Raw genomic sequence first — 43,651 nt, forward strand, 5'->3', positions numbered from 1 at the left:
CCGGCCGCCGCCGCCCTGACCGCCGCCCCGGCCGCCGCCGCCCTGACCGCCGCTCCGGCCGCCGCCCGGGCCGCGACCGCCCCCGGTACCGCCGCTGTCGGCACGGCGCCGCGCAAACCCCTGCCGGTCGGCCCGCCGGGCGGCGTCATCACCGCCCAGGAGGAACGCGAAGCGGCCGCCGCGCCCCCGGACACCGCTCCGGACCCCGGCGGCGGCTGGCAGCAGGGCGACCTGCGCCTGACCGCCTTCGACAACGCCGTTGTCGAGGAGTTCGCGGACACCGCGCGCACGGCGGAACGGTCCATCAGCCCGACGATCCGCACCGTCGCCTCCTGGAGCGGCGCGGAGGTCGTCGGCTTCGCGCACCGGCTGAAGTCCGAGGACGCGCTCAAGCGCACGGTCGCCACCGCGCTGCGGGAGAACCCGGACCAGACGGTCTACCAGGCGCTGGCCGACGTGCACGACTCCGTCCGCTACACGCTGGTGTGGGAGGACGCGGACTACACCCAGGGCGTCGAGGTCGCCACCGGCATGCTCAGCGCGTGGGGCCACACCAACGAGCGCTGGGCCAACACCTGGAAGGACCGCACCAGCTACCAGGGGATCACCACCACGTGGCGCGACCCGATGTACGCCCACCCGTACACGATCCACTTCCACACCCCGGCCAGCGAGGACGCCGCGCGGGCGGCGCAACCGCTGGAGGAGGAGCGGCGGTTGCCGGGCACGACGCCGGAGCGGAAGGAAGCGCTGGCTGAACAGCAAGCACGGCTTTTCGCGGCGGTTCCGGTACCGGCGGGGGCACAGTCGCTGGCCGCACCCCACCGCCCTGGGAGGGTGCCGACTTCGGCCTAGGGTGCCGACTCCGGCCCAGGGTGCCGACTCCGGCTGAGCGCGGTGCGCCGCCGGGGACTTTCGCCATGCGAGATCTCGCCCCGGCTCCGGCCACCGGTTCGGCTTGGGGCTGCCCACCTGTCCGGCTGTGGAGGGTGGTGGGGTGCGCGCCGGGTCGCGAGGGCCGAGAGGGTGGCTGCGGTCCGGCGCGTAGTGCGGTCTCCGGGGCGAGGGCGGGCGCAGGATGGGGGCATGGATGACGTTGATGTGGTGGTGATCGGGGCCGGGCCCGTCGGGGAGAACGTCGCGGACCGGGCGCGGGCCGCGGGGTTGTCGGTGGCGGTGGTCGAGAGTGAGCTGGCCGGGGGCGAGTGCTCGTACTGGGCGTGCATGCCCAGCAAGGCGCTGCTGCGCCCCCCGGAGGCGCTGGCGCTGGCGCGGGCGGTGCCCGGAGCGCGGGAGGCGGCGCGGGGGCGGCTCGACGCGGACGCGGTGCTGGCGCGGCGGGACGCGTTCACCTCGCACTGGGACGACGCCGGTCAGGTGCGCTGGGTGGAGTCCACGGGCGCGGAGTTCGTGCGCGGGCACGGCAGGCTGGACGGGCCGCGCCGGGTCGCCGTGACCACCGCCGACGGGGGACACCGCACGCTGACCGCGCGGCACGCCGTGGCCGTCTGCACCGGGACGCGGGCGAAGGTGCCGCCGCTGCCGGGGCTGGGCGGTCCGGACGGGGTGGAGCCGTGGACGAGCCGGCAGGGTACGGCCGCCAAGGAGGTGCCGGGGCGGCTCGCGGTGGTGGGCGGTGGCCCGGTCGCCGTCGAGCTGGCCACGGCCTGGCAGGCGCTCGGCGCGGCCGTCACCCTGCTGGTGCGCGGTGACCGGGTGCTCGCGCGGATGGAGCCGTTCGTCGGGGAGTACGTACTGGACGGGCTGCGCCAGGCCGGGGTGCAGGTGCGACTGTCCACCGAGGCCGCCGAGGTGCGCCGGGCGGGGCCGGACGGGCCGGTGACGCTGCACCTGGGCGACGGCGCGTCGCTGGAGGCGGACGAGGTGCTGTTCGCCACCGGCCGGGCGCCGCGCACCGAGGACCTGGGCTTGGACACGGTGGGCCTCACGCCCGGCGACTGGCTGGACGTGGACGACTCGTGCCGGGTCACCGGCGTCAGGGACGGCTGGCTGTACGCGGTCGGCGACGTCAACCACCGGGCGCTGCTGACGCACCAGGGCAAGTACCAGGCGCGCGTCGCCGGGGCCGCGATCGCCGCCCGGGCCGCCGGGGTGCCGCTGCTGGAGACCGACCGCTGGGGCGCGCACGCGGCCACCGCCGACGCCGCCGCCGTCCCGCAGGTCGTCTTCAGCCACCCGGAGGCCGCCGCCGTGGGGCTGACGCACGCGCAGGCACAGGTGCGCGGCCTGCGGGCGCGGGCGGTGGACGTGGACCTCGGCCAGGTCGCCGGTGCCGCGCTGCACGGTGACGACTACCGGGGCCGGGCCCGCCTGGTGGTGGATGAGGACCGGCAGGTCGTTGTCGGCGCCGCGTTGGTGGGGCCGGGCGTCAGCGAGCTGCTGCACGCCGCGACCGTCGCCGTCGCCGGTGAGGTGCTGATCGAACGGCTCTGGCACGCCGTCCCCGCGTTCCCCACCATGAGCGAGGTGTGGCTGCGCCTGCTGGAGGAGTACCGGGGCTGACCGTACGGCGGGCGTTCCGGGTGGTCAGCCCAGCAGGCGTTCCAGGACGACGGCGACGCCGTCCGCGTTGTTGGACGCGGTCACCTCGTCGGCCACGGCCAGGAGTTCGGGGTGCGCGCCCGCCATGGCGACGCCGTACCCCGCCCAGGCGAACATCGGGGCGTCGTTGGGCATGTCACCGAACGTCAGCGTCTCGGCTCGCTTGACGCCCAGTCGGCGGGCGGCGAGCGACAGCCCGGTGGCCTTCGTCAGCCCGGTGGGCAGCAGCTCCACGATGCCGTGCCCCGCCACCACGACGTCCACCAGCGCACCGGCCGCCGCGCGGGCCGCCTTGGCCAGCGTGTCGTCCGGGAGCCGCGGGTGCTGGAGGTACAGCTTGCCCAGCGGCGCCGCCCACAGCTCGGCGCGGTCGGTGAACTGCCGCACGGGCAGGGCGCCGCGCATCACGTACCCGGGGCCGACGAGGATGTCGCCCTCCAGTCCGTCCCGGGCGGCGGCCAGCGCCAGGGGGCCCGTCTCCTGCTCGATCCGCTCGACCGCCAGTTCCGCGAGCCGCCGGTCGAGCGTGACGGACGTCAGCAGGCGGTGCTCGCCCGCGTGGTAGACCTGCCCGCCCTGCCCGCACACCGCGAGGCCGCGATATCCCAGCGCGTCCAGCACGGGCCGGGTGGAGGAGACGGGGCGGCCGGTGACGACCAGGTGGGCCGCGCCCGCCTCGGTGGCCGCGGCGAGCGCGTCCCGGGTGCGCGGCGAGACTGTCTCGTCGTCGCGCAGCAGTGTGCCGTCCAGGTCGGTGGCGACCAGCCCGTAAGGGAAGCCGCCACCGCTCGCGGTGCGTTCGCTCACGAGGCGACCGGCTCCAGCAGCTCACGGCCGCCGAGATAGGGCCGCAGCACCTGGGGCACCCGCACCGAGCCGTCGGCCTGCTGGTGGTTCTCCAGCAGCGCGACGATGGTGCGCGGCACGGCGCACAGGGTGCCGTTGAGGGTGGCCAGCGGACGCACCTGCTTGCCGTCGCGGGCCCGCACGGCCAGGCGGCGGGCCTGGAACGCGTCGCAGTTGGAAGCCGAGGTCAGCTCGCGGTACTTGCCCTGGGTGGGAATCCACGCCTCGCAGTCGAACTTGCGCGAGGCGGACGCGCCCAGGTCACCGCTGGCGACGTCGATGACGCGGAACGGCAGCTCCAGCGACGTCAGCCACTGCTTCTCCCACTCCAGCAGCCGCGCGTGCTCGGCCTCGGCCTCCTCCGGCGCGACGAAGCAGAACATCTCCACCTTGTCGAACTGGTGGACGCGGAAGATGCCCCGGGTGTCCTTGCCGTAGGACCCGGCCTCGCGCCGGAAGCAGGGCGAGAAGCCCGCGTAGCGCAGCGGCAGCTTGTCCGCCTCGATGATCTCGTCCATGTGGTACGCGGCGAGCGGGACCTCGGAGGTGCCGACCAGGTAGTAGTCGTCCTTCTCCAGGTGGTAGACGTCCTCGGCGGCCTGGCCCAGGAAGCCGGTGCCCTCCATCGCGCGCGGCTTGACCAGCGCGGGGGTGAGCATCGGCGTGAAGCCCGCCGCCGTCGCCTGGGCGATGGCCGCGTTCACCAGGGCCAGCTCCAGCAGGGCGCCGACGCCGGTGAGGTAGTAGAAGCGCGAGCCGGACACCTTGGCGCCGCGCTCGACGTCGATGGCGCCGAGCGCCTGGCCGAGCTGGAGGTGGTCCTGGGGTGCGAAGCCCTCGGCGGCGAAGTCCCGTACGGTGCCGAGCGTCTCGCGCACGGTGAAGTCGTCCTCGCCGCCCACGGGCACGTCCGGGTGTACCAGGTTGCCGAGCTGGAGCAGCAGGCGCTGCGCCTCGGCGGCGGCCTCGTCCTGCGCGGCGTCGGCGGCCTTGACGGCGGCCGACAGCTCCCCGGCCTTCTTCAGCAGCTCCGCCTTCTCCTCGCCGCTCGCCTTGGGGATGAGCTTGCCGAGCTGCTTCTGTTCGGAGCGCAGCTCGTCGAAGCGGACGCTGGAGGACCGGCGGCGCTCGTCGGCGGCGAGGAGGGAGTCGACGACCGCGACGTCCTCTCCTCGGGCGCGCTGGGAGGCGCGCACACGGTCGGGGTCCTCACGAAGCAGGCGAAGGTCAATCACCCTCCCAGGCTACCGGTGCCTGGCGACGGCCCTCACGCAGACTTCGCCACTGAATACCCTCTTTGCCCTATTTGATTGCTTTGCCAGGTTATGCCGTTCCTGGCCGGTGGGGGCGGGTGTTGGCTCGTGAGCACGTCGCCACGCTTTATCCACAGCTCACGCCGGGTTCTTGGAAATATCCACAGGGTTGCGGATGTGGTTGTGGAAATGCCCTGGTCAGCGGCGTGGCAGAGAAAAAGGTGGGGGCAATTCGGTCATTTCGCTGGGCAAACCTCAGGTGTCGACTCGAATGAGCGGATTGAATGTGATGCTGCCCACGTCGGGGTGGTTCGAAGACGCCCAGAGTTGACGGTGCCGTAAGGTGCGCGCCCTCGCGGGCGGCGGCGTACCGACGGCCGTGTCGACTTATACACAGGCCGCCCGGGCAAGCTGTGGATAACTTTCGCACCGGGCGGTGGAGACCGCCCCGCGCCCGCTCCCGGGCCTCCGCCCGCCCGGGGTGCACCCGCGCCCGCCCAGGAGTCCGCGCCCGCTCGGCAGCGCCCCGCGCCCCTCCGCAAGCGTCGCGCGCCGCCGCCGGACCGCTCAGCCCCGTCCGTCCAGGCAGCGCAGCACCCAGTCGGTGGCCGCCGTGAAATCCTCGTCCGCCGTGCCCGGCCGCAGCAGCGTCGGCCGCACCTCGTCCGCGCGGGGATAGGAGCCGAGGAACCGCACCTGCTGGCACGCGCGCTTCAGCCCCATCAGCACGTCCGCGATACGGCGGTCCTGAAGGTGGCCCTCGCAGTCCACCGAGAAGCAGTACCGGCCGATGCCCTCGCCCGTGGGGCGCGACTCGATACGCATCATGCTCACGCCACGCGAGGCGTACTCCTGCAACAGCTCCAGCAGCGCACCCGGGTGGTCCTCGCGCAGCCACATCACCACGGACGTCTTGTCGGCACCCGTCGGCGCCGGGGGCCGGGCCGGGCGGCCCACCAGCACGAAGCGCGTCACCGCGTTCTCCGCGTCGTGGATATCGCGCACCCGCACGTCCAGGCCGTACCGCGGGGCCGCGAACTCCCCGGCGAACGCGGCGTCGTAGCGGCCTTCCTGCACCAGCCGGGCTCCGTCCGCGTTCGACGCCGCCGACTCCCACTGAGCCTCCGGCAGCTCGCGCGCCAGCCACTTGCGCACCTGCGGCTGCGCCACGGGGTGGCCCGTCACCGTCTTGACCTGGTCCAGCGGCGTGCCCGGGCGGACCAGCAGCGCGAACGCGATCGGCAGCAGCACCTCGCGGTAGATCATCAGCGGTTCGCCGGACGCCAGCTCGTCCAGCGTCGCGGTGACGCCGCCCTCCACGGAGTTCTCGATCGGCACCAGCGCGCCCGCCGCCTCGCCGACGCGCACGGCGTCCAGCGCGGCGGCGACCGAGACCATCGGCACGAGTTCCCGGGTGGCCGCTTCCGGGAGCGTGCGCAGGGCGGCCTCCGTGAAGGTGCCTTCGGGACCCAGGTAGGTGTAACGGCTGGCAGGTGACATACGGCTCACAGTAGCCGCCCGGCGGCGGGCGGACCCGGCTGTCCGGGTGCTGGTTCCCCGGCTGGGCGGGCCGGGGAACCGCCGGGCGTCAGGACTCCAGGAGGGGCTGGCCGACGTAGGCGCCCTCCGGCGCACCCGCCGGGACGGCGAACAGCGCGCTGGCCTCGTGGCGGATGAACCCCGACAGCGCGTCGCCCCGGTCGAGCTTGCGCTGCACCGGGACGAAGGCGCGCAGGGGGTCGGCCTGCCAGGCGACGAACAGCAGGCCCGCGTCGTCCGGGGCGTCGTGGTACGAGTACGAGCGGCGCAGCATGGTCGCGCCGCCGTTGGACTCCGGGGCGGAGACGCGCACGTGGGCGTCGGCGGCGATGGCCAGCTCACCACCCGAAGTGCGCGCCTGAAGATCGACCGGAGTCGTCTCCGTGCCGCCGGACAGCGGCGCCCCGTCGGACACGCGGCGGCCGATCACCTCCTCCCGCCGCGCGCGGGAGAGGGCGTCCCAGTCGTCCAGCAGCATGCGGATACGGCGGACGACGGCGTAGGAGCCGCCCGCCATCCACGCCGGGTGCCGCCCGTCCGACGGCACCTCGGCACCGGAGGCCGGGACGAAGACGTGCCGCGCGAAGTCGGCGTCGTCCGGCCGGGGGTTGTTCGTCCCGTCGATCTGGCCCATCAGGTTGCGCTGCGAGCGGGGCTCGGCCGTGGCGCCCGGGGTGCGGTTGAAGCCGGACATCTGCCAGCGCACCCGGGCTGTCTCCGCCGCGTCGCGTGTCAGCACGCGCACCGCGTCGAAGGCGACGAGCGCGTCGTCGCAGCCGACCTGCACCCACAGGTCGCCCTCCGAGCGACCCCGGTCCAGCGCGTCGGCGGAGAACTCCGGCAGCGGGGCGAGCGCTGCGGGACGCTGGCCGGCGAGCCCGGTGCGGTCGAAGAAGCTCGCGCCGAAGCCGAAAGTGACCGTCAGCGCCGCCGGACCGGCGTCCAGCGCGCTGCCGGTGGCGTGCTCACCGGGCGGGCGGCCCGCCATGAGCGCGGCGGCCGTGCGCGACCAGCGGCGCAGCAACCCCGCCGCCTCCTTGCGCCCCGCCCCCGGCACCAGGTCGAACGCGAGCAGGTGCCCGTGCGCCTGGACGGGCTGGACGATCCCGGGCTGGCGCTCGCCGTGGAAGGCGTAACTCCGCTCGCCGACGCCGGACAGCGGCGCGGGCGGCTCCGGCCGCACGGCGGCGTAACCGAGCGCGCCGCCCGTGCCGCCCACGGCGAGCGAGGCCGCGCCCGCCGCTGTGGCGGTGCCCAGCAGGCGGCGGCGGGAGACGCTGGCGGGGGTGGGGTGGTCGTTCATGACTGGCTTCCGGGGGCTCGGGGCTCGGGGCTCGGGCTCGGTGGGCGGGGGTTCGGGGCTAGTTGAGGGTGAACGTGCGCTGCTCGGTCACCTGGTCGATGTCAGAGGTGCGCACGGTGAGGTCGATCTCCCACTCGCCGGGCAGTGGCAACTGCACCCCGGTGGCGGTCCAGTGCCGTCCGGTGCCGTCGGCGGGCTCCGGGGTGACGGATATCGGTCCCAGGTCGCGCGCGGGCAGGGTGAACGCCACGCCGATCTCCTCGGTGTCCACGTCGGTGTAGATGTGCACGGTGTTCTCGCCGGAGCGGCCCGGGTCCACCTGGATATCGGCCGTGCCCTGCCCGCCGGGACCCCGGGTGTCGAACGGCACGGTGAGCGTGACGGACCCGGCCGGTGCGGCGGCGGTCGCGGCCTCGGTGCGGGCGGGTTCGGTCCCGGTCAGCGCCGTGGTGACGGCGAGCAGGACGACGGCCACCCCGGCCTCGGTGAGCACCGACCGGCGCAGCGCCGACCGTGGCACGTCCGCCTCCTGGGCGCGCCGCCGCCGCGCGGTCGCCATCGCGGCCCGCTGCCGCGCCAGCTGCGCGGCCCGCTCCGGGCTGACGCCCTCCGGCGCGGCGGTGTCGGTGCCGGTGGGAGCGGCGTCGGTAGCGGGGGCGGCATCGGTAACGGGGGCGGTGCCGGCTTCGGCAGGGAGCACGGCCCCGACGCCCTCGGGTGCGTCGGTGTCGGCCTCCGGGGTCCCGGCTCCCCGGTCCCCCGCGTCCGCTACCCGCCCCACCCAGCGGCGGGACGCCGAGGCGATCCCCACCAGGACGGCTACGAGCAGCACCTTGGCGATCAGCAGCCGCCCGTAACCCGTGGACGTCAGCGCGGAGAACGAGCCGACCTGCCGCCAGGACTGGTAGACCCCCGTCCCCACCAGCACCAGCACGCTGCCCAGCGCCACCCGCGAGAACCGCGTGAGCGCGCCGCGCGGTACGGGCGGGCCGTGGCGCAGCACGGCGGCCAGGGTCGCGAGCCCGCCGAGCCAGGCGGCGACGGCGAGCAGGTGCACCACGTCCACCGGGATGGCGACCCCGGTCTGGAGGCCGGTGGAGGCGTGTTCGGACAGCGCCCAGGTGGCCGCCAGCGCGGTCGCGACGAGGCCGCCGCCCACCGCGAGCCCGAGCAGCACGTCCCGCCGGTCATGCTGTTCCCCCGGCTGGGTGAACGCGCCGAACAGGACGGCGACGAACAGCGCGGCGATGGCGAGCAGCAGCAGCCGGCACACGAGGGCGGTGCCGGTGCGGGAGGCGACCACCGCGCCGAGCCCGCCGAGGTCGAGGGCGTCGGCGAAGGAGCCGCCGGTGACGTAGGGGTGCCGCAGCAACAGCAGCACCAGCGTGGAGCCGGTCAGCGTCACCCAGCCGGTGACGACGACGCGGCGCACGGGTTCCACCGAGGCGCCGCCCCGCCAGCAGGCCAGGACGAACGCGGCGCCGCCCACCAGCAGCACGAACCCGCCGTACCCGGCGTAGCGCCCGAGGTCGTAGGCGAAGCCGACCGGGCCGCCGCCCGCGTTGCCCGCCTCGTCCGCGAGGGACACACGCGTCTGCGACGGCGCGCCGATGGAGAAGGTGAACGCACCGGCGATGGGGTGGCTGTCCGCCGAGACGGCCTGCCACGCCACGGTGTAGGTGCCGTCCGGGAGGCCCGGGGTCAGCGGCACGGCGTAGGTGCGGGGCGCCGTCTCGGCGGGCGCGCCGTCGTCCACCCGGTCGCCGCCCGGGTCCAGGACGCGGATGGCGTCGGCGCCGGAGAGGCCGACCGACTCGGAGAAGGTGAGCGTCACCTCCTGCGGCGCCCGGTCCACTACGGAGCCCTCGGCCGGGGTGGTGCCGGTGAGCGAGGCGTGCGCGGCGGCGGGCCGGGCGTCGGCGAGGACACCGGCCAGCGCCATCGCGGCCACCACGAGGGCCAGGAGCACCCGCGCCACGGCCCGTGGCACCTGCCTCGCCTCCCCGCGCGCCCGCTCCACGGCCCACGGCACCCGCCCGGCCGCCTCCGTCACCCGTGTGCCCCGTGGCCGTCGTGTCCGTCGTCGTCTCCTGCGGGCCGGTAGGTCTTCGGCTTGACCGGGACGTCCAGCGTGAGGGGTTCGGACTTCTCGAAGTGGAGCTTCAGCGTGACCGTGTCGCCCGCGCTCGGCGTGCGGTCCAGGCCCATGAACATCAGGTGGTTGCCGCCGCTGCTGAGCGTCAGCTCACCATCCGCGGGGATCTCGAACGACTCCACGCGCCGCATGGTGTTGTCGGCGGTCTCGTGCAGCTGGACGTCGTCGGACAGTTCGCTGGTGACGGAGGTGAGCGTGTCCGCCTCGTCCCCCTCGTTGGTGAGGGTGAAGAACCCGGCGGCCATCTTCTGCGTCACCGGTTCCGGCATGTAGGCGGTGCCCTCGACGGCGGCCAGCCGTGGGTCCTGGCCGCCGCAGGCGCTCAGCGCGAGCGTGCCGGTCAGCGCGAGCGCGGCGGCCAGCGTCAGGCGCCGCGAGGGTGTGGTGGTGCGTGCGGTCACGGCAGCTCTCCGTTCACCAGCTTCGGCAGGTCCTGCGCGTAGGTCTCGGCGGTGGTGTCCTCGGTGTACAGGACGTGCGCCTTGTCGTCCTTGGGCGAGAAGAACAGCACCTGCGAGCCGTGCATGGACTCGATCTCGCCGTCCTCCTTCTTCACCGGCGGCTCGATGCTGATGCCCAGGGTGCGGGCTCCGGCCTGGATGGTGTCGAAGTCCCCGGTCAGGCCGGTCGCGCCGGGGGCGGCGCCGTTCAGCCACTCGCCCAGTGACTCCGGGGTGTCCCGCTCGGGGTCGGTGGTGACGAAGACGACGCGCAGTTCCTCCTGTTCGGCCTCGCTCAGCTGGGACTCGCCGTAGGCGATGTTGCTCATGGTCGTCGGGCACACGTCCGGGCAGTTGGTGTAGCCGAAGTAGACGAGCGTCGGCTTGCCCTTGGTCTCCGCGACGAACTCGTACGGCTCGCCCTCGGTGTCGGTCAGGACGAGGTCGGGCTTGGGGAAGGGCGTGTCCAGGACGGTGGCCTCGGCCGGGGCCTCGGCGCCGGAGACCTCGGCGACGGGCGCCTCGCCCTCAGAGCCGCCGCAGCCGGTGGCGCCGGCGGCGAGCACGGCGGCCAGGGCCAGAACCGGCCCGGCGCGGCGGGCGCGGCGGGCGCGCCGGGTGGTGGGCGTGGGGTGCATGGGGTTCCTCGTGGTGCTTGGGACGTGTTCGGTGTCTCGGCTTGCCCGGTGGCGGGCCGGGGCGGTGCGGGCGGTTCCGGGGGGCTCGCGGGTCCGGCGTACGGGGCGCCAGACCCGCGAGCGCTGACGGCGGCGCCGCCCCGACCCGGCGGGGCGGGAGCGCCGTCAGGCGGAACGGCGGCGCCCGGCGACCACGCCGTAGCCGACGCCCGCGATACCGGCGACGATGCCGATGACGGCGAGCACCCGGGCCGTGGTGTCCGTGGTGTCACCGTCGGCGGCCGTGGTGTCGGCGGCCGGGTCGGCTTCTTCCCCGGCGTTCCCGGCGTCCTCGCCGGCGGCGCCGTCGGTGGCGGCATCGGCGGCGGTGGCACCGGCACCGTGGCCGTGGTCCTCGCCCTCGGTCAGCTCCAGCAGCGGGGCCGGGTGCTTGGGCTCCTCGCCGCCCTCCTCCGGGACCTCGATCCAGCGCACGACCTCGGAACTGTCGTAGGTCTGCACGGCCTTGAAGACCAGGCGGTCGGCGTCTGCCGGGAGCCGCCCGACGGAGACCGGGAAGCGCTGGAACGTGCCGGGCGCGATCCCCTCGTCCCCCGCCGTCCAGGTGATCTTGGCGGGCGCCTCGTCGATCTGCTTGCCGTGCATCTCGATCGGCTGGTCCAGCTTGCCCTCTTCCACCTTCACCTCCCAGCCGGGCACCGGCTCGGGCTGCGCCGAGGCCAGCGGGTGGTCGGTCGGCAGGGTGATCTCCAGCTTCACCGTGGAGGCGTCGTCGCGCTCGTTGGGCACCTTGAAGTTGATCGTCGCGTAACCGCCGCCCGGCGCGGAACCGGGATCGACGGTGACGTGGGCGAGGGCGGGTGCGGCGGCGGCGAAGACGGCGGCGGCGCTCAGGCAGGCGGCAGCGGCGATACGCCGCGAAACGGTGGTCATGGGACGAAACACTCCTGGTGCATCGGGGCAGGTCACGGGTACGGGGTGCGGGGGTACGCCACGCCCAGACCACCGGCCGTCTCACCTGGTGTCGATGCCCGGAAGAAACCCGGTCGCACGTCCGCCCGGCGGGTCGAAGAGTCCGCAGAACCGGGAGGGTCGCACGGCCGGAGCGGTCGCACGGGCAGGCGCAGCGCGGGCGCGGGCCACGGGCGGCCGACGGGGCCGGGCGGTGCCACGCGGTGGCGGGCTGGCGCGGTGCCGGTGCGGTAACCGGGCGGGCAGCGGGTGAGGCGCGTCAGGCGGCGAGCGCGAACGCGGGCACGGAGTCCGGAGGCCCCCGCCGGATCACGCTGTGCCGCAACGCCCGCCCCTCGGGCGGCCCGTCCTCGTCGTCGTGACGCCCCCCGGTGCCCGGAGCGCACCCCGCCGCCCGCTCGCCCGCCAGCAGCCGCAGGCAGGCCAGCGCCGCGCCCAGCGCGCGCAGCAGCCCGTCGGCGACGGATACCACCGGGCGCACCAGCCGCCACAGCGCGGCGTCACCGCAGCGCAGCAGCCACCCGGCGAGCACGGCGGCGGTCAGGTGACCGAGCAGCATGGGCCAGGCCGTCAGGCTGCCGAGCACCGTGTCCAGCGTGCCGGACGCGGCATGCGCGGCGTGGCCGGTCGCGGCGGCGCCGCCCGCGTCCGGAACCGGCCCGGCCGCCCCCGCCGCGCCGCCGAGTCCGGCGTCGGCCACGACCTGGCGGGCCTGCGCGGCGCTCAGCCGCGTCCCGGAGCCGCCGCACAGCAGTGTCTGAGCGAGCACGGCCAGACCGCCACCAACACCGCCGCCGCCCGGTGCCGAGCCGTCCCCGGACGCCGCTGCCGTCGCGGCTGACCCGGCTGACCCGGTCGCCGCGTGGCTCTGTGCCCCGGCGAACAGCGTGTGCAACGCCAGCTGACCCACGGCCAGGGCGGCGACGAGGCCCAGCGGCGAACGCTCCCGCCCGGCCAGCGGCAGGACGAGCACGAAGACGAGGGCGGCGGCCGCGCCGAACGCCCACAGCGGGACGCCCGCCCCGGCGGCGAACACGTGCCCCGCAGCGGACAGCGCGACGCAGGCCGCGGTGAAGACCGCAGCCCGCAGCAGTCGCAGATCGGCGCTCGCGCGCGCGAGGGGCACGTCCATGGCGGCCACATCATCTCACCGCGGCCCAGTCCGCTACCCGGGCAGGGGGTCGGAAACCACCCATCGGAAGCGAGATCGGCCGAATGAGCGGTGTGCCGGAAACCGTATGGTTACTGTCCGCTCACGGGGGCAATACGTATCCGTACGTCAGGCCCCGGTTTCGTCGAGCCGCAGCCAGGAGGCTGAAGCATGAGCATCTGGTGGTCTCTGCACTTGCGGTGTGAGGCTGCGAGCGTGCCGCTCGCCCGGAGGCTGCTGCTCGGTGCCATGGAGACGGCCGGGGTGGAACCGGACATCGCCTACGAGCTGTCGCTGGCCCTGTCCGAAGCGTGCGCCAACGCCGTCGAACACGGCGGCGGGCCGGACCACACCGAGGGCTACCGGGTGGCGGCGTACCTGGACGGCGACGTCTGCCGGATCGAGGTCACCGACCACGGCCCCGGCTTCACCCCGACGCTGTGCGGCCCCGGCGCGGAGCCCACGGACACCGAGAACGGGCGCGGCCTGTACCTCATCAGCGCGCTCACCGACCATGTGGATGTGCACAACGGGCCGGTGGACGGCGCGGTGGTCTCCTTCGACAAGACGCTGAAGTACCGGGCCGACGCACTGCTGAAGGTCTCCTGACGCGCACCGGCGCAGGCGCCCGCGTGCTACCGCTGCTCCGGTGGGTGCCCCGGGTCCAGCGGCGGCGCGCTCACGCCGCAGTGGACGTGGCACTCGGCGGTGGAGTGCGGCTCCGCGTGCGCCCGCCCCGCCGCGCGTCCCGCGTGCGCCCGCCCCGCCGCGTGCCCGGGACGTTCCGGCTCCGCGCCCTCCACCCGGGCCGCCTCCTGCCCGGCGCCCGGTTCCAGCACGTCCGCGCGCACCGTCAGCCACGCCAGGACGGCCGCCAGCACCAGCACGCCCGCGCACCACCCCATCGCCACCCGGAACGCGGAGTCGAACGCGGCGGGCTCCCGGTACGCCTCCGGACCCATCCCGGCCAGCAGCGGCAGCGCGGCCACCGCCAGCAGGCCCGCCGCCCGCGCCACGGCGTTGTTGACCCCGCTGGCCAACCCGGCCCGGGTGACATCCACCGACGCCAGCACCGTCGCCGTCAGCGGCGCCACCAGCAGCGTCATGCCCGCGCCCAGCACCAGCAGCGCGGGCAGCACGTCGGCGGCGTAGCTGGCCCCCGGTCCGGCCCGCGTCATCAGCAGCATGCCGCCCGCGCACAGCAGCGGACCCACTGTCAGCGGCATTCGCGGCCCGATCCGCTGCCCCAGCGCCCCTGCCCGCGCCGACAGCAGCAGCATCAGCAGCGTCGTCGGCAGCAGGGCCGTACCCGCGCCGAGCGCCGACCAGCCCACCACCACCTGCAACTGCACCACCGACAGGAAGAAGAACCCGCCGAACGCCGCGTACACCCCAAGCGTCACCCCGTTGACGGCGGTGAACTGTCGCGAGGCGAACACCGAGGGCGGCACCATCGGGAACCGCAGCCGCCGCTCCAGCGCGACGAACGCCACGGCGGACACCACGCCGACCACCGCCGTGCCCACCACCACCGGCGAGCGCCCCTGCTCCGGCGCGGCGATCAGCGCGTACGTCACCCCGCCCAGCGCCAGCGCGCCCAGCGCGGCCCCGGCCACGTCGAACCGGCCCGAGGCGTCCGGGTCCCGTGTCTCCGGCACGTACCGCAGCGCCACCGGCACGCACAGCAGGGCGAGTGGCACGTTCAGCAGGAACACCCAGCGCCAGCCGGGCCCGTCCACCAGCCAGCCGCCGAGGAACGGGCCGACGGCCGCCGCCACCCCGCCGAGCCCCGACCAGGCGCCCACCGCGCGGGCCCGGTCGTCCGGGTGGAAGGTGGCCTGGATGAGCGCCAGCGAGCCGGGCGTCAGCAGCGCGCCGCCCACACCCTGCAACGCACGCGCGGCGATCAGCACGCCCGGGCTCCACGCCAGCCCGCACAGCAGCGAGGCCAGCGCGAACCACACGATGCCGACGATGAAGACCCGGCGCCGCCCGTACCGGTCACCGAGCGTGCCGCCGAGCAGGATGAGCCCGGCCAGGGTGAGCATGTAGGCGTTGACCGTCCACTGGAGCACGCCGAGGTCGGCGTCGAGGTCCGCGCCGATGTGCGGCAGCGCCACGCTGACGACGGTGCTGTCCAGCAGCGCCATGCCCGAACCGAGCACGGTGGTGAACAACACCCAGCGCCCCCGCGCCGTGCGGAGCCGCAGCGCCGTGGCAGGTGGGGAGGCCAGAGGGGCCGGTGAGTCCGGGGTGCCCGGGGACCCCGGGGACTCTGGAGGTCCCGGCGAATCCGGGGTGCGCGACGATTCCGTCATACCGCGATCATCCGCCGGGTGGCGCCGCCCGTCATCCCGGCGGCGGGAAGGCCCCGGCGGCGGGAAGGCCCCCGGGGACGCCGGACGCTGCGGACGGGTTCACGGTCTGGCGCGTACCGGGGCAGGACCGTGAGCGGAAGGGAGCTGAGGGGAGCGGAAGGGAGCTGAGAGGAGCTGCGGGGAAGAGGCCGGAAGCGGGTGTGGCTTCGGCCACGTGTGAATATTTGCGTTTCCTTTACGATGTTCCCTTAGAGAATCGCGCCGCAGCGGGCATACCGGTCTACCTATCGGCCCGCAACGTCGTCCCGCGAGCCGGGTCGCGCCTTTGGGGCCGCAGAACCCCGGGCCGTCCGCCGAACCGAAAGGAGCCCTAGTCCCGTCATGGGCGAACCTCCCAGTACCAGCCGTGCCCTGTCGTTCACGGCCTTCCCGTCGAAGCTGCCGCATGCGGGGGTGGCACGGTGACCGAAGTGCTGCTTCTGCTTGTCGCACTTCTGCTCTGTCTGGCCTGCGCGATCTTCGTCGCGGCCGAGTTCTCGCTGACCACCGTGGAACGCGGCGCGCTGGAGCGCGCCGCCGAGTCCGGTGAGCGCGGCGCCGAAGGGGCTTTGCGCGCAGTTAAGCGCCTGACCTTCCAGCTGTCCGGGGCCCAGCTGGGCATCACCGTGACCTCACTGGTCATCGGCATGCTCGCCGAGCCCTCGATCGCCGCGCTGCTGCGCGGGCCGCTGGGCGGGCTCGGGCTGTCCCCGGGTGTGGCGTCCTCCGTGGCGCTCGTGCTGGGCGTGGCGCTCTCCACCGTCGTGCTGATGGTGGTGGGTGAGCTGGTGCCGAAGAACTGGGCCATCTCGCGGCCGCTGGCCGTCGCCAAGGTGGTCGCCGGGCCGCAGCGCGGCTTCACCGCCGTCTTCTCGCCGCTGATCCACCACCTGAACAACACGGCGAACCGCATCGTGCGGCGCATGGGCCTGGAGCCCGCCGAGGAGCTGGCTTCCGCGCGCACCCCGGGCGAGCTCATCGCGCTCGCCCAGCACTCCGCCGCCGAGGGCGCCATTGAGCCCGACTCCGCGGAGTTGTTCGTGCGCACGCTCCACCTGGGCGAGCTGACGGCCGAGAACGTCATGACACCGCGCGTGGACGTCAAGGCGCTGGAGGTCTCCGCCACCGCCGCCGACGCCGCCAACCTGACGCTCGCCACCGGCCTGTCCCGCTTCCCGGTGTACCGGAACACGCTGGACGAGGTCATCGGCATCGTGCACGTGCGCAACGTGCTGGCGCTGGAGGAGGACCGCCGGGGCTTCACGCCGGTCGGCGAGCTGGCCGCCGAACCGCTGTTCGTCCCCGACAGCCTGCCGGTGGACCGGCTGCTGGACCGGCTGCGCGGCAGCCGCACGATGGCCGTCGTCGTCGATGAGTACGGCGGCACCGCCGGCGTCGCGACGCTGGAGGACATCGTCGAGGAGGTCGTCGGCGAAGTCCGCGACGAGCACGACCCCGAGGAGCACCCCGGCCTGCTGCCCACCGAGCACACCGCGAACGGTGCGCCGGTGTGGGACGCCGAGGGCAGCGTCCGCATGGACGAGCTGGCCGACATCGGCCTGGACGCCCCCGAAGGCCCCTACGAGACGCTGGCCGGACTCATCGCCGCCCACCTGGAGCGCATCCCCGCCAAGGGTGACCGGGTGGAGCTGGACGGCTGGGAGCTGACCGTGGTCGAGACCGACCACCACCGCGCCGACCGCGTCCGCGTCACCGGCCCCGTCGGCGCCACGGACAGCGCCGCCCCCCACGGCCCGGGCACGCACGAGGGTGGGGACGGCGCGGGGATACCCACCGTGGACACCCGGACCGCGCGGGCCTCGCAGGCCCTGCGTGCCGCCCAGGACGAGACCGAGACCCGGGACGAGACCGAGACCCGGGACGAGACCGAGACCCGGGACGAGGACGAGGCCCAGCGCGAGGACCGCGAGGACAAGGTCCGGGGCGAGACCGAGGCCCAGGGCACGGCGGAGAGCACGGTGCCGCGCGCGGCGTCCGGGCCCCCCGCCGACGAGCCCCGCCACACGATGGAGGACGCCCGATGACGACGATCCAGCTGATCATCGGTGCGGTGATGGTGCTCATCAACGCCTTCTTCGTCGGCGCCGAGTTCGCGCTCATCTCCGTCCGCCGCAGCCAGATCGAACCGCTGGCCAAGGAGGGCCACAAGCGGGCCCGCACCGTGCTGTGGGGGCTGGAACACGTCTCGGTGCTCATGGCCACCGCCCAGCTGGGCATCACCGCCTCCTCGCTGGTGCTCGGCATGGTCGCCGAACCGGCCATCGCCCACCTGCTGGAGCCGCCGTTCGAGGCGCTCCACGTGCCACACGCCCTGGTGCACCCGATCGCGTTCGCCATCGCGCTGACCCTGGCGACGTACCTGCACATGCTGATCGGCGAGATGGTGCCGAAGAACATCGCCCTGGCCGCGCCCGAGCGCACCGCGCTTCTGCTCGGCCCGGCGCTGGTCGGCGTCACCCGTGTGGTGCGCCCGCTGGTGTTCGGCATCAACAAGCTGGCCAACGTGCTGCTGCGGCTGCTGAAGGTCGAGCCCAGGGACGAGGTCGCCTCCGTCTTCACCGACGACGAACTCGCCCGCCTGGTCGAGGACTCCCGGGACGCGGGCCTGCTGGACGAGGGCGACAGCGAGCGCCTGCGGGACGCGCTGGAGCTGGGCCGCCGCCCCGTCGGCACCGTGGTGGTGCCGCTCGGCCGCATGGTGACGGTCAGCCACGGTGTCACCCCGGCACAGTTGGAGCGGGCCGCCACGGCCTCCGGGTACTCGCGGTTCCCGGTCACCGGGCCCGGCGGCACCGTGCTGGGCTACCTGCACATCAAGGACGCCCTCGGCGTCGCGCGCGACAAGCCGTTCCCGCGCGGCATGCTGCACAAGATGACCCGGGTGCGCATCGACACGCCGCTGGACGACGCGCTCACCGCGATGCGCGCCGCCGGTACGCACCTGGCCGCCGTCACCAGCGACAAGGGCGCCGTCCTCGGCTTCGTCACCATGGGCGACGTGCTGGAGGAACTGGTCGGCTCCACCTCCGCGGCGGGCTGACGCGCCCCCGTAACACCCGGCGAGGCCGGGCGGCCGCCGTTGCCGCCCGGCCTTTCGCACCGGTGCCGACGCCTCCGCGATAACCCGGGCCGCGGCGGGGCAGGAACGGGGGAAAGGTGCGGCGAGGGACCAGGCGAAGGAGCGGGCGGCACGATGGCGTTCAAACGGCTGCTTGGTTCGCTCGGCGTGGGCGGACCCCTGGTGGATACCGTCCTGACCGGCGGCCCCGTCCGCCCCGGCGGGGCGCTGCGCGGTGAGGTCCGGCTGGCGGGCGGCGGCACGGTGTTCCGCGTCGAGCACGTCACGCTCGAACTGGCCGCGCGCGTCGAGCACGAGCACGCCCAGGGTGAGGACGTCGGCGTGCTGACCTTCGCCCGGGTGACGCTCGCGGGCGGCTTCCGCCTCGGTGCGGGCGAGCGGCTCGCCCTGCCGTTCGACGTCACGCTGCCCTGGGAGACGCCGCTCACCGAGCTGAACGGGCGGCGGCTGGGCATCGTGCTCGGCGTCCGCACCGAACTCGCCGTCGCCGGGGCGCGGGACGCCGGTGACCTCGACGCGCTGGCGGTGACCGCGCTGCCCGCCCAGGAAGCCGTGCTCGGCGCACTCGGCCGCCTCGGCTTCGCCTTCCACTCCGCCGACCTGGAACGGGGCGTCATCCGCAACACCCGGCAGTCGCTGCCGTTCTACCAGGAGATCGAGCTGCGCCCCGCGCCGCGCTACGCGCGAGCCATGCGCGAGCTGGAAGTCACCTTCCTGGCCGGGCCAAAGGACCTGCACGTGGTGCTGGAGGCTGACAAGGGGCGACCGGGCGGCGGAGACGTGCTCAGCCTGCACACCGTCCCGCACGACGACGCCGGGCGCGACTGGTCCGCCGATGCCGACGCCTGGATTCGCGCCCTGCTCAGCACCCGCCGCTGACCTCGCCGCGCCCACCCCGATCCCGCCCTGGCGGAACCACCTCACCGGGCGCGTGACGCCCGGGTCCGCCGCCGGTACCCCAGCGCGCCACCGACCACGGCGAGGACGCCCCCGCCACCCGCCGCCCACCACGCGCCCAGCCGGACGCCGCCCCAGCCGTCCCGGCCCGCCGCGCTCTGGCCGCCAGAGTCGGCTCCGGCGGCGTGCGGCGGCGCGCCGGGCGGCAGTGGTGCCTGCCGCTCGGGGATCTCGTCACCCTCGACGCCCGCTGGGTGGAAGGCACCGCCCGTGACGGTGAAGCTGGCGCTGAACGGCCTGTCCTCGCCGCACACCACGTTCACCCGGTAGTAGCCGGGCGCCGCGTCCTTGGGTACGACGCCGGTGCCGCCGACCATGTCGCGCACCGGGCCGAGTGCCAGGTCGGGGAAGCGTTCGCCGTCCGGCGGCGGCACGAAGCTCGCGGTGCCGGTCTTGGCCGCGCAGGAACCGCCGTCGAACACCGCGAAGTCCTGCCCCGGTGCCACGCGCGTCGGCTGGACGATCACGCTGCGCCCCGGGTCGCCGTCCGCCGCCCGCGCCGCGCCACCGGGCACCGACGACACGGTGACGGCCCCCAGCGCCGTGAGCGCGCACCCGACGGCACGGAGCGCGGACGGCGTGGCTGTGGCGAGCATGCACGGGCTCCTCACGGGTCACGGTGTGGCCGGGACGCACCAGCGCCCACCGCCCATGACACCCCGCCCCCACGGCGCCGACCACCGGACCTACGCCGAACGGGCGGTGCGCGCTCCGCGTCCGGGCCGGGTTTCCGGCTCCGCGCCGGGGGCAAGCGGGAGCGCAGGGCCGGAGCCCGTCACCTGTCCCGGGAGGTCATCGACCATGAGTGCGAGCACGTCAGCCAGGAGAGCCAGAAGAGGAGGACGTGCCGTCCGGCAGGCGGCCAGCAGCTCCGCCATGGACGCCGCGGCCCGCTGGGGGCTGGGGGCGCGCGGCGTCATCTACGTCCTCGTCGGTCTGCTGGCCCTCCAGATCGCCTTCGGCGGCGGCGGGCAGGCGGACCAGACCGGCGCGGTGCGGGAGGTGGCGAAGGAGCCGTTCGGCGCCGTGGTGGTGTGGGCGATCGGCCTCGGCCTGGTCGGCATGGCGCTGTGGCGGCTGTCCGAGGCGCTGTTCGGCGCCTCCGGCCGGGACGGGGACCGGGCGTCCAAGCGCGCCGTGTCCGGCGTCCGGTTCGCGATCTACACGTTCCTGGCCTTCTCGGTGCTGAAAGTCGCCGTGGGCAGCGGCGGCAGCTCCAGCAACCAGCAGTCGCAGGACTTCACCGCCCGCGCCCTGGAACTGCCCGCCGGACGGTGGCTGGTGGGGCTCGCGGGGGTCGTCGTGCTCGCGACCGGTCTCTACATCGCCGTCCAGGGGCTGCGGAAGACGTTCCGGGAAGAGCTGAAGCTGGGCCAGATGTCGCGGCGGCAGCGCAAAATCGTGGAGTTCCTCGGCCTCGTCGGCAGCGTGTGCCGGGGCACGGTCTTCGCGGCGGCCGGGATCTTCGTGCTCCAGGCCGCGCTCGCGGCCGACGCGGACCAGGCCAAGGGCCTCGACCAGACGCTGCGCAGCTTCGCCGACACCCCGGCCGGGCCCTGGCTGCTCGCGGCGATAGCCCTCGGTCTCGCCCTGTTCGGCGCGTTCTCCCTCGCCCTGGCCCGCTGGCGCAAGGTGTGAGCCCCACGCCCGGGGGAGCCCGCGCAAGGTGTGAACCCCTGCCCGCCCGGTGTGAACCCCGGAAGGGGGCCGCGTAAGACGTCGCACGGCCGGGTCGCCTCGCGCGACCCGGCCGTCCGCTGTGGTCCCCGCGCGGCGGGCGGCGTCACCTGTGCGTCACCCGCCGGTACTCCGCCGCACGTCCCACCGGGTACGTCCGCGTCGGCGCGTCAGCCCCGCAGCGAGGCCATCCACGCCTCGACGTCCGCCGAGGTGCGCGGCAGCGCCGCCGACAGGTTCCGGTTGCCGTCCTCGGTGACCACGATGTCGTCCTCGATGCGCACGCCGATGCCCCGGTACTCCTCGGGCACCGTCAGGTCGTCGGGCTGGAAGTACAGGCCGGGCTCGACGGTCAGGCACATGCCCGGCTCCAGGGTGCCCTCCGCGTACGCCTCGCGGCGGGCGGAGGCGCAGTCATGCACGTCCAGCCCGAGCATGTGGCCGGTGCCGTGCAGCGTCCAGCGGCGCTGGAGGCCCAGTTCCAGCACCTTCTCCACCGGCCCCTCCAGCAGGCCCCACTCCACCAGGCGCTCGGCGAGGACGCGCTGCGCGGCGTGGTGGAAGTCCAGGTACTTCGCGCCCGGCTTGACGGCGGCGATACCCGCCTCCTGCGCGTCGTAGACCGCGTCGTAGATCGTGCGCTGCAGCTCGCTGAAGGTGCCGCTGACCGGCATGGTGCGCGTGACGTCGGCGGTGTAGAGCGTGTGTGTCTCCACACCGGCGTCCAGCAGCAGCAGATCGCCGGAGCGCACCGGGCCGTCGTTGCGTACCCAGTGCAGCGTGGTGGCGTGCGGACCGGCGGCACAGATCGAGCCGTACCCGATGTCGTTGCCCTCCACCCGGGCACGCAGGAAGAACGTGCCCTCGATGTAGCGCTCGGAGGTGGCCTCGGCCCGCTCCAGCACCCGCACGACGTCCTCGAAGCCGCGCACGGTGGAGTCCACCGCCTGCTGCAGCTCGCCGATCTCGAAGTCGTCCTTGACCAGCCGCGCCTCGGAGAGGAAGACGCGCAGCTCCTGGTCCCGTTCGGCGGTGACCTTGTCGGTGAGGGCCGCCTCCACGCCCGCGTCGTGCCCGCGCACCACGCGCACCGGACCGGTGGCCTCCTTCAGCGACTCGGCCAGGGTGCGCACATCGGCGCACGGCATGCCGTACAGCTGCTCGCTCTCGGACAGGCTGGTGCGGCGGCCCACCCACAGCTCGCCCTGGCCGTCGAGCCAGAACTCGCCGTTCTCCCGGTCCGAGCGCGGCAGCAGGTACAGCGTCGCGTCGTGCCCGCCGTTCTCGCGGGGCTCCAGCACCAGCACGCCGTCCTCGGTCTGGTTGCCGGTGAGGTAGGCGTACTCGACCGACGCCCGGAAGGGGTACTCGGTGTCGTTCGAGCGCGTCTTCAGGTTGCCCGCGGGAATGACCAGCCGCTCCCCGGGGAAGCGCTCCGACAGCGCCGCGCGCCGCCGGGCGGTGTGCTCCGCCTGCGCGATCGGCTCCAGGTCGCGCCGCTCGGTGTCGGCCCAGCCGGTCCGCATGCTCTCGGCCAGCTCGTCGGACACGCCTGGGTACAGACCGTTCTTCCGCTGCTTGTTGGGCTGCTCGTCTTCCGGGGTCTCCGGCGACTGCTGCTCGGCCACGTCGCTGCCTCCTTGCACGTACGTCACGGGGGGCCGCCGTCCATCGTATGTCCGAACGATGGGCGACCCCAGGGCGCGTTCCGTGACGCGGTGCGCAGGCGGGTACGGGGCGGGCGCGGGCGGGTACGGGGGCCGGCGCGGGCAGGGCGCTGGTCAGAAGCGGGCGGCCAGCAGTACGACGTCCTCCTCGCTGTCCAGGTCCGCGAGCCCGTCCGGCAGGACGGTGTGCAGCACGTGGTCGGTCAGCGCCTCGGGGTCGTCGCGCACCGAGGGCGCGGCGGACTGCGCGGCGGCGTGCACGCGGGCGAAGGCCCGGTCGGCCGGTTCACCGGTGCGCTGCACCAGCCCGTCGCTGTACAGCAGGAGCGTTTCTCCGGGCGCCAGGTGCAGCTCCACGCTGGGCGCCTCCCAGCACGTGAGCATGTTCAGCGGCGCGGAGAGCGTCGTCTCGGCGAACTCACACCGTGACGGCCCGACGATCAGCGGCGGGCAGTGCCCGGCCCCGGCGACGGTGACCCGCCGCGCGGCGGTCTCGGCGTACCCGAACAGGGCGGTGGCCGGGCGGGCGGGCTCGGTCAGCCGCAGCAGCAGCTCCAGGTCGGACAGGACAGCCACCGGGTCCTCGCCCTCCATGACGGCGTACGCGCGCAGCGACGCCCGCAGCCTGCCCATCACGGCCGGGACGCCGGGCCCGGTGCCGCTGACGCCGCCGACGGAGAGCCCGAACGCGCCCTCGGGCAGCGGCAGCACGTCGTACCAGTCGCCGCCGCCGCGCGGGCCGGTGCGGTGCCGCACCGCGAGCCGCACGCCCGGGACCCGGGGCAGGCGGCTGGGCAGCAGTTCCTCGCGCACGGCCGCGACGGCGGTACGGGCGCGGGCGAGCTCCAGGCGGCGCGCGATGTGCTCCGCGGCGCAGCCCAGGTACAGGGCGAGCAGGTGCCGCTGACGCTCGGAGGGCGTGCTGGGCTCGTCGTACAGCCATACCGCAGCGCCGAGACGTGCCCCGGGCAGACCGCAACCGGGTGCGCCGGAACCCCGGGCCGCGGTGACCGCTGGGGCGGGCATGGCCGGGGAGGACGCCGCCGGACTGGGCGGCGTGGGGCTGGGTGCCGTGGAGTCGGCCGTCGTGGGGGCGGATGCTGTGGGGCCGGGCATCGTGGGGCCGGCTGTCGTGGGGCCGGGCGGCGTCGCGGTGAGCGGGGCGGCGTAGCTGGCGGCGTAACCGAGCCGGGCCGCGACCTCCCGGTGCCGTGGGTCCAGCCCCTCCTCGTGGGCGAGGTCGGGGTGGGTCACCTCGTCGAAACCGGGCGGCCACCCCGTCGGCGTCCCGTACGCGGGGAAGCCGGAGCGTCTGGCCCGGCCGGAGTCCGGGAGCGCGCCCTCAGGGCCGGGCAGGCCGCCGGGGCCGGGCAGGCCGTCGAGCAGGCGCCCGAAGTTCGCCGTGAGCGGCACGGTCTCGATCTGGCCGAGCTCCGCGTGCCCGAGGCCGAGGCCGACCGTGCGCTGGGGGCCGAGCCCGTCGGCCGGGTTAAGGGCGAGGACGCCGCGCCGGGCGCCGACGAGCGCCGCGCCGCCGCGCAAGGTCTCGTGCAGCGTCGCGTCGAGCGTGGCGGCGCGGGCCAGCCGCTCGGTGAGATCGTGCAGCGTGGTGAGGTCGGAGATCCAGCCCGCGAGCCGGTCCTGTACGGCGGCCAGCTGCGCCACGGGGCGCGAGCAGCCCTCCGGGGCCCCGGGCTGGGCGCGGTGCATCACGCGTCCCGTCGCCGTCAGCCCCGCTCGCGTCCGGCCGTCCGTGGGGTGGCCCAGGGCCGAACTTGTCGCGCCTGCGGGGCTCCCCGCAGAACTCGTGGCACTCGCGGGCGCGTCAGTGTGCTCCGGCGAAACCGGAGGTGGGTTGATTCCAGCCACTTTTGACGAATGAGGCGTGCTCATGGCGAGCAGCTCTCGCCAGGGGTCGTTTCTCGCACACGCATCGCAAACCCCCATGTCATGCTGCTCTGCTCGAATGTGTCCAGATGTACACGGCGTGATGACCACGTGTCCAGCACTGCCGGGCGTGGGAGCGCTGGTGTCCAGGGGGCCCCTGGTTTCGGGGGGTGACAGAGGCAGTGTCTCGCAGATTGGCGGGAAAAGGACCCCGCTTACGCATTTTCACGATCGACTGAACCCTGTCAGCGGAGGACGCACGGCCACACCCGGAAGGGCAACGTCGGTGCCTCCACGACGCCACCGCGCGGAACGCGCTTCGGCCCGGCCCGTCGAACGGTAGACAAGCAGGCACACGCACGGCACGGCAAGCAGGGCAGCACCGGCACAGCGCACGACAGGGCGTGTCGCTCGCACCGGCACGGCGACGGCGCGGCACGTCCAGCGGCAACCCGGCGCGCCCGCCCCCGGGTCCGCCCGGACGGCGGGGCAGGCACCGGCGGCGGGTACGGCACCGGCGGCGGGGCACGGTCGGCAGGCACCACACACCGCGTGTCGTACCGGCACGGTAAGCGCGGTGGACACGAACTGTCCCCGGCACGGGCGAATTCGTAGAAGTACGCAGCAGTACGTAGTACGACAGGGGCAGTACGACAGGGCTGTACGACAGGGGCGCCACGACAGAGGCACGAGCGCCCCTGGCCGCGCCACCCCCCGCCCGTCGCACGCCCGCCCACGGCACGACGCGCCGTTCCGCACAGGCAGTACGAGCAGCACCGGCAGCACGAGCACCAGGACCAGCAGCAGTACGAGCACCGTGCGGGGCGCCGTCCGGCGGCCGAGTCGTCGGTGTATACGGACGTAACGGAAAGGAACGAGCGCTCATGCGCGAGATCCTCGGAAGTCGACGCGGGACCCGATGGGCGCGGCGCACCGCCGCGCTGACCTGCGCCACCGAGTGGAAGTGGCCGGTAGTGCCCGGAGTGGGGCTCACCGACCCCGGGCGGCCCGGCCGCTCCCCCCGCTCCGGGAGCGCTCCGGTCGCCGCCTGCGGCTGCCCGCTACCGGACTGCCCGGTACCCGGCGCCCACCCCCTCGAACCGGACCTGCTCGCCGCGACCACCGACGCCCGCATGGTGCGCTGGTGGTGGACGAACCGGCCCGCGGCCTCCGTGCTCCTGGCCACCGGCGGCCGGGCACCGTGCGCGCTGAGCCTGCCCGCGCCAGCCGCCCCCCTCGCCCTGGCCGACCTCGGCCAACGCGGTCTGCGCACCGGCCCCGTCCTCGCCACGCCGACCCGCGTCGCGCTGCTCGTGCGGCCCTACGATCTCGCCGAACTGGGTGAGTTGCTGCACGCCCGCGACCACGTGCCGACGTCGCTGCGCTTCCATGGCGAGGGCGGCTACGTCCCGCTGCCGCCCACCCGCACCCCGGCGGGCCCCGTGCGCTGGTCGCACGCACCGCAGGGGCCGACGCCGTACCTGCCGCGCGCTGAGGAACTGCTGGACACCCTCATCGAGGCCAGCACCGCGGCGCCGGACCCCGGCAACCGGCTGGCCCACTGAGCGGGCGGGACCCGGCGGCGAAGCGGGCGGCCAGGTGCGGGCATGGGAAAGCCCGGCCGCTGGCGACGGGGGATGCACCAGCGACCGGGCGTGGGGAAAAGGTAACAAGCAAAACGCCGTTCGCACATCCCGTCTCTGGCCCCGACACGCCGAATTCCCTGCCTGACAGGCGAGTTGTGATGAGCATCACTGGTCTTTCGGGATTCACGCAGCTCGCGCAAGACGGTCAGTGACCAGACATAACTGCCCGGAATCCGTCGCCACGAACGACGGCCGCCCGCCCCCACGGGCAGCGGAATGCCCCAAGACCCGGGTCTCACGCGCGGAGGTGGGGGCCGGAGGGTGGCCGACTACGGCATGGGCGTCGCGTGCCCGGGAGGGGGCCACGGGCGGGCGACATGCGACCGGCCGGGCGGACACCGGTGTCGGTGCGCCGGGACCGCCAGGCGGCTGGCGGTCCCGGGAGGTCGCACGGTCGGGCCCGCGTGGGGCTCGCCGTCAGCTCAGGGTGATCTGGCGGTTCGTCAGGCCGCTGCGGGCGCGGCGCTCGTCGGCGGACAGCGGGGCGTCGTCCGCCAGCGCCTGGGCCAGCCGCTCGGCGAACGCCGTAGCGGGCTTCTCGCAGTCCTCGGCCGTCATGGCGCCCGGCAGGTCCCACACCGGCACCATCAGGCCGTGCGCCCGGAACGAGCCGACGAGCCGCGTGTCCTCACCCAGGCCGGAGGCACCGGCGGCGTGCAGCCGCGCCAGCGCGTTCATCAGCCGCTCCTCGTCGTGCGGCATGACCCAGCGCAGGTGGTTCTTCTCCGGCGTGCGGCACCAGTACGCCGCCTCCACCCCGGTCAGCCGACTCGTCGGCAGCGCGGCGGCGTTCGCCCGCTCCAGCGACGCGGCCACCGGACCCGTCGCGTTCTCCGCGTCGGACAGCCAGAACTCGAACCCCTCGTGCACCTGAGGCACAAAGGGCGCGCTGAGGTCCAGCAGGTCCTGCAACCGCGCCTCGGTGCCGTCCGCCCGGCCCGCGTCCACCGGCTGGCCCGGCTTCGCGGACAGCGCCCGGCGCAGCACGTCCGCCAGGTCGCGGCTGAGGTCACCGGACGCGGTGTCGTTTTGCAGGCCGATCATCACCGAGCCGTCATCCCGCCGCAGCGCGGGCCACGCCATCGGCAGCACCGTGGCCAGCGTGACCGACGGGACGCCCTCGGGCAGGCCGTCGGCCAGCGTGAGCGGCACGGTGGCGGCCGGCACCAGCTCGCGCAGCGCCACCCAGTCGCACTCGCCGGGCAGGCCCTCGAACGGACGTTGCACCAGCTCCGTCGCCGCCTGCGCCGCCGCCCGCCCGTGGCACGCCTTGTACCGGCGGCCGGAAGCGCACGGGCAGGGTTCGCGGGCGCCCACGACCGGCACCTCTTGGTGGGCGAGCTGCGGCTTCGCGGCCTGGGGCTGGGGGCGGCGCTTCTTGGCCATGACGTGGATCTCCGTGGGGACAACCCGGCTCCCTCACGCGAGGGCCGCCGAGTGCTGACGACTGCTGGGCGGCAGCACGCCGTACGCGCCACCGCGCGCGAGCTTAGGCCACCACCCGCCCACCTCGCTGACTCCGCACCCCGGGCCGCCCGTCCCCACGCACGTCCGCACCCCCCACCGGCGACACGACCGCGAGTGCCACGCGCGGTAAGCCCCGGCACCCTCCCGGCCCTACCGCACGCGCCGGGGAACGGCGTCAGACGCTGCTGCCGTCGAGGCCGCCCAAGCCCTCACAGGCGTCCAAGCCCTCACAGCCGTCCAGCCCCGCTATTCCGTCCAGCCCCGCCGTGCCGTCCAGCCCCGCCGCGTTCTTGCCCGGCTTCTCGTCGCCGCCGCTCCCCGTGTCGGTGACCACCGCCCACACCGTCACCGCGTCCAGCTCGGCGTCCTCCCGCACGCCCCACGTCACGGCCAGCGAGGTAATGATGGACAGGCCACGGCCACCGCGCGCCGTCACCGAAGGCGTCGAGGGCATCGGGCGTGTGGGCCCGCCGCCGTCCGTCACCGCGATGGTGACCTCGCCGTCCGCGGCGCACCGCCAGCCCGCGCGGACCGAGTCGTCCGGCGGGAGCGGGCGCGCGTGCCGGTAGGCATTCGACAGCAGTTCGGAGAGGATGAGAACGGCGTCGTCCACGACCGCGTCCGGCGCCCCGGACGCGCGGAGCTCGCCGCGCATCCGCCGCCGTGCCTGGCCGACACCGATGGGCCCATGGGGGACGGCCATCGTCGAAGAAGCCGACACTTCCTGTGCCACCACCCACGCCACCCCCGGATACCTCCTTCTGCCCACGCACCGTGATGGATGCCCTTCCGGTACCGGCCGGAAACCGCCCCCCGGCCGCCGTTGACGCATGACGGACGCTTGACCGACGCATCCGTACGCGCCGCGTGCGCCGGTGCACGCCAGGTGAGCAAAATCTCCGGGGCGGACGGCTCGGGCCGGCCCCGGGGTGCGTCGTCCCGCACACCGTCCGCTCCGCGTGACACCGCACTGGCCGGGCACGATATGCCGCGCGTAAGGGAGACCGGGGCGGGCAGCCGCCTGGCTTACGCCAGGCTGACGCCGCTTGGGACAAGCTGACTGCACACTGGGAGAAGGGCCTCCGCCCGCTCCCTCCACACCGTCCCGCGCGACGACCGCGTACCCGAGAGAACCGCGTACCCACGAGGAGACTGCTGTGAGCACCGAGCACGAGGGCGTCAACCGGTCGCCTGAGGAGCGCCGCGACGCCGACCCCACGGCGCCCGGCGACCGCGTGCCTCCGGTCGAGCCGACCCCCGCCGCGGCAGGCCCCCCGCCCGCTGAGCCGCCGCACACCCCTGCGCACCCGGACCCGGCCGGGCCCGGGCCGACCCCCGCCGTGCACACCCCCACACCCCCGCCGCCCCCGCAGGCCGCCCCGGCCCAGCCCGGCTGGGACAGCGCGGACGGGACCCACTCGGGCGGCCCCCCCAGCGAGCCCCACCCCGGTGGCCCCCACCCCGGCGACCCCTACCCCGGGGGCGGTCACGGCGGCTACGGCAGCACCGGTACCGCGCAGCCCTGGGGTGCCCCCCTGCCCCCGCCCGCCCCGAAGAAGCGCCCCGGTGCCCTGGTCGCCGCACTCGTGGCGGCGACCCTGGTCGCGGGCGGTGTCGGCGGCGGCGTCGGCTACTGGGCCGCCGAGCAGTCCTCCTCGTCCTCGTCCCCGTCATCGTCCGAGACGGTGAGCAGCGGCACCTCCGGCACCAAGACCGTGCAGCGGTCGCCGGACTCCGTCGCGGGCATCGCGGCCGACGCGCTCCCCAGCGTCGTCACCATCCAGGTCAACGGCGGCAGCGGCGCGGGCTCGGGCGGCGGCACCGGCACCGGGTTCGTCTTCGACAAACAGGGCCACATCCTCACCAATAACCACGTCGTCGCCAGCGCCGGGGGCCGGGCGGAGATCACCGCGGTGTTCTCCGACGGCAAGGAGTACGACGCCGAGGTCGTCGGCCGGGCCGAGGGCTACGACGTCGCTGTCATCAAGCTGACCAACCCCGGCGACGCCACCCTCACCCCGCTCCCGCTCGGCGACTCCGACGAGGTGGCCGTCGGCGACTCCACCATTGCCATCGGCGCCCCCTTCGGCCTCTCCGGCACCGTCACCACCGGCATCGTCAGCGCCCTCAACCGCCCGGTCGCCTCCAGCGACGCCCAGGGCTCAGCGGCGTCCTACATGAGCGCGCTGCAGACGGACGCCTCCATCAACCCCGGCAACTCCGGCGGCCCGCTGCTGAACGCCGACGGAGAGGTCATCGGCGTCAACTCGGCGATCCAGTCGCCGGGTGGCGGCCCGACAGAGCCCGCTGGCAGCGTTGGTCTCGGCTTCGCCATCCCGGTGGACCAGGCCGAACGCGTGGCGAAAACGCTGATCGAGACAGGCGAACCGGTCTACCCGATCATCGGCGCCACCGTCGAGATGAGGCAGGGCAACGACGGCGCCGTCATCGCCAGCGGAGGCCCCGGTGGCACCGAGGCGGTCACCCCGGGCGGCCCCGCCGACGATGCGGGCCTGCGCCCCGGCGACGTCATCACCAAGTTCGACGGCACGGTCATCGACAGCGGGCCCACCCTGATCAGCGAGATCTGGACGCACAGCCCCGGCGACCGCGTCACCCTCACCTACGAGCGCGGCGGCGAAACGCAGCAGGTCCAGCTCACCCTGGGCAAGCGCGTGGGCGACGACTGACCCCACCCGCTACGCTGTCCCTGCGCGGCACCGAGCGTGCCGTGCGGGGAGGCGTGCCCGAGCGGCCGAAGGGACCGGTCTTGAAAACCGTCGTGGCGTAACCCGTCACCGTGGGTTCAAATCCCACCGCCTCCGCCCTGACGCCAACGAGAACGGCCCCTGACCAGCTCAAACGGTCCGGGGCCGTCGTCGCGTTCGGTCTCTTGTTGCCGACGGCGGTCCCCCCGCGATTCCCCACCTGGTAGGGCACGCGAGGGTATGGGAAATCAGTCGAGCGCGACTGATCGCTCACGAACACGATCGTCCAGTCTTCCTACCTCCAGGTCCCGCAACGCAGAGGCGTAGCCAGCAATGACTGCATCATGTACAACGTCTTGCAAATCGACCGGGATCAGCTCGTACACGCCGGAGCAGACGTTCTGGGCTGCCTCATGGGCAGACGGGTAATCCACATCCCGGATCTCGGCATCCAGACTGTTTCTGAGGCGGAGTCGTTCTTCCTTGTGGCTAGAGTCCATGGCGATCGCGATACCCGACTGGCTGCCTCGTAACCGCCTGACTGACGCCAGTGGAACGATACCCGCCGCTGATGACCGCCTTGTAAGTTCGATCCGATTCCACTCCGGCTGCTGTCCATCGACTGCTGCGAGGGCCAGACAGAGACGCCGGTGTGCTCGCTTATACACGGGCATTGATGTCAGCCGTAGATATCAGGCCCGCTCCTCAATGCGAACCTACGGGCGAGGGCTGAGGTTGCTGGGCGGGTTGGGCAGACCATGTAGAGCACGGATGGTCGGTGCTGGTCGGCGAGGTTGTTGTACTTCACTGCTGTAACCGCGACGATTTGACCCCTATGGAGTGCTCGTCGAATCGGCGCCTGGAGGCGTGACTTCCTGCTGGCTCTTCCCACCCGCCAGTTCATAGAAGAAGCCAAACACGCCAAGAATGATGAGAGGGATAGCAAGCACCCACCACCATAGGTATCCACCCCCTGCGAGGGCAGCCCAGGTCCCAAGAGCGATGCCGCCTCCGCCAATGAGAAAACCCATCACGATGCCTGCGACGTTTCGACTGAAGGTGTCCTCTCGCGTGCATGTCTCGTTGTATTTACGGGCCGTGGCATCCAATTGCAAGAGAAGCGTCTCCTTGGCCTCTGAGCCTTCAGGCAGAGCCACAGAGGCTTCAATCTCGGCCCTAAGCCGGTCCATGATCTGGCCTGACCTCGAACGACGGCTCAGGCGGGCGCCAAAGTATCCAGTAATCAGAGCGATCACCACTGGCGAGAAGGCCGTAACCACCTGTGTAAACGATATGTCTCTCAACGCCGCCCCGCTCTCTTGACCTAGTGCATGATCTACGTTACAGACCCATAGCCTGCACCTGGGAAACACCGGTCGGTGGAGCGGCTTTGGGCGGAGCTGCCATGGAGCGAGAGTTCATGGCCCCGCATGCTTCCGGCACGTCGGGCAGTCTGTGGACCTGCCTGGTAAAGCACGACGTTGGGGCCATGATTTTAGCCGTGGAACCCCCGGCCCCAGCCACAGAGGAGTTCTCCCACCATCGACCCGAGCTGTCAGGCGTGCGGCCGACGGCGGACGCGCCCCGCGCTGGGAGCTTGAAGACGTAGAGAAAGATGTTACTCCCCCCTCGTGCTGATGTCGGTGTGGGTGAGTAGTTCGTCGCAGGACGGTAGGGCGCTGGTGGTCCGGTGGGCAAGGGTGAGGAAGGTGACTGGGTGGGCTGTCCAGGTGATCCGGGTGGTGCCTTGAGTGATGGTGAGGGTGTGGGGCTCGCCGAAGTTGAGGTCGCGTTGGGCGTCGGCGTATTCGGCTTCGAGCCAGTGCCATGCCTCGTTGCGCGCTCTGCCGTGGAGGGCCGGTGCGATGGCACGTAAGGCCACGCGAATCCAGCGGATTGCCTGCCCGGGGGTAGTGGCGTCGAAGGTGGCCAGGGTGCGGGGTTCACCGCTTGCCGGGTCGCGGGTGAGGCATTCGCACCAGATGCCGGGTTTCGTGAGTGCTACGAGTCGGGTCATCGCGTGGGCTCCGTGTGGAGGACGTAGCGGGCTTCGTCGTCGTAGGCGGTGAGGGTGCATGGGTGGCCGCGTACGAGGCGGTGGAGGACGTGTTCGTGTTCGGCTTCGTCGGTGAGCCAGTGCCGTAAAGGCTGTGCATGCGGCGGGTCAAGTTGGGTGGCGATGTGGTGGGCTCGGGTGCGGAGCCATCGCAGGGCCAGGCGGGGGTTTCGGGTGAGGTCGGCGGCCAGCAGGAACTGGCGCCGTGCGCTGTGCACGGTGGCGTGGTAGTGGATGGAACGGGTCAGCATGAGCGGGTCAGGGCACAGGGGCGGTGGGTTGCTTCGGTGGGCAGGTGAGCGGTGACGGTGTGGCCCTGGGGTGTGGGCGTGACGGTGAGCTGGGCTGCAAGGGTCGTGACGATGCTGAGGCCGCGGCCGTGGGTGGAGTGGTCGTCGGCCTGGTAGAGGCGTGGGCTGGTGTCGCTGGAGCCGGTGTCGGTGACGGCGATGGTGATGGCTTCGGCGGTGCGGGTGATGGTGAGGCGGAAGGCGGGGCTGGTGGTGTGGGTGACGGCGTTGGCGCCCAGTTCGGTGACGATGAGGGCGGCGTCGTCGGCGCAGGGGGTGTCGTGGAGGAGGTCGCGGGTCCAGCGGCGGGCGCGGCTGACTTCTTCGGGGAGTCCGGGGAGGAGGAGTTCCCAGACGCGACCCATACTCGTATACTCATCCATACAAGTTCTCCTGTGCTGGTGGCCGCTGTGGACCGTGGGTGTGTGCTAGACGAGTTTGACCCCGTCGTGGGCGCGGATGGCGGGTGGCGACGGGGCGTCGAGCGCGTCCAGGACGCGGATCGCGTACGCCTCGTCGGCCAGTTCGGAGACCTCCTCGCGGGTGACCCAGCGCAGGGCCTTGGCCTCGTCGCCGGGGGTTGGCAGACCGTCGATGGCCTCGCAGCGGAAGACCAGGGAGACGATGAAGCCCTTCATGTTCTTGTAGACGCCGGTCAGGGCCGCCGGGGTGGCGATCTTGATGCCGGTCTCTTCGAGGACTTCGCGCTGGAGGGCCTCGGGGAGGGTTTCGTCGGCCTCGACGACACCGCCGGGCGGCTCCCAGTGACCGTTGTCGCGTCGCTTGATGAGCAGGGCGCGACCGTGGTCGTCCACGATCACCCCGGCGACGCTCACGGAGTGGGGGCGCTCGGCAGTGCTCACGTTCGGCTGCTCTCGTTCTGTCGGCTGGCTAGGCTCTCACGGTGCAACATAACTTAGCCTCTTGTCTAGATATCTAAAGGAGTACACATGGCCGCTCTTCCTTCCGGGCTGCTCGGCTCGCTGGACCCGACCAGTGACCGCGCGGTGTTCCGGCAGATCGCTGACCAGCTGCGGGAGGCCATCGCCAATGGTCGCTTCGCGGAGGGGGCCAAGCTCCCTTCGGAGGCGGAGTTGGTCGAGCACTTCGGTGTGTCCCGGATGACGGTCCGCAATGCGTTGTCGATGCTCCAGAGCGAGGGGCTGGTCTCATCGGAGCACGGTAAGGGTGTCTTCGTCCGGCCGCGTCCGCCGGTCCGTCGTCTGGCTTCCGACCGGTTCGCCCGACGTCACCGCGAGCAGGGCAAGTCGGCCTTCACCGTGGAGGCCGAAGTTGCGGGGAGCCGTCCGGAGGTGGACCACCTGGAGGTGAAGGAGGAACGGCCTACGGCTGACGTCTCCGCTCGGCTGGGGGCGCCCCGGCGGGTCCTCGCGCGGCGCCGTCGGTACCTGCTCGACGGGCGGCCGGTGGAGTTCGCCACGTCGTACCTGCCGCTGGACCTGGCACGCGATACGCCGATCGCCCAGCCGAACCCCGGCCCCGGTGGCATCTACGCCCGGCTGGAGGAGCTGGGGCACACCCTCGAACGGTTCGAGGAGGAGGTGCGCGCCCGGATGCCCTCCCCGCAGGAGAGCAAGACGCTGCGGCTTGCCTCCGGAGTGCCGGTCATCCATCTCGTGCGGACGGCCTACGACACCAAGGGACGAGCCGTGGAGGTGTGCGACACGGTGATGGCTGCGGACGCTTACGTCCTGTCCTACCAGCTGCCTGCCACGTAGGAAGCAGTATCGCACGGGGGTTGACGCTGCCCCGCGAGGTTCGTCTCCGCCGAACTCGTACCCACTGGGAGGTGAACTCAAGTAGGCGGGCGGTCAGCGCCGGTGGCAGAGCGCGGCTGGGTTGGAACACCTCCCCGGGCCGTGCTGTTCATGCGCTGCGGGCGTCGAGTGGCCAGCAGGCTGGGGTTGTTGAAACCAGCGGAAGGTGCTGCGGAACACCCAACGGAACGCGGCGTCTGTCGCCCTCGCCATCTCCCATCTCGCCATCTCCCATCTCGCCATCTCGCCAGGGATATGACCCATGGGGTGCGGCGGTCATACCAACGGTCTACGGACCAGGCCACCGAGGTCGGTGAAGTCCCTTCCGCTTCAAGCCAGTTGAGGAAGGAGGCTGACGGAACCGGCTGTGCGGGATGGGCGCGGCGCCAGGGCCGTGGGGAAGCCTGGCGGGCGGAAAAGCCGTTGCGGGTGTCCTGTTTCCACCTCCCAGACCGGGGTATTCGGCGTGGCCTAGCGCCCGAATGGCGGGCGCCGACCGTATGGACGGGAGCCGACAGGCTTCTGCGGAGAGGTGGGCAGCATGAGCGAAAACTTGTCCGGCAGCGCCAGCCCGGGCGGAGCCTACGGGAAGCCCACGGGGGAGGAGAACCAGGACAAGAAGGAGCGCGCCAAGCAGGCCGCCGGAGACGTGGCGGGCACGGCCGCGCAGCAGGCCAGGGTGGTGACCGACGAGGCCCGGCGGCAGGTCGGCGGTGTGGTGGACGGCCTGCGGGAGCGGGCACAGGGGGAGGCGCAGACGCAGGTCGAGCGCTTCTCCGGAACGCTGCGCCAGTGGGCGGAGGACCTGGATGTGCTGGCCCGGCACGCCCCGGAGAACTCCCCGGTCTCCAGCCTGGTGCGGCAGAGCGCCGAGGGTGGCCACCGGGCCGCTGACTACCTGGACCGTCAGCCGGTGGACGGGATGATCCGGGACCTTCAGGGTTTCGCCCGGCGTCGTCCCGGCGCGTTCCTGGGCGGGGCACTGCTGGCCGGGCTGGTGGTGGGCCGCCTGGCCAAGGCGAGCCAGCAGCAGGGGCGTGGGCAGGGCTCCGCGCCGGGCCAGCCGCCGGTCGCCGGGCGAGGGCCAGAGCAGGGCTCACCGGAGCTTACGGGCGGTACGCAGTCGCCGGTCGGCTACGGGGGCGCCGCGGGTCAGCACTCTGCGCTGCCGCCGTCCCGGGAGGTGTGAGGTGAGCACTCTGCCACCCGAACCGCAGCCGACGTCACCGGAGGAACCGTCGGTAGGGCAGCTGCTGTCCGAGGTGCTCTCCGACGTGCAGAAGCTCTTCCGTCAGGAAGTCGAGCTGGCCAAGACGGAGGTGCGTGAGGAAGCCGCAAAGGCGGGCAAGGCAGGCGGACTGCTGGGCGGAGCGGGGTTCGCCGGGGTCATGGTGGCCCTGTTCGTCTCGCTCACGGTGATGTTCGCCCTGGGCAACATCATGGACCTGAGCCTGGCCGCACTGCTGGTCACGGTGGTGTGGGGGGCGGTCGGCGCCGTCCTCTTCACGCGGGGTCGCGCCCAGTGGCGCGAGGTATCGCCGAAGCCGGAACAGACCGTGGAGACACTCAAGGAGGATGCGCAGTGGGCACGACGCCTGAAGAGCTGAGGGCCGAGATCGAGACGACCCGGGGAGATCTCGCCACGAACGTCAACCGTCTTACCGAGCAGGCCAGTCCACGGCAGCTGGCCCGCCGTCGCACCGCGCGGGCCCGCCGGTCCCTGGTGAGTATGCGGGAGCGCGTCATGGGGTCGGCCTCAAACGCGGGGGCCTCCGCCAAGGACCAGGCTCGCGGGGCCGCAGACAGCGCCCGGCAGACGGCCGGGCAGGTGGGAGAGTCCGTCCAGGATCTGCCCGAGCAGGTGAAGCGGCAGACGGAGGGGAACCCCCTGGCCGCCGGGATGGTCGCCTTCGGTGTGGGGCTGCTGGCGGCTTCCCTGCTGCCTGCCTCCGAGCCGGAGCAGGTCGCGGCCCAGCGGCTGGAGGAGAAGGCGGGCGGCGCGATCGAGGCGGGCAAGGAGGCAGCACTCGAATCGGCCCAGAACCTCAAGGAGGAGGCCACCCAGCGCGCCCGGGAAGGGGCCCAGGAGGTGCAGGGGACGGCCAGCCAAGCGGCTCGGGACACCCGGGACCAGGCCCGGGAGCAGGTCAGTTCAGCGGACGGGCCGGGGTCCGGCTCCCCGGAGCCGCCGCACAGCGGCCCGCGCCCGTAGCGGGCAACCGGCCCGGATGCCCGGGGCCTTGGCATCGCGGAGAGGCCGTCTCAGACAGCTGACGCCTCCGTGGTGCCAAGGCCCCGGCCGTGTTTTCCGGGCCGGGGAACCGGGCGTTTTCCTCTACCGCCTCCCGGAAGCGCCTCCTCGGCTGCCGGGACTGCCCCATTCCGTGAAGTGCGCGGGGTAGGTGCGGAACTGGTCTTGGCGCCGTACGGCGACGGCAGGACTCCCCCAAGTGCCGGACCAGCGGCCCGGCAAACGCCCAGGCAGACCTGCTGCGACCCCCTCCGCCTGTCCCGTGCCGGGACGGCGGAGGGGGTTGGCCGTGCGCGGACAGCGGAGCCCGGGGCGGGTCAGCCGACACCTGTTCGGTGGTGGGGGAGAGGAATAACCCCCGGCTGCGCGGCTAAGCGGGAGGCATGGCACACACACCAGAGGCGGAACGCGAGCAAGGGGGGCGACGCCCCGTGGCACAGCGGCAGGGAGAGGAAAGCGGAGGCGGGGAGGAAGCCCGGGAGCGGCCGGGGAGCCCGGGGCCGGACGCGGCGGTGGAGAGGGAAGCTCCCAACGTGCCGACGGCGCTGCCCACCCGTTCCTGGTGGGCGGTGTTGAAGGGGACGGTCACGGAGTTCAAGGAGGACGAACTTCCGGACCGGGCAGCGGCCTTGACCTACTATGGCGTGCTGTCCCTGTTCCCGGCGCTGCTGGTGCTCGTCTCCCTGTTGGGGGTCGCGGGCAAGTCGGCCACCCAGCAGGTGATGGACAACCTCCAGCAGCTCACTCCCGGGGCGGCCCGGGACATCGTGACCAGCGCGGTGGAGCAGTTGCAGGGCCGGGGCGGTACGGGCTCGGTGATGGCGATCGTCGGCCTGCTCGGCGCGCTGTGGTCCGCCTCGGGGTACATCGCGGCGTTCGTGCGCTCGTCCAACGCCGTCTTCGACATGCCGGAGGGGCGGCCGGTGTGGAAGGTGCTGCCGCTGCGTCTGGCGCTGACGGTGACGCTGGTGGTGCTGGCGTGTGCGAGCGCGCTGATCGTGGTGTTCACCGGCGGGCTCGCGCAGCGGGCGGGTGCCGCGCTGGGGGTGGGGGACACGGCGCTCACGGTGTGGTCCATCGCGAAGTGGCCGGTCCTGGTCTTCCTGGTCACGCTCATGATCGCGCTGCTGTACTGGGCCGCGCCCAACGTGCGCGGACGCGGGTTCCGCTGGGTGACCCCGGGCAGCTTCCTAGCCCTGGTGATCTGGCTGCTCGCCTCCGGCGGGTTCGCGCTGTACGTGGCGAACTTCGGCTCGTACAACAAGACCTACGGCACCTTCGCGGGTGTGATCATCTTCTTGGTGTGGCTGTGGATCACCAACCTGGCGATCCTGCTGGGCCTGGAGTTCGACGCCGAAATGCTGCGTCAGCGCGCTATCGAGGGTGGTCATCCCGAGGACGACGAGCCCTACGTCCAGCCCCGCGACACCGCCAAGTGGAGCGAGGAGGAACGGGAACACGCCGGATAGCCATCGCGCCGCCGCGTTCGGTCAGCCGCCGCGTTCGGTCAGCCGCCGCGTTCGGTCAGCCGCCGTGTCCGGTCAGCCGCCGTGTCCGGTTCAGCGAAGCGTGGGGCGAGAGGTTTATCTGTATGTCGTCATGCTTGCGGGGGAAACCGCCGGGCTGAGTGATTCGCCAGGGTGTGGATGGGCAGCTTCGGGAGCGACGTCGCACCGTGCTGGGGTCGGCCAACTGCCAGCACAGCCACACGCGTTCCGTTCACTGGAGGAATCACATGGCACGTGTTCGTACGGCCCGCATCGTCGCCGCGGCAGCCGCTGTCCCACTCGCCCTGGCCGCGTTCGGCGGGATGGCCCAGGCCCACGACGGCTACGACGACTACAGCAGCTACAGCGACTACGCCGACTACGACGCCCACGGGGCCTTCGCCGGGTTCGGCTCCAACGCGGGCGTGGTCAGCAGCGTCGGCAGCGGGGTGCTGGGGGACAACCTCGGCAACTCCACGACGAACCAGCAGGCGGCCACCGGCTGGGGCGCCTCGAACCAGGCCAACAACGCGAGCGTCAACGGGTCAGGCTTCACGGTGATCGACCAGGACAACATCGACATCGACTTCTCCGACCTCGACGACTGAGCCGTCAGGCGCCTCCCTGGGGAAGGGCGGCGCCGGTCAGTGGTGAGGTCCGGGCCGTGCGGCCGCGCCGACAGCGCGGTCGCACGGCCTTGTCGTGGGGAGCGCGAGGGGACGGGGCCGCGCCGGGGTGACCTCGGGGTTCGCTCCACCTCTGGGAGGTGCGGGCGAGGGGCTCCTCCGACTTCAGGCGGAGGAGGCTCGGCACTTCCGGGCGATCCGAGAGGGCCCCGGGCGCTTCTAGCGTGGAGCCATGACCACGCCTGGGACTTCCGACCGCGGCGCCGCCAGCGCCCTGGCCACCGTCACGCCTCTCGTTCCCAAGCAGCGGCGCCGGACGGCGGCGGGGACGCCGCTGACGTTCACCTCCTACGTCCGGCAGCGCGGCCCCGTCCTGCTGCGCACCGCGCGCTCCCTCACCGCCAACCCGTGCGACGCCGAGGACCTGCTGCAGACGGCGCTCACCAAGACGTACCAGGCCTGGGACCGTATCGAGGACCACCGCGCGCTGGACGGCTACGTGCGCCGCGCGCTGGTCAACACGCGCACCTCGCAGTGGCGCAAGCGGCGGGTGGACGAGTTCGCCTGCGAGGAGCTGCCCGAGCCGGAGCCGGTGGACGGCCCCGACCCGGCCGAACAGCAGGCGCTGCGCGACGCGATGTGGCGCGCGGTGCTCAAGCTCCCGGCGCGCCAGCGGGCGATGGTCGTCCTGCGCTACTACGAGGACCTGAGCGAGGCGCGGACGGCCCAGGTGATGGGGGTGTCGGTGGGCACGGTCAAGAGCGCCGTCTCGCGGGCCCTGGCCAAGCTCCGCGAGGACCCGCAGCTGACGGCCGAAACCCGCGCCGCAGCCTGAACCCCGCACCCCGCACCCCGCACCCCGGCCACGCGCCGCGCTGGGGCGGTGTGCCCAGGGGGTGCGCAAAGCCAGCGGACACAGCCTCCACCGGGTGACATACCACCCGGCGCCGCGTGAGAATCACGGAACCACCACCGTCTTCGCACCGGGAGGTCCCGTGCTCAGCACGATGCAGGACGTACCGCTGAACGTGAGCCGTATCCTCACCCACGGTTCCACCGTGCACGCCGCCGCGCAGGTGATCACCTGGACGGGCGGGGACGAGCCGCAGCGGCGCAGTTTCGCGGAGATCGGCGCCCGGGCCGCCCAGCTCGCGCACGGCCTGCGGGACGAACTCGGCGTCACCGGTGACGAGCGCGTGGCCACCCTGTGCTGGAACCACGCGGAGCATGTCGAGGCGTACTTCGCGATCCCCTCCATGGGCGCCGTCCTGCACACGCTGAACCTGCGCCTGCCGCCGACGCAGCTCGCGTGGATCGTCCGCCACGCCGCCGACCGGGTAGTGATCGTCGATGGCACCCTGCTGCCGCTGCTCGCGCCGCTGCTGCCGCACCTGAAGACGGTCGAGCACGTCGTCGTCACCGGCGCCGGAGACCGCGCGCCGCTCACCGAGGCCGCCGACCAGGCCGGGGTCCGGGTGCACGACTACGAGGAACTCATCGGCGGCCGCCCGACGACGTACGCGTGGCCGGAGCTGGACGAGCGCCAGGCCGCCGCCCTGTGCTACACCTCCGGCACGACCGGTGACCCCAAGGGCGTGCTGTTCAGCCACCGTTCCATCTACCTGCACGCCATGCAGGCCAACAGCGCCGAGGCGTTCGCCCTGTCCGGCGACGACATCGTGATGCCGGTCGTCCCCATGTTCCACGTACAAGCCTGGGGGCTGCCGCACGCGGCCTACATGGCGGGCTCCTCGATGCTCATGACGGACCGCTTCCTCCAGCCCGGCCCGATCGCCGAGATGATCGAACGCGTCCGGCCGACCGTCGGCGGCGCCGTGCCCACCATCTGGCAGGGGGTGCTCGCCGAGCTGGAGGCGAACCCGCGCGACGTCTCCTCCATGCGCCGCTGCATCATCGGCGGCTCCGCCTGCCCGCCCAGCCTCATGCGCGCCTTCGAGGAGCGGCACGGCGTGACACTCCTGCACGCCTGGGGCATGACGGAGACGTCGCCGCTTGGCACCGTCGCACTGGCGCCCGCCGGGGTGAGCGAGGACGAGCGCTGGGCGTACCGCCTGACCCAGGGGCGGCTGCCCGCGTCCGTGGAAGCCCGGCTTGCCGCCCCCGACGGCACGATCGCGCCGTGGGACGGACAGAGCACCGGCGAGCTGGAGGTGCGCGGCCCGTGGATCGCCGCCGCCTACTACGGCGGAGCGGACGCCGAGGAGCCGCTGCGTCCGGACGACAAGTTCAGCCCCGACGGCTGGCTGCGCACCGGCGACGTCGGCACCATTACCGCCGACGGCTTCCTGACGCTCACCGACCGGGCCAAGGACGTCATCAAATCGGGTGGTGAGTGGATCTCGTCGGTGGAGTTGGAGGGGCATCTGATGGCCCACCCGGATGTCGCCGAGGCGTGCGTGGTGGCGGTGCCGGACGAGAAGTGGGGCGAGCGCCCGCTGGCCACCGTCGTGCTGCGCGAGGGCGCGCGCGCCGACTTCGCCGCGCTGCGTGCGTTCCTCGGCGACCACGTCGCGAGCTGGCAGCTGCCGGAGCGGTGGACGGTGATCCAGGAGGTGCCGAAGACGTCGGTGGGCAAGTACGACAAGAAGGTGCTGCGCAAGCGCCACGCGGAGGGCGAACTGGACGTCACGACGCTGTAGCCGCCCGCTCGGCGCCCCCGGTCGGGGTCGGCGTGAACTGGCCTGCTCCTCTCAGTTCGCGCCAGCCCCGGACCGTTCGCGCCGGTCCGGGTCAGACGCCGGTCCCGGTCAGACGCCGGTCCCGGTCAGACGCCGGTCCCGGTCAGTTCGCGCCGATCTTCGCCAGCAGGTCCACGATGCGGCGCTGCACCTCCGCGCTCGTGGAACGTTCGGCGAGGAACAGCACCGTGTCGCCCGAGGTCAGTAGCGCCTGCTCGGCCGCGTCCATCACCGCCGAGGTATAGACGACGAACGGCGTACGGTTCAGCAGGCCGTTGACGCGCAGCCAGTCGATCACCCCGGCCCGGCGGCGGCGGATCTGCCGCAGGTCCATGACCACCAGGTTCGGCCGCACCTCGGCCGCGAGCGTCGCCGCCTCACTGTCGGTCGGCGTGTGGAACACCTGCATCCCGCGCCGCTCCAGCGATGCGGTGAACGCCTCCGCGATCACCGAATGCTCCTCCACCAGCAGCACCCGCGGCGGATGCTGCTCGCTGTCGCGCGGGGCGAGCGCCTTGAGCAGGACGGCCGGGTCCGCGCCGTAGGCGGCCTCCCGGCTCGCCTGCCCGAGCCCCGCTGTGACCAGCACCGGCACCTCGGCGGCCACGGCGGCCTGCCGCAGCGACTGGAGCGCCGTGCGGGTGATCGGGCCCGTCAGCGGGTCCACGAACAGGGCCGCCGGATACGCGGCCATCTGCGCGTCCACCTCCTCGCGCGAGTGCACCAGGACGGGCCGGTACCCGCGGTCCGTGAGCGCCTGCTGTGTGGAGACGTCAGGCTCCGGCCACACCAGCAGACGGCGCGGATTGTCCAGCGGCTCGGGCGGTAGCTCGTCGTCAACGTCGATGGGGTGCGGCGGGGTCGCGGCGCGCTCGTCGCGCACCTCGACCGCCCCGTTCGGCCCGTCCAGCGGTTCCGGACCCTCGTCCGCCCCCGCCTCGGGCGCCCCGATCGCGAACTGTCGCCCGGGATGCGGAGGCTGGGCGGCGTCCCCCGGGCGCCCGGGCTGCTCGGAGTGTTCCGGCGCAGGGGACTGGCCCGGCTGGTGCGCGGGCGGCTGCGCATGCGCGGGGGCCGGGTCAGGGCGCGCGGCCGGGCCGCGTCTCCCCTCGGCGGGCGGGGTGGCGAGCTTGCGGCGGCGGCCGGTTCCGCCGGGCGGCGTCGCCGGGGAACCCTGAGCCGGAGTGGCGGCGGGCTCGCTCCCGCCCGTGCCCGGTGGCTGGGACGACGACGGGGGCACCGGCGGGGCCGCTGGCGGCGCGGCCGGTGTGCCCGGGGCGGGCGTGGGCGCCGCACCGGCGGACCGGGCGTACGGCAGCCCCTGGCCCAGCGTACGCACGCTGAAACCGTGGCCGAGCGAGCCCTCACCGGGCGCATGGTCGCCGGGGTGATCACCGGGCTGCTCGGGGGCACGATGAGCGGGTGGGCCGCCCGCACGGGACGGACCCGGGCGCGCGGGCTGCCCCTCGCCCCCGAGTATCGGGCTGCCCGCGACGCCAGAGTGCGGCGATTCCCGCAGCGACGCGGCGCGGGCGTCGCTCCGGGCGGGCTGACCGTGGACGGCGTCCGCAGCGGTGGGCTCCGGGTGCGCGGAGCCGTGGTCGGCGGGCGGGTGCGGGGCGCTTGGCGGCTGCTGGGCGGGCGGTTCCGGCGCGTGCGGCGCGCGGCCGTGCGGTGCGCTTGCGGCATGCGGTGCGCCTGCGGCGTGGGGTGCGGGCGCCGCGTGCGGCTCGGGCGGGGCTGGTGCGTGGGCGTGCTGGGCTGCGGTGTGTGGTGCGGGCGTGGCGTGCTCCGGCGTGGGGGCGGCGCCCGACTCCTGCGGCGGTGCCCCGTGCTCCCCGGCGAGGTGGGCCGGGCCGGACGGCTCCGGCGGCGTCGGCTTGCGGCGCCGCCCCGTGGGCCGATCCGCCCCAGGGGGCTCCGCGCCAGGGTGCGCGGGTGCGCCCTGACCCGCGTGCGCGGGGTGGGGCGGGGCACTCGGGTCCGCCTGCGCGGCCGGGTCAGTCCGCGGACCGGGGCGGGTGGCGGCACCCGGGTCTGCGGGCGCGTCGGGGTGGGCGTGTGCGCCCGGGGTGGCGGGGGCGCCGGGTGGGTGCGGGGCCTCCGGGTCGGCGTGGGGGCCGGGGTCGGCGTGCGCGCC

At 73.5% G+C, this 43,651-nt stretch carries 36 protein-coding genes, 1 tRNA gene and 3 pseudogenes; 18 read left to right on the forward strand and 22 right to left on the reverse strand.

Annotated elements, in window-relative coordinates:
* A partial coding sequence (locus tag JJV70_RS18725) for an ATP nucleotide 3'-pyrophosphokinase (protein WP_219049178.1) occupies positions 1 to 855 on the forward strand: 855 nt, incomplete at its 5' end.
* Positions 856 to 1,086: 231 nt separating this feature from the next.
* On the forward strand, positions 1,087 to 2,523 hold the full coding sequence (locus JJV70_RS18730) for an NAD(P)/FAD-dependent oxidoreductase (RefSeq protein WP_219049179.1): 1,437 nt from the start codon (positions 1,087 to 1,089) through the stop codon (positions 2,521 to 2,523).
* A 24-nt stretch (positions 2,524 to 2,547) separates the two neighbouring features.
* Here JJV70_RS18730 and JJV70_RS18735 read toward each other — a convergent pair whose 3' ends face one another.
* From JJV70_RS18735 to JJV70_RS18775, 9 genes are all read right to left on the reverse strand, one after another.
* Positions 2,548 to 3,369, reverse strand: a complete 822-nt coding sequence (locus JJV70_RS18735) for an HAD family hydrolase (RefSeq protein ID WP_219049180.1) — start codon at positions 3,367 to 3,369, stop codon at positions 2,548 to 2,550.
* Positions 3,366 to 4,643, reverse strand: a complete 1,278-nt coding sequence (gene serS, locus JJV70_RS18740; protein WP_219049181.1) for a serine--tRNA ligase — start codon at positions 4,641 to 4,643, stop codon at positions 3,366 to 3,368. The genes JJV70_RS18735 and serS overlap by 4 nt, the downstream gene beginning before the upstream one ends.
* Before the next feature lie 585 nt (positions 4,644 to 5,228).
* Positions 5,229 to 6,161, reverse strand: a complete 933-nt coding sequence (gene pheA, locus JJV70_RS18745) for a prephenate dehydratase (protein WP_219049182.1) — start codon at positions 6,159 to 6,161, stop codon at positions 5,229 to 5,231.
* Between the two features lie 88 nt (positions 6,162 to 6,249).
* The gene (gene efeB / locus JJV70_RS18750; protein WP_219049183.1) at positions 6,250 to 7,503 is read right to left on the reverse strand and encodes an iron uptake transporter deferrochelatase/peroxidase subunit; all 1,254 of its coding nucleotides are present in this window, start codon (positions 7,501 to 7,503) and stop codon (positions 6,250 to 6,252) included.
* 58 nt (positions 7,504 to 7,561) lie between these two features.
* Positions 7,562 to 9,445: a copper resistance protein CopC gene (locus tag JJV70_RS18755; protein ID WP_219049211.1), complete on the reverse strand. Its 1,884-nt coding sequence runs from the start codon at positions 9,443 to 9,445 to the stop codon at positions 7,562 to 7,564.
* A 107-nt stretch (positions 9,446 to 9,552) separates the two neighbouring features.
* Complete coding sequence (locus JJV70_RS18760; RefSeq protein ID WP_219049184.1) at positions 9,553 to 10,059, reverse strand: copper chaperone PCu(A)C; 507 nt, start codon at positions 10,057 to 10,059, stop codon at positions 9,553 to 9,555.
* Positions 10,056 to 10,736: an SCO family protein gene (locus JJV70_RS18765; protein WP_219049185.1), complete on the reverse strand. Its 681-nt coding sequence runs from the start codon at positions 10,734 to 10,736 to the stop codon at positions 10,056 to 10,058. Before JJV70_RS18765 ends, JJV70_RS18760 begins: the two co-directional genes overlap by 4 nt.
* Positions 10,737 to 10,901: 165 nt before the next feature.
* Positions 10,902 to 11,669 (reverse strand): YcnI family protein, encoded by a 768-nt coding sequence (locus JJV70_RS18770; protein ID WP_219049186.1) that lies wholly within the window; start codon positions 11,667 to 11,669, stop codon positions 10,902 to 10,904.
* 298 nt (positions 11,670 to 11,967) lie between these two features.
* Entirely contained in the window at positions 11,968 to 12,840 is an 873-nt protein-coding gene (locus JJV70_RS18775) for a hypothetical protein (protein WP_219049187.1), read from the reverse strand.
* A gap of 189 nt (positions 12,841 to 13,029) precedes the next feature.
* On the opposite strand from JJV70_RS18775, the gene JJV70_RS18780 reads away from it, so the two are divergent.
* Positions 13,030 to 13,467 (forward strand): ATP-binding protein, encoded by a 438-nt coding sequence (locus JJV70_RS18780; RefSeq protein ID WP_219049188.1) that lies wholly within the window; start codon positions 13,030 to 13,032, stop codon positions 13,465 to 13,467.
* A 26-nt stretch (positions 13,468 to 13,493) separates the two neighbouring features.
* Here JJV70_RS18780 and JJV70_RS18785 read toward each other — a convergent pair whose 3' ends face one another.
* Positions 13,494 to 15,176, reverse strand: coding sequence for an MFS transporter (locus JJV70_RS18785; protein WP_219049189.1), 1,683 nt, complete (start codon positions 15,174 to 15,176; stop codon positions 13,494 to 13,496).
* 461 nt (positions 15,177 to 15,637) lie between these two features.
* On the opposite strand from JJV70_RS18785, the pseudogene JJV70_RS18790 reads away from it, so the two are divergent.
* The 3 genes and pseudogenes from JJV70_RS18790 to JJV70_RS18800 all read left to right on the forward strand — a co-directional run.
* Positions 15,638 to 16,945: pseudogene (locus JJV70_RS18790) on the forward strand (hemolysin family protein); the annotation flags it as partial.
* A gap of 311 nt (positions 16,946 to 17,256) precedes the next feature.
* Positions 17,257 to 18,276: a hemolysin family protein gene (locus tag JJV70_RS18795; RefSeq protein ID WP_219049191.1), complete on the forward strand. Its 1,020-nt coding sequence runs from the start codon at positions 17,257 to 17,259 to the stop codon at positions 18,274 to 18,276.
* A gap of 153 nt (positions 18,277 to 18,429) precedes the next feature.
* A pseudogene (locus tag JJV70_RS18800) lies at positions 18,430 to 19,188 on the forward strand (sporulation protein); the annotation flags it as partial.
* A 47-nt stretch (positions 19,189 to 19,235) separates the two neighbouring features.
* Here JJV70_RS18800 and JJV70_RS18805 read toward each other — a convergent pair.
* Positions 19,236 to 19,868 (reverse strand): hypothetical protein, encoded by a 633-nt coding sequence (locus JJV70_RS18805; protein WP_219049193.1) that lies wholly within the window; start codon positions 19,866 to 19,868, stop codon positions 19,236 to 19,238.
* Between the two features lie 205 nt (positions 19,869 to 20,073).
* Between JJV70_RS18805 and JJV70_RS18810 the strand changes: the two genes are divergently transcribed.
* Positions 20,074 to 20,910 (forward strand): DUF1206 domain-containing protein, encoded by an 837-nt coding sequence (locus JJV70_RS18810; RefSeq protein WP_219049194.1) that lies wholly within the window; start codon positions 20,074 to 20,076, stop codon positions 20,908 to 20,910.
* 209 nt (positions 20,911 to 21,119) lie between these two features.
* On the opposite strand, the gene JJV70_RS18815 is transcribed toward JJV70_RS18810, so the two are convergent.
* The gene (locus tag JJV70_RS18815; RefSeq protein ID WP_219049195.1) at positions 21,120 to 22,577 is read right to left on the reverse strand and encodes an aminopeptidase P family protein; all 1,458 of its coding nucleotides are present in this window, start codon (positions 22,575 to 22,577) and stop codon (positions 21,120 to 21,122) included.
* A gap of 153 nt (positions 22,578 to 22,730) precedes the next feature.
* Positions 22,731 to 24,326: a PP2C family protein-serine/threonine phosphatase gene (locus tag JJV70_RS18820; RefSeq protein ID WP_219049196.1), complete on the reverse strand. Its 1,596-nt coding sequence runs from the start codon at positions 24,324 to 24,326 to the stop codon at positions 22,731 to 22,733.
* Between the two features lie 1,061 nt (positions 24,327 to 25,387).
* Here JJV70_RS18820 and JJV70_RS18825 point away from each other — a divergent pair.
* Positions 25,388 to 26,068: a bifunctional DNA primase/polymerase gene (locus tag JJV70_RS18825; RefSeq protein ID WP_219049197.1), complete on the forward strand. Its 681-nt coding sequence runs from the start codon at positions 25,388 to 25,390 to the stop codon at positions 26,066 to 26,068.
* A gap of 498 nt (positions 26,069 to 26,566) precedes the next feature.
* On the opposite strand, the gene JJV70_RS18830 is transcribed toward JJV70_RS18825, so the two are convergent.
* Positions 26,567 to 27,535 (reverse strand): DUF5926 family protein, encoded by a 969-nt coding sequence (locus tag JJV70_RS18830; protein WP_219049198.1) that lies wholly within the window; start codon positions 27,533 to 27,535, stop codon positions 26,567 to 26,569.
* A 256-nt stretch (positions 27,536 to 27,791) separates the two neighbouring features.
* Entirely contained in the window at positions 27,792 to 28,349 is a 558-nt protein-coding gene (locus tag JJV70_RS18835) for an ATP-binding protein (protein WP_308294900.1), read from the reverse strand.
* Between the two features lie 424 nt (positions 28,350 to 28,773).
* On the opposite strand from JJV70_RS18835, the gene JJV70_RS18840 reads away from it, so the two are divergent.
* Both JJV70_RS18840 and JJV70_RS18845 read left to right on the forward strand, forming a co-directional pair.
* Positions 28,774 to 30,306 carry a trypsin-like peptidase domain-containing protein gene (locus JJV70_RS18840; RefSeq protein ID WP_308294901.1) on the forward strand — a complete coding sequence of 511 codons (1,533 nt, stop codon included), beginning with the start codon at positions 28,774 to 28,776 and terminating at the stop codon, positions 30,304 to 30,306.
* Between the two features lie 47 nt (positions 30,307 to 30,353).
* Positions 30,354 to 30,441: transfer RNA gene (locus JJV70_RS18845), tRNA-Ser, on the forward strand.
* Positions 30,442 to 30,572: 131 nt separating this feature from the next.
* On the opposite strand, the gene JJV70_RS18850 is transcribed toward JJV70_RS18845, so the two are convergent.
* The 6 genes from JJV70_RS18850 to JJV70_RS18875 all read right to left on the reverse strand — a co-directional run bounded on the left by JJV70_RS18850 (position 30,573) and on the right by JJV70_RS18875 (position 33,506).
* Positions 30,573 to 30,824, reverse strand: a complete 252-nt coding sequence (locus JJV70_RS18850) for a hypothetical protein (protein WP_219049199.1) — start codon at positions 30,822 to 30,824, stop codon at positions 30,573 to 30,575.
* 333 nt (positions 30,825 to 31,157) lie between these two features.
* Positions 31,158 to 31,604 (reverse strand): hypothetical protein, encoded by a 447-nt coding sequence (locus tag JJV70_RS18855; RefSeq protein WP_219049200.1) that lies wholly within the window; start codon positions 31,602 to 31,604, stop codon positions 31,158 to 31,160.
* A gap of 338 nt (positions 31,605 to 31,942) precedes the next feature.
* Positions 31,943 to 32,341, reverse strand: a complete 399-nt coding sequence (locus JJV70_RS18860) for a hypothetical protein (protein WP_219049201.1) — start codon at positions 32,339 to 32,341, stop codon at positions 31,943 to 31,945.
* Positions 32,338 to 32,631 (reverse strand): hypothetical protein, encoded by a 294-nt coding sequence (locus tag JJV70_RS18865; RefSeq protein ID WP_219049202.1) that lies wholly within the window; start codon positions 32,629 to 32,631, stop codon positions 32,338 to 32,340. The genes JJV70_RS18860 and JJV70_RS18865 overlap by 4 nt, the downstream gene beginning before the upstream one ends.
* Positions 32,625 to 33,053, reverse strand: coding sequence for an ATP-binding protein (locus JJV70_RS18870; protein ID WP_219049203.1), 429 nt, complete (start codon positions 33,051 to 33,053; stop codon positions 32,625 to 32,627). The genes JJV70_RS18865 and JJV70_RS18870 overlap by 7 nt, the downstream gene beginning before the upstream one ends.
* Before the next feature lie 45 nt (positions 33,054 to 33,098).
* Positions 33,099 to 33,506 carry an NUDIX hydrolase gene (locus JJV70_RS18875; protein ID WP_219049214.1) on the reverse strand — a complete coding sequence of 136 codons (408 nt, stop codon included), beginning with the start codon at positions 33,504 to 33,506 and terminating at the stop codon, positions 33,099 to 33,101.
* Positions 33,507 to 33,620: 114 nt separating this feature from the next.
* On the opposite strand from JJV70_RS18875, the gene JJV70_RS18880 reads away from it, so the two are divergent.
* The 8 genes from JJV70_RS18880 (at position 33,621) to JJV70_RS18915 (ending at position 41,472) form a co-directional block, all read left to right on the forward strand.
* The gene (locus JJV70_RS18880; protein ID WP_219049204.1) at positions 33,621 to 34,409 is read left to right on the forward strand and encodes a GntR family transcriptional regulator; all 789 of its coding nucleotides are present in this window, start codon (positions 33,621 to 33,623) and stop codon (positions 34,407 to 34,409) included.
* A gap of 580 nt (positions 34,410 to 34,989) precedes the next feature.
* Complete coding sequence (locus JJV70_RS18885) at positions 34,990 to 35,637, forward strand: hypothetical protein (RefSeq protein WP_219049205.1); 648 nt, start codon at positions 34,990 to 34,992, stop codon at positions 35,635 to 35,637.
* Position 35,638: 1 nt separating this feature from the next.
* Entirely contained in the window at positions 35,639 to 36,055 is a 417-nt protein-coding gene (locus tag JJV70_RS18890; RefSeq protein WP_308294902.1) for a phage holin family protein, read from the forward strand.
* The gene (locus JJV70_RS18895) at positions 36,031 to 36,660 is read left to right on the forward strand and encodes a DUF3618 domain-containing protein (RefSeq protein WP_219049206.1); all 630 of its coding nucleotides are present in this window, start codon (positions 36,031 to 36,033) and stop codon (positions 36,658 to 36,660) included. The genes JJV70_RS18890 and JJV70_RS18895 overlap by 25 nt, the downstream gene beginning before the upstream one ends.
* A 422-nt stretch (positions 36,661 to 37,082) precedes the next feature.
* Complete coding sequence (locus JJV70_RS18900) at positions 37,083 to 38,168, forward strand: YihY/virulence factor BrkB family protein (protein ID WP_219049207.1); 1,086 nt, start codon at positions 37,083 to 37,085, stop codon at positions 38,166 to 38,168.
* Positions 38,169 to 38,434: 266 nt separating this feature from the next.
* On the forward strand, positions 38,435 to 38,794 hold the full coding sequence (locus JJV70_RS18905) for a hypothetical protein (RefSeq protein WP_219049208.1): 360 nt from the start codon (positions 38,435 to 38,437) through the stop codon (positions 38,792 to 38,794).
* A gap of 250 nt (positions 38,795 to 39,044) precedes the next feature.
* Positions 39,045 to 39,647, forward strand: a complete 603-nt coding sequence (locus JJV70_RS18910; protein ID WP_219049209.1) for a SigE family RNA polymerase sigma factor — start codon at positions 39,045 to 39,047, stop codon at positions 39,645 to 39,647.
* Between the two features lie 160 nt (positions 39,648 to 39,807).
* Entirely contained in the window at positions 39,808 to 41,472 is a 1,665-nt protein-coding gene (locus JJV70_RS18915; RefSeq protein WP_219049210.1) for a long-chain fatty acid--CoA ligase, read from the forward strand.
* Positions 41,473 to 41,614: 142 nt separating this feature from the next.
* On the opposite strand, the pseudogene JJV70_RS22950 reads toward JJV70_RS18915, so the two are convergent.
* Positions 41,615 to 43,651, reverse strand: a pseudogene (locus tag JJV70_RS22950) (hypothetical protein); the annotation flags it as partial.

The organism is Streptomyces sp. JJ66 (assembly GCF_019303495.1).
Lineage (GTDB): Bacteria > Actinomycetota > Actinomycetes > Streptomycetales > Streptomycetaceae > Streptomyces.

Coding starts and splice junctions, on each gene's coding strand:
- JJV70_RS18880 (WP_219049204.1), top strand. CDS start 33,621: ATGGCCGCTCTTCCTTCCGGGCTGCTCGGCTCGCTGGACCCGACCAGT.
- JJV70_RS18910 (WP_219049209.1), top strand. CDS start 39,045: ATGACCACGCCTGGGACTTCCGACCGCGGCGCCGCCAGCGCCCTGGCC.
- JJV70_RS18805 (WP_219049193.1), bottom strand. CDS start 19,868: ATGCTCGCCACAGCCACGCCGTCCGCGCTCCGTGCCGTCGGGTGCGCG.
- efeB (WP_219049183.1), bottom strand. CDS start 7,503: ATGAACGACCACCCCACCCCCGCCAGCGTCTCCCGCCGCCGCCTGCTG.
- JJV70_RS18730 (WP_219049179.1), top strand. CDS start 1,087: ATGGATGACGTTGATGTGGTGGTGATCGGGGCCGGGCCCGTCGGGGAG.
- JJV70_RS18770 (WP_219049186.1), bottom strand. CDS start 11,669: ATGACCACCGTTTCGCGGCGTATCGCCGCTGCCGCCTGCCTGAGCGCC.
- JJV70_RS18785 (WP_219049189.1), bottom strand. CDS start 15,176: ATGACGGAATCGTCGCGCACCCCGGATTCGCCGGGACCTCCAGAGTCC.
- pheA (WP_219049182.1), bottom strand. CDS start 6,161: ATGTCACCTGCCAGCCGTTACACCTACCTGGGTCCCGAAGGCACCTTC.
- JJV70_RS18870 (WP_219049203.1), bottom strand. CDS start 33,053: ATGGATGAGTATACGAGTATGGGTCGCGTCTGGGAACTCCTCCTCCCC.
- JJV70_RS18765 (WP_219049185.1), bottom strand. CDS start 10,736: ATGCACCCCACGCCCACCACCCGGCGCGCCCGCCGCGCCCGCCGCGCC.
- JJV70_RS18795 (WP_219049191.1), top strand. CDS start 17,257: ATGACGACGATCCAGCTGATCATCGGTGCGGTGATGGTGCTCATCAAC.
- JJV70_RS18860 (WP_219049201.1), bottom strand. CDS start 32,341: ATGACCCGACTCGTAGCACTCACGAAACCCGGCATCTGGTGCGAATGC.
- JJV70_RS18885 (WP_219049205.1), top strand. CDS start 34,990: ATGAGCGAAAACTTGTCCGGCAGCGCCAGCCCGGGCGGAGCCTACGGG.
- JJV70_RS18905 (WP_219049208.1), top strand. CDS start 38,435: ATGGCACGTGTTCGTACGGCCCGCATCGTCGCCGCGGCAGCCGCTGTC.
- JJV70_RS18810 (WP_219049194.1), top strand. CDS start 20,074: ATGAGTGCGAGCACGTCAGCCAGGAGAGCCAGAAGAGGAGGACGTGCC.
- JJV70_RS18900 (WP_219049207.1), top strand. CDS start 37,083: ATGGCACACACACCAGAGGCGGAACGCGAGCAAGGGGGGCGACGCCCC.
- JJV70_RS18865 (WP_219049202.1), bottom strand. CDS start 32,631: ATGCTGACCCGTTCCATCCACTACCACGCCACCGTGCACAGCGCACGG.
- JJV70_RS18820 (WP_219049196.1), bottom strand. CDS start 24,326: ATGCACCGCGCCCAGCCCGGGGCCCCGGAGGGCTGCTCGCGCCCCGTG.
- JJV70_RS18850 (WP_219049199.1), bottom strand. CDS start 30,824: ATGGACTCTAGCCACAAGGAAGAACGACTCCGCCTCAGAAACAGTCTG.
- JJV70_RS18755 (WP_219049211.1), bottom strand. CDS start 9,445: ATGGCGCTGGCCGGTGTCCTCGCCGACGCCCGGCCCGCCGCCGCGCAC.
- JJV70_RS18830 (WP_219049198.1), bottom strand. CDS start 27,535: ATGGCCAAGAAGCGCCGCCCCCAGCCCCAGGCCGCGAAGCCGCAGCTC.
- JJV70_RS18775 (WP_219049187.1), bottom strand. CDS start 12,840: ATGGACGTGCCCCTCGCGCGCGCGAGCGCCGATCTGCGACTGCTGCGG.
- JJV70_RS18780 (WP_219049188.1), top strand. CDS start 13,030: ATGAGCATCTGGTGGTCTCTGCACTTGCGGTGTGAGGCTGCGAGCGTG.
- JJV70_RS18825 (WP_219049197.1), top strand. CDS start 25,388: ATGCGCGAGATCCTCGGAAGTCGACGCGGGACCCGATGGGCGCGGCGC.